The sequence below is a fragment of the Blastococcus saxobsidens genome (assembly GCF_002938435.1).
Taxonomy (GTDB): domain Bacteria; phylum Actinomycetota; class Actinomycetes; order Mycobacteriales; family Geodermatophilaceae; genus Blastococcus; species Blastococcus saxobsidens.
Genome location: NZ_POQT01000006.1, coordinates 55,892 through 112,263 on the forward strand (window position 1 = coordinate 55,892; position 56,372 = coordinate 112,263).

54 protein-coding genes and 1 tRNA gene (2 of these 55 running past the window's edge) are annotated in these 56,372 nt (G+C 73.2%); 18 read left to right on the plus strand and 37 right to left on the minus strand.

The window, feature by feature from the left end; all coding sequences use genetic code 11:
• Both arc and C5507_RS05375 read right to left on the minus strand, forming a co-directional pair.
• Positions 1–804 carry the beginning of a proteasome ATPase gene (arc, locus tag C5507_RS05370; RefSeq protein ID WP_104527501.1) on the minus strand. The gene continues 975 nt to the left of window position 1, outside the view, so only the first 804 of its 1,779 coding nucleotides appear in the window; its start codon is at positions 802–804; its stop codon lies beyond the left edge, outside the window.
• A 117-nt stretch (positions 805–921) separates the two neighbouring features.
• On the minus strand, positions 922–1,857 hold the full coding sequence (locus C5507_RS05375) for a tRNA (adenine-N1)-methyltransferase (protein ID WP_278044316.1): 936 nt from the start codon (positions 1,855–1,857) through the stop codon (positions 922–924).
• A 95-nt stretch (positions 1,858–1,952) separates the two neighbouring features.
• On the opposite strand from C5507_RS05375, the gene C5507_RS05380 reads away from it, so the two are divergent.
• Entirely contained in the window at positions 1,953–2,906 is a 954-nt protein-coding gene (locus C5507_RS05380; RefSeq protein WP_104527503.1) for a RecB family exonuclease, read from the plus strand.
• Positions 2,907–2,948: 42 nt separating this feature from the next.
• Here the strand turns inward: C5507_RS05380 and C5507_RS05385 are convergent, their stop codons facing one another.
• From C5507_RS05385 to C5507_RS05395, 3 genes are read right to left on the minus strand one after another with little or no spacing between them, the layout of a single operon-like run.
• Complete coding sequence (locus C5507_RS05385) at positions 2,949–3,425, minus strand: mycothiol transferase (RefSeq protein WP_104527504.1); 477 nt, start codon at positions 3,423–3,425, stop codon at positions 2,949–2,951.
• A gap of 44 nt (positions 3,426–3,469) precedes the next feature.
• Entirely contained in the window at positions 3,470–3,718 is a 249-nt protein-coding gene (locus C5507_RS05390; protein ID WP_104527505.1) for a DUF4287 domain-containing protein, read from the minus strand.
• 27 nt (positions 3,719–3,745) lie between these two features.
• On the minus strand, positions 3,746–4,459 hold the full coding sequence (locus C5507_RS05395; protein WP_104527506.1) for an HAD family hydrolase: 714 nt from the start codon (positions 4,457–4,459) through the stop codon (positions 3,746–3,748).
• Between the two features lie 258 nt (positions 4,460–4,717).
• On the opposite strand from C5507_RS05395, the gene C5507_RS05400 reads away from it, so the two are divergent.
• Entirely contained in the window at positions 4,718–5,395 is a 678-nt protein-coding gene (locus C5507_RS05400) for a GGDEF domain-containing protein (RefSeq protein WP_104527507.1), read from the plus strand.
• Positions 5,396–5,431: 36 nt separating this feature from the next.
• On the opposite strand, the gene C5507_RS05405 is transcribed toward C5507_RS05400, so the two are convergent.
• Both C5507_RS05405 and C5507_RS05410 read right to left on the minus strand, forming a co-directional pair.
• Entirely contained in the window at positions 5,432–6,124 is a 693-nt protein-coding gene (locus tag C5507_RS05405) for a class F sortase (protein WP_207225699.1), read from the minus strand.
• A gap of 79 nt (positions 6,125–6,203) precedes the next feature.
• Positions 6,204–6,971: a hypothetical protein gene (locus C5507_RS05410; protein ID WP_104527404.1), complete on the minus strand. Its 768-nt coding sequence runs from the start codon at positions 6,969–6,971 to the stop codon at positions 6,204–6,206.
• Between the two features lie 182 nt (positions 6,972–7,153).
• On the opposite strand from C5507_RS05410, the gene C5507_RS05415 reads away from it, so the two are divergent.
• Both C5507_RS05415 and C5507_RS05420 read left to right on the plus strand, forming a co-directional pair.
• Entirely contained in the window at positions 7,154–7,738 is a 585-nt protein-coding gene (locus C5507_RS05415; protein WP_104527508.1) for a copper resistance CopC family protein, read from the plus strand.
• Positions 7,735–9,126 carry a copper resistance D family protein gene (locus tag C5507_RS05420; RefSeq protein ID WP_104527509.1) on the plus strand — a complete coding sequence of 464 codons (1,392 nt, stop codon included), beginning with the start codon at positions 7,735–7,737 and terminating at the stop codon, positions 9,124–9,126. Before C5507_RS05415 ends, C5507_RS05420 begins: the two co-directional genes overlap by 4 nt.
• A 101-nt stretch (positions 9,127–9,227) precedes the next feature.
• Here C5507_RS05420 and metH read toward each other — a convergent pair whose 3' ends face one another.
• The gene (gene metH, locus C5507_RS05425; protein ID WP_165400436.1) at positions 9,228–13,028 is read right to left on the minus strand and encodes a methionine synthase; all 3,801 of its coding nucleotides are present in this window, start codon (positions 13,026–13,028) and stop codon (positions 9,228–9,230) included.
• A 191-nt stretch (positions 13,029–13,219) separates the two neighbouring features.
• Here metH and C5507_RS05430 point away from each other — a divergent pair, with 191 nt between their 5' ends.
• On the plus strand, positions 13,220–14,092 hold the full coding sequence (locus C5507_RS05430) for a PAC2 family protein (protein ID WP_242611026.1): 873 nt from the start codon (positions 13,220–13,222) through the stop codon (positions 14,090–14,092).
• A 24-nt stretch (positions 14,093–14,116) separates the two neighbouring features.
• On the opposite strand, the gene C5507_RS05435 is transcribed toward C5507_RS05430, so the two are convergent.
• Together C5507_RS05435 and mshC are read right to left on the minus strand one after the other, a co-directional pair.
• The gene (locus C5507_RS05435; RefSeq protein WP_104527511.1) at positions 14,117–15,169 is read right to left on the minus strand and encodes an HD domain-containing protein; all 1,053 of its coding nucleotides are present in this window, start codon (positions 15,167–15,169) and stop codon (positions 14,117–14,119) included.
• Positions 15,166–16,422, minus strand: coding sequence for a cysteine--1-D-myo-inosityl 2-amino-2-deoxy-alpha-D-glucopyranoside ligase (gene mshC / locus C5507_RS05440; protein ID WP_104527512.1), 1,257 nt, complete (start codon positions 16,420–16,422; stop codon positions 15,166–15,168). The genes C5507_RS05435 and mshC overlap by 4 nt, the downstream gene beginning before the upstream one ends.
• 60 nt (positions 16,423–16,482) lie before the next feature.
• On the opposite strand from mshC, the gene C5507_RS05445 reads away from it, so the two are divergent.
• Positions 16,483–17,199, plus strand: a complete 717-nt coding sequence (locus tag C5507_RS05445; protein ID WP_104527513.1) for a maleylpyruvate isomerase family mycothiol-dependent enzyme — start codon at positions 16,483–16,485, stop codon at positions 17,197–17,199.
• Here C5507_RS05445 and C5507_RS05450 read toward each other — a convergent pair whose 3' ends face one another.
• From C5507_RS05450 to C5507_RS05475, 6 genes are all read right to left on the minus strand, one after another.
• On the minus strand, positions 17,200–17,397 hold the full coding sequence (locus C5507_RS05450) for a hypothetical protein (RefSeq protein ID WP_104527514.1): 198 nt from the start codon (positions 17,395–17,397) through the stop codon (positions 17,200–17,202).
• A 46-nt stretch (positions 17,398–17,443) separates the two neighbouring features.
• Positions 17,444–17,830 carry a VOC family protein gene (locus C5507_RS05455; protein ID WP_104527515.1) on the minus strand — a complete coding sequence of 129 codons (387 nt, stop codon included), beginning with the start codon at positions 17,828–17,830 and terminating at the stop codon, positions 17,444–17,446.
• A gap of 195 nt (positions 17,831–18,025) precedes the next feature.
• The gene (locus tag C5507_RS05460) at positions 18,026–18,778 is read right to left on the minus strand and encodes an SCO1664 family protein (RefSeq protein WP_104527516.1); all 753 of its coding nucleotides are present in this window, start codon (positions 18,776–18,778) and stop codon (positions 18,026–18,028) included.
• A 13-nt stretch (positions 18,779–18,791) separates the two neighbouring features.
• Positions 18,792–19,343 carry a DUF3090 family protein gene (locus C5507_RS05465; protein WP_104527517.1) on the minus strand — a complete coding sequence of 184 codons (552 nt, stop codon included), beginning with the start codon at positions 19,341–19,343 and terminating at the stop codon, positions 18,792–18,794.
• A 63-nt stretch (positions 19,344–19,406) separates the two neighbouring features.
• Positions 19,407–20,105: a histidine phosphatase family protein gene (locus C5507_RS05470; RefSeq protein ID WP_104527518.1), complete on the minus strand. Its 699-nt coding sequence runs from the start codon at positions 20,103–20,105 to the stop codon at positions 19,407–19,409.
• Between the two features lie 41 nt (positions 20,106–20,146).
• Entirely contained in the window at positions 20,147–20,989 is an 843-nt protein-coding gene (locus C5507_RS05475) for an undecaprenyl-diphosphate phosphatase (protein ID WP_104527519.1), read from the minus strand.
• A gap of 160 nt (positions 20,990–21,149) precedes the next feature.
• Here C5507_RS05475 and C5507_RS05480 point away from each other — a divergent pair, with 160 nt between their 5' ends.
• Together C5507_RS05480 and C5507_RS05485 are read left to right on the plus strand one after the other, a co-directional pair.
• Positions 21,150–22,130, plus strand: a complete 981-nt coding sequence (locus tag C5507_RS05480) for an aldo/keto reductase (RefSeq protein WP_104527520.1) — start codon at positions 21,150–21,152, stop codon at positions 22,128–22,130.
• Complete coding sequence (locus C5507_RS05485) at positions 22,127–24,136, plus strand: AAA family ATPase (protein ID WP_104527521.1); 2,010 nt, start codon at positions 22,127–22,129, stop codon at positions 24,134–24,136. The genes C5507_RS05480 and C5507_RS05485 overlap by 4 nt, the downstream gene beginning before the upstream one ends.
• 6 nt (positions 24,137–24,142) lie before the next feature.
• Here the strand turns inward: C5507_RS05485 and C5507_RS05490 are convergent, their stop codons facing one another.
• From C5507_RS05490 to C5507_RS05515, 6 genes are all read right to left on the minus strand, one after another.
• Positions 24,143–24,940, minus strand: coding sequence for a DUF2470 domain-containing protein (locus C5507_RS05490; RefSeq protein ID WP_104527522.1), 798 nt, complete (start codon positions 24,938–24,940; stop codon positions 24,143–24,145).
• A gap of 70 nt (positions 24,941–25,010) precedes the next feature.
• A complete protein-coding gene (locus C5507_RS05495) occupies positions 25,011–25,328 on the minus strand; it encodes a hypothetical protein (RefSeq protein ID WP_104527523.1) in 318 nt (105 codons plus the stop codon).
• Between the two features lie 197 nt (positions 25,329–25,525).
• Positions 25,526–26,437, minus strand: coding sequence for a glycine betaine ABC transporter substrate-binding protein (locus tag C5507_RS05500; protein ID WP_104527524.1), 912 nt, complete (start codon positions 26,435–26,437; stop codon positions 25,526–25,528).
• A gap of 91 nt (positions 26,438–26,528) precedes the next feature.
• Positions 26,529–27,515, minus strand: a complete 987-nt coding sequence (locus tag C5507_RS05505; RefSeq protein WP_104527525.1) for an ABC transporter permease — start codon at positions 27,513–27,515, stop codon at positions 26,529–26,531.
• Complete coding sequence (locus tag C5507_RS05510; RefSeq protein ID WP_104527526.1) at positions 27,508–28,590, minus strand: quaternary amine ABC transporter ATP-binding protein; 1,083 nt, start codon at positions 28,588–28,590, stop codon at positions 27,508–27,510. The genes C5507_RS05505 and C5507_RS05510 overlap by 8 nt, the downstream gene beginning before the upstream one ends.
• Positions 28,591–28,978: 388 nt before the next feature.
• Positions 28,979–29,251: a hypothetical protein gene (locus C5507_RS05515; RefSeq protein WP_104527617.1), complete on the minus strand. Its 273-nt coding sequence runs from the start codon at positions 29,249–29,251 to the stop codon at positions 28,979–28,981.
• A gap of 133 nt (positions 29,252–29,384) precedes the next feature.
• On the opposite strand from C5507_RS05515, the gene C5507_RS05520 reads away from it, so the two are divergent.
• The 3 genes from C5507_RS05520 (at position 29,385) to C5507_RS05530 (ending at position 31,721) form a co-directional block, all read left to right on the plus strand.
• Complete coding sequence (locus C5507_RS05520; RefSeq protein WP_104527527.1) at positions 29,385–29,588, plus strand: DUF5703 family protein; 204 nt, start codon at positions 29,385–29,387, stop codon at positions 29,586–29,588.
• A 244-nt stretch (positions 29,589–29,832) separates the two neighbouring features.
• Positions 29,833–30,432 carry a TetR/AcrR family transcriptional regulator gene (locus C5507_RS05525; protein WP_104527528.1) on the plus strand — a complete coding sequence of 200 codons (600 nt, stop codon included), beginning with the start codon at positions 29,833–29,835 and terminating at the stop codon, positions 30,430–30,432.
• 11 nt (positions 30,433–30,443) lie between these two features.
• Positions 30,444–31,721 carry a glycosyltransferase gene (locus tag C5507_RS05530; RefSeq protein WP_104527529.1) on the plus strand — a complete coding sequence of 426 codons (1,278 nt, stop codon included), beginning with the start codon at positions 30,444–30,446 and terminating at the stop codon, positions 31,719–31,721.
• A gap of 75 nt (positions 31,722–31,796) precedes the next feature.
• Here the strand turns inward: C5507_RS05530 and C5507_RS05535 are convergent, their stop codons facing one another.
• Positions 31,797–32,753 carry an NADPH:quinone oxidoreductase family protein gene (locus tag C5507_RS05535; protein ID WP_104527530.1) on the minus strand — a complete coding sequence of 319 codons (957 nt, stop codon included), beginning with the start codon at positions 32,751–32,753 and terminating at the stop codon, positions 31,797–31,799.
• A 131-nt stretch (positions 32,754–32,884) separates the two neighbouring features.
• Between C5507_RS05535 and C5507_RS05540 the strand changes: the two genes are divergently transcribed.
• Positions 32,885–33,457, plus strand: coding sequence for a class I SAM-dependent methyltransferase (locus tag C5507_RS05540; RefSeq protein ID WP_104527531.1), 573 nt, complete (start codon positions 32,885–32,887; stop codon positions 33,455–33,457).
• 75 nt (positions 33,458–33,532) lie between these two features.
• Here the strand turns inward: C5507_RS05540 and C5507_RS05545 are convergent, their stop codons facing one another.
• Complete coding sequence (locus C5507_RS05545; protein WP_104527532.1) at positions 33,533–34,336, minus strand: SDR family oxidoreductase; 804 nt, start codon at positions 34,334–34,336, stop codon at positions 33,533–33,535.
• A 12-nt stretch (positions 34,337–34,348) separates the two neighbouring features.
• A complete protein-coding gene (locus tag C5507_RS05550) occupies positions 34,349–35,677 on the minus strand; it encodes a M20/M25/M40 family metallo-hydrolase (protein ID WP_104527533.1) in 1,329 nt (442 codons plus the stop codon).
• A gap of 87 nt (positions 35,678–35,764) precedes the next feature.
• Here C5507_RS05550 and C5507_RS05555 point away from each other — a divergent pair.
• A tRNA-Leu gene (locus tag C5507_RS05555) sits at positions 35,765–35,849 on the plus strand.
• 196 nt (positions 35,850–36,045) lie between these two features.
• Here the strand turns inward: C5507_RS05555 and C5507_RS05560 are convergent.
• From C5507_RS05560 to C5507_RS05570, 3 genes are all read right to left on the minus strand, one after another.
• The gene (locus C5507_RS05560) at positions 36,046–36,243 is read right to left on the minus strand and encodes a hypothetical protein (RefSeq protein ID WP_104527534.1); all 198 of its coding nucleotides are present in this window, start codon (positions 36,241–36,243) and stop codon (positions 36,046–36,048) included.
• 250 nt (positions 36,244–36,493) lie between these two features.
• Positions 36,494–36,856: a cupin domain-containing protein gene (locus C5507_RS05565; RefSeq protein ID WP_104527535.1), complete on the minus strand. Its 363-nt coding sequence runs from the start codon at positions 36,854–36,856 to the stop codon at positions 36,494–36,496.
• Between the two features lie 37 nt (positions 36,857–36,893).
• On the minus strand, positions 36,894–38,264 hold the full coding sequence (locus tag C5507_RS05570; RefSeq protein WP_104527536.1) for an FAD-binding oxidoreductase: 1,371 nt from the start codon (positions 38,262–38,264) through the stop codon (positions 36,894–36,896).
• Positions 38,265–38,428: 164 nt separating this feature from the next.
• On the opposite strand from C5507_RS05570, the gene C5507_RS05575 reads away from it, so the two are divergent.
• Positions 38,429–41,308, plus strand: a complete 2,880-nt coding sequence (locus tag C5507_RS05575) for an ATP-binding protein (protein WP_158657515.1) — start codon at positions 38,429–38,431, stop codon at positions 41,306–41,308.
• Positions 41,309–41,316: 8 nt separating this feature from the next.
• On the opposite strand, the gene C5507_RS05580 is transcribed toward C5507_RS05575, so the two are convergent.
• Positions 41,317–41,574 carry a nickel-binding protein gene (locus C5507_RS05580; protein WP_242611027.1) on the minus strand — a complete coding sequence of 86 codons (258 nt, stop codon included), beginning with the start codon at positions 41,572–41,574 and terminating at the stop codon, positions 41,317–41,319.
• A 243-nt stretch (positions 41,575–41,817) separates the two neighbouring features.
• On the opposite strand from C5507_RS05580, the gene merB reads away from it, so the two are divergent.
• The gene (gene merB, locus C5507_RS05585; protein WP_104527539.1) at positions 41,818–42,261 is read left to right on the plus strand and encodes an organomercurial lyase; all 444 of its coding nucleotides are present in this window, start codon (positions 41,818–41,820) and stop codon (positions 42,259–42,261) included.
• A 385-nt stretch (positions 42,262–42,646) separates the two neighbouring features.
• Here merB and C5507_RS05595 read toward each other — a convergent pair whose 3' ends face one another.
• From C5507_RS05595 to C5507_RS05605, 3 genes are all read right to left on the minus strand, one after another.
• The gene (locus C5507_RS05595) at positions 42,647–43,222 is read right to left on the minus strand and encodes an alpha-ketoglutarate-dependent dioxygenase AlkB (protein WP_104527541.1); all 576 of its coding nucleotides are present in this window, start codon (positions 43,220–43,222) and stop codon (positions 42,647–42,649) included.
• A gap of 151 nt (positions 43,223–43,373) precedes the next feature.
• A complete protein-coding gene (locus C5507_RS05600) occupies positions 43,374–43,760 on the minus strand; it encodes a rhodanese-like domain-containing protein (protein WP_104527542.1) in 387 nt (128 codons plus the stop codon).
• Positions 43,761–43,881: 121 nt separating this feature from the next.
• Positions 43,882–46,674 carry a helix-turn-helix transcriptional regulator gene (locus C5507_RS05605; RefSeq protein ID WP_104527543.1) on the minus strand — a complete coding sequence of 931 codons (2,793 nt, stop codon included), beginning with the start codon at positions 46,672–46,674 and terminating at the stop codon, positions 43,882–43,884.
• Positions 46,675–47,157: 483 nt separating this feature from the next.
• Between C5507_RS05605 and C5507_RS05610 the strand changes: the two genes are divergently transcribed.
• Positions 47,158–48,573 (plus strand): pyridoxal phosphate-dependent decarboxylase family protein, encoded by a 1,416-nt coding sequence (locus C5507_RS05610; protein WP_104527544.1) that lies wholly within the window; start codon positions 47,158–47,160, stop codon positions 48,571–48,573.
• 473 nt (positions 48,574–49,046) lie between these two features.
• Here C5507_RS05610 and C5507_RS05615 read toward each other — a convergent pair whose 3' ends face one another.
• From C5507_RS05615 to C5507_RS05625, 3 genes are all read right to left on the minus strand, one after another.
• Positions 49,047–49,688 carry a response regulator gene (locus C5507_RS05615; RefSeq protein ID WP_207225700.1) on the minus strand — a complete coding sequence of 214 codons (642 nt, stop codon included), beginning with the start codon at positions 49,686–49,688 and terminating at the stop codon, positions 49,047–49,049.
• A 5-nt stretch (positions 49,689–49,693) separates the two neighbouring features.
• Positions 49,694–51,613: a sensor histidine kinase gene (locus C5507_RS05620; RefSeq protein ID WP_130504192.1), complete on the minus strand. Its 1,920-nt coding sequence runs from the start codon at positions 51,611–51,613 to the stop codon at positions 49,694–49,696.
• Between the two features lie 99 nt (positions 51,614–51,712).
• The gene (locus tag C5507_RS05625) at positions 51,713–52,078 is read right to left on the minus strand and encodes a hypothetical protein (protein WP_104527546.1); all 366 of its coding nucleotides are present in this window, start codon (positions 52,076–52,078) and stop codon (positions 51,713–51,715) included.
• A 507-nt stretch (positions 52,079–52,585) separates the two neighbouring features.
• Between C5507_RS05625 and C5507_RS05630 the strand changes: the two genes are divergently transcribed.
• Together C5507_RS05630 and C5507_RS05635 are read left to right on the plus strand one after the other, a co-directional pair.
• Positions 52,586–52,828 carry a hypothetical protein gene (locus tag C5507_RS05630; RefSeq protein ID WP_207225701.1) on the plus strand — a complete coding sequence of 81 codons (243 nt, stop codon included), beginning with the start codon at positions 52,586–52,588 and terminating at the stop codon, positions 52,826–52,828.
• 5 nt (positions 52,829–52,833) lie between these two features.
• Positions 52,834–53,118 (plus strand): hypothetical protein, encoded by a 285-nt coding sequence (locus C5507_RS05635; protein WP_104527620.1) that lies wholly within the window; start codon positions 52,834–52,836, stop codon positions 53,116–53,118.
• Positions 53,119–53,805: 687 nt separating this feature from the next.
• Here C5507_RS05635 and C5507_RS05645 read toward each other — a convergent pair.
• Together C5507_RS05645 and C5507_RS05650 are read right to left on the minus strand one after the other, a co-directional pair.
• On the minus strand, positions 53,806–55,113 hold the full coding sequence (locus C5507_RS05645) for an MFS transporter (RefSeq protein ID WP_207225703.1): 1,308 nt from the start codon (positions 55,111–55,113) through the stop codon (positions 53,806–53,808).
• A gap of 8 nt (positions 55,114–55,121) precedes the next feature.
• Positions 55,122–56,372 carry the 3' portion of an MBL fold metallo-hydrolase gene (locus C5507_RS05650; protein WP_207225704.1) on the minus strand. The gene runs 96 nt beyond the window's last position, so 1,251 of the gene's 1,347 nt are visible here — the last part of the coding sequence; its start codon lies off the right edge, out of view — the gene reads right to left on this strand; the stop codon is at positions 55,122–55,124.

The following is a 56,372-nucleotide window of genomic DNA, read 5'->3' on the forward strand; positions in this document are numbered from 1 at the left end:
GGGCGGCCGCAGTTCGTAGGTGCGGAACAGGTCGGCGTGCAGGAACGGCAGCTCCACGGCGTCGCGGATCTGCTCGATCTGACGCGCGAGGCCACCGATGTCGGAGTAGTCGATGTCGGGGACCTCTTCGAGGACGAGCTCCTCGACCTCGCTCTTCGGGATCCGCTCGTACACGTAGCCCGAACGGCTCTCCAGCAGCAGCGAGTCACCCACGCGCAGCGGCTGGTCGGTGAGCGAGTCGGCGAGGTAGACGACGCGCTCCTCGTCGGTGTGCCCGATGACCAGGGCGCGCTGCGTGACGCCGTCGACCGGCTCGAGCAGCTCCTTGAGCATGACGACGTCGCCGGCGCGCTCGAACTGCCGCGCCTCGACGACGTTCATCGCCTCGTTGAGCATGACCTCCTGGCCGGGGCGCAGCTCCTCCGCCGCCACGTTCGGCGACACCGACACCCGCAGCTTGCGGCCACCGGTGAAGACGTCGACCGTGCCGTCCTCGTACGAGGTCAGGAAGACGCCGTAGCCCGAGGGCGGCTGACCGAGCCGGTCGACCTCCTCCTTGAGCGTGACCAGCTGCTCGCGGGCATCCCGCAGCGTGCTCGCCAGCTTGTCGTTGCGCTCGGAGAGGAAGGCCGCGCGGCCCTCCGCCTCGGCGATCCGCTCCTCCAGCGCCCGCACCTGGCGGGGGCTGTCGGACACCTTGCGGCGCAGCAGACCGATCTCCTCCTCGAGGTAGGAGATCTGAGTGAGCAGGGCGGCGACGTCACGGTCACGTCGCGCGTTCAACTCGTCGGGACCCGGGCCCATCGCGCACCTCCGCAATTCGGGGGGAGCCAGGAGGCAAATCTATACACGCGGGACGACAGTTCGCCGCCGCCTCGCGGGGTCGGCTTCGCGGTGCTAGGAGCGCCCGGCGGTCCTCCGTCAGTGCTTCTGGGCGCGCCGCTGCCGGATGGGAGCGACGGTTCCCTCGGCCAGCCGCCGGGCGGTGACGAGGAAGGCCGTGTGCGCCACCATCCGGTGCTCGGGGCGCACGGCCAGCCCCACGGCATGCCAGGGACGCAGCAGCGACTCCCAGGCGTAGGGCTCGGTCCAGACGCCCTGGGCGCGCAGCGCCTCCACGTAGGTGGAGAGCTGGGTCACCGTCGCGACGTAGCCGACCAGCACTCCGCCGGGGCGCAGCGCGGCGGCCACGGTGGGCAGCACGGCCCACGGCTCGAGCATGTCGAGCACGACGCGGTCGACGGTCTCGTCGGCCGGGTGGTCGGCCAGGTCGCCCAGGCGCAGGCCCCAGTTCGCCGGCACGTCGCCGAAGAACGCCCCGACGTTGGCACGGGCGACGTCGAGGAAGTCCTCCCGCCGCTCGTAGCTGGTCAGCGACCCCTCCGAGCCGACGGCGCGCAGCAGCGAGCAGCTCAGCGCGCCGGAGCCGGCGCCGGCCTCGAGCACCCGCATGCCGGGCCCGATGTCGCCGAACCCCACGATCTGGGCCGCGTCCTTGGGGTAGATCACCTGGGCGCCGCGCGGCATGGAGAGCACGTAGTCGGCCAGCAGCGGGCGCAGGGCGAGGTAGCCCGTGTTCGCCGTGGAGTGCACGACCGAGCCCTCGGGCGCGCCGATCAGGTCGTCGTGCTCGATGGCGCCGCGGTGCGTGTGGAACTGCTTGCCCGGCGTCAGGACGATGGTGTGCAGCCGGCCCTTGGGGTCGGTGAGCTGCACCCGGTCACCGGCGACGAAGGCGCCCTCGACCGCGGGAGGACCCTCCTGCCCCCCACCGCTCGCAGGCTCGCGGTGGGCCCCAGCAGAAGGGCCATCGGTCGCTCTGCTGACTTCGCGGTCGGGCTCGGGCTGTGTGTCCACGGGCGGTCAGCGTACGGACGGTGCCGGTGTGACCCCCGACGCCGATGCGGCGCGGACACTCGGAAGTGTCGGAGGGGCGACCTAGCCTCGGACCCATGACGGCGATGGTGCAGACCGATCCGCAGGCCGACGCCACCGCTCCGGCGGTCCTCCCGCCGGTGGAGGACGCCCCGGCTCCCCGGCGCCCGTCCCTCTCCCCCAGCCGCGCGGCCGACTTCAAGACCTGTCCGCTGCTGTACCGCTTCCGGACCATCGACCGCCTGCCGGAGAAGAAGAGCCTGGCCGCGGTGCGCGGCACGCTCGTGCACTCGGTCCTGGAGCGGCTCTACGACCTGCCGCCCGCCCAGCGGACCCCGGAGGGCGCCCTGGAGCTGCTCGAGCCGGCCTGGTCCGAGCTGCGCGAGGAGCCCGGTATCGCCGAGCTGTTCGAGGCGACCGGCGACGCCGGCGCCGAGACCGACGTCAACGCGCCGGAGTCGGTGGAGGCGTGGCTGGCCTCGGCCGGGAAGCTCGTGGAGAAGTACTTCACCCTGGAGGACCCCCGTCGCCTCCAGCCCGAGGCCCGCGAGGAGCTCGTCGAGGTCACCCTGCCCGACGGGCTGCTGCTGCGCGGCTACGTCGACCGGCTCGACGTAGCCCCGAACGGCGCACTCCGGGTGGTCGACTACAAGACCGGCTCGATGCCCCGCGAGGCGTTCGAGTCCAAGGCCCTGTTCCAGATGAAGTTCTACGCGCTGGTGCTCTGGCGCACCCGTGGCGTGGTCGCCGCACAGCTCAAGCTGCTCTACCTGGGTGGCGAGGGCGACGCACTGACCTACGCCCCGGAGGAGGCCGAGCTCGTGCGCTTCGAGCGGACCCTGCTCGCGATCTGGTCGGCGATCGAGAAGGCCGTGGAGACCGGCGAGTTCCGGCCCAACAAGACCCGGCTCTGCGGCTGGTGCGACCACCAGGCGCTGTGCCCGGCCTGGGGCGGCACTCCCCCGCCCTTCCCGGCCGAGGCGGCCGCCGCGGCCGGCTGGCGCACGACGCTCCCGGTCACCGCCGTCTGACCACCGGCGGGGTTTCGCCCCGCCGGTGGGCCGCGACACCGGTCAGCCCGTGACGCCGTCCAGGAGCTCCCGGGCCGCGTCGGCATGGCCCGCGTGCCGCGCGGTCTCCTCCACCAGGTGCAGCAGGACCCAGCGGAGGTCCCGGCCGCTGCCGTCGGCACACGGCTGGGTCATCGGCATCGACCGCACCGCCGCCGCCGTGGCCAGCGCCCGTTCCCGGTACCGACGCACGGCCCCGGCCACCGTGAGCTCGGGCCCCGGCGCGAACTCCGCCTCGCTCCGGCTGACCGGCTCGCCGCGCATGGCGCCGTCGATCCACCGCCACTCCACCTGCGTGAGGTGGTGGACGATGCCGAGCAGCGGGATCAGCGCCCCATGGGGACGCCACCGCGCCTGCTCCTCGTCCAGGTCCGCCACCTTGCGCAGGATCGAACCGCGCAGGTGGTCGAGCCAGGCGAGCAGGAGCTCGGTCTCGTCGGCCGTCGGGGCGGGTGGAGGCAGCTCCGGCAGGTCGGGCACGCGCGCAGGCTATCCGCGCCGTCCGACGGCACCGCCGTCCTCGGTCAGCTCCGCTCGGCGCGCACGTGGGCGACGAGGGCGTTGGCGTGCCCGTGACCCAGCCCGTGCTCGGTCGCCAGCCAGCTCACCACCTGCATGTGGGTGTCCAGCGGGCTGCGCCGGACCATGTCGAGCCACTCCCCGACCGGCCTGCCGTACTTCTCCTCGATCGACGGGGAGTAGGACGCGGGCCCCTGACGGGCCCGTCGCCTGCCGCACTGCTCATGACTCTCCTCGCTACCGGCGCCGTCCACAGCCGTGACCGGACGGGCGCGGGCAAGTCATCGGCGGATCAGCGGAACGCGGTCTCCAGCCGTACGCGCGGCGAGCACCGGCACCAGGTCGTCGACCCCCACCCCGGAGAGCGTGTCGCGCAGCGTCAGCCCCGGCGCGGGCGGCACCGGCTGCAGCGCCGGGACCCCGAGCACCGCCATCCCGGCCGCCAGGCCCGAGGTCACGCCGACCAGCGAGTCCTCGACGACCACGCAGGAGGACGCGTCGACCCCCAGCTGGGCGGCCGCCTGCAGGTACGGCGCGGGGTCCGGCTTGCGGGCCGGCACCTCGTCGCCGCAGACGGTGACGTCGAAGGGGTCGCCGCCCAGGTCGGCCGCGATGCTTCCCAGCACGATGTCGGCGAGCCGGCGCGGGGTCGTCGTCACCAGGGCGGTGGCGATCCCGGCCGCACGGACCCCCTCGAGCAGCTCGCGGGCGCCTGGACGCCACGCGATGCCGCGGGACATCAGCTCGCCGGTCCGGTCCTCCACCCACCGAGCGTCGGCCTGCAGCTGCCCCTCGGTGCGCACGACGCCGAGGTCTGCGTGCAGCACCTCCATCGACCGCCGCATGCTCGTGCCGACCGTCGCCGCCCGGGCCTCCTCCGACATCCGGCCACCGAGGGAGGCGGCCAGCTCGAACATGGCCTCGCCCCAGTACTCCTCGGTCTGCACCAGGGTGCCGTCCATGTCGAACAGGACGGCAGCAGGACTGCTCCGCATGGGGACGGCGGTTCCTCGCTTCTCGGTTCCCCGGGCGCGGGGCACGTGCAGCCCGGGTCGATCGGTGGTCGGGGCTGGGTCGGCGACGTGAGCCGGCCCTGTCCTCCCGGGGACGAGCCTCCGCGGTGGTGCCCTTCGCGTGCCATCGTCCCAGCCGGCGCCCCGTCGCAGGGACGTGCCCCCGGAGAGCATGGAGCCCGCCGGCCGGTCGGCACTCCCCTCCTCAGGGGAGGTGCGGGAACCGATTCGACGACCGCCGTGATCTGCGCCTCGATCAGCGCCTTCGTCGGGGTCATGGCCTGCTTCTTCGCCGACCGCCGTGTGGCGGTGGCCCACATCGTGACCGCGGTCGGAGGGACGTCGGCGGCGCTGCTCCTGCGCGGCGACGCGCCGGCGGCCACCGCCGCGGCGCTCGCGGTCGTCGTGTCCACCCTCGCCGTCGTCACGCGGACGCTGGTCCTGCGCGCCTCCGGCGCCGAGTCCGACGCACTCACGGCCCTGGCGAACCGCCGCGGCTTCGACGAGGCGCTCGACGAGCAGGTGCGGCGGCGCGACGCCGTGCTGTCGGCGGGCCTGCTGGACCTGGACCACTTCAAGCCGATCAACGACACCGAGGGCCACGAGGCCGGTGACCGCCTGCTGCGGCAGGTCGCCGACAGCTGGCGGCAGCAGCTGCCGCCCGGTGTCCTCCTGGCCCGGCACGGCGGCGACGAGTTCGCGCTGCTGATGCCCGGGTTCTCCGGTCCCGAGGCACTCGCCGTCGTCCGGCGCCCCTGCTCCGTCGTACCCGACGTGAGCATGTCGGCCGGGGTGGCGGAGCGCTGCCCCGGGGACACCGCGGCCCAGCTGATGCGGCGCGCCGACCTGGCCCTCTACCAGGTGAAGGCGGACGGTCGCGGCGCAGCCGCGCTGCACCCGGTGGCTCCGGTCGGCTGACCACCGTGCCCACCGGTGCCGACCGGCATCCCGGGATCAGGCGGGGCGGGTGCCGGTCAGCGTGGCGAAGGCGATGACGTTGTCCTCGTAGCTGCGCACCGCGGAGTCGAAGTCGCCCCCGCAGGTGATCAGCCGCAGCTGGGCGTCGTCGGTGTTGCCGTACACCTCGATGGTCGGGAACTCGTCCTTCGGGTGCACCTCGACCCGGTCGACCGCGAAGACCGCGACCGTGCCGTCGGCGCGGTCGACGGTCACCTCGTCGCCGGGCTCCAGGGCGCCGAGGTCGAAGAAGATGCCGGGACCGTGCTCGGCGGAGTCCACGTGCCCGAGGATGACCGCGGGGCCGACGGCGCCGGGCGCCGGGCCGCGCTGGTACCAGCCGGCCTTGTCGTCGGGCTCGAGCGGCGGGACCTCGACGGTGCCGTCGTCGTTGAGGTCCAGGCGGAGCAGCTCGCTGGTCACGTCGATCGAGGGGATGCCCACCGAGACCGGCTCGGCCACCGGCTCGGCAGGAGCGGTCGGCTCCGCGGGGGTGCCGCTCGGCTCCGTCGGCGAGGCAGGGGCCGGCACGGCCGGCTGCGAACGCTCGGTGCCCGCCGCGGCCGGGGTCGGGGCCTGCTGCTGCCCGGTCACCACCACGACGACGGCGACGACGGCCACGACTGCGAGGGCGACGGCCAGCGCCATCCACGTGCGGGGGCTCGGACGGCGGCTGCTCTGCTCGGTCACGCGGGTCCTTCCGGGTCGGCGGAGAAGGGGCCGGGGCCGCGCGGGGCGGGCATGCCACCCGCGCGGCCCCGGAGCCGGATCAGGCCTGGTCGGCCTGACGACGGCGGTAGGCGACGGCACCGGCAGCAGCCGCACCGACCGCAGCCAGGGCGCCGACACCGATCGCGGCCTGGTTCTCCACGCCGCTGGTCGCACCGGCACCGGTCTCGGCACCACCGGCGGGCGTGGTGCCCATCTGCGCGGCCTTCAGCGGGCCACAGGCGGCCGGGGCGGTGGCCTCCATGGGCAGCGAGGGGTCGAGGTCGCTCTTGATGTCGCCGTCGTAGGCGCCCGAGCCGTCCTTGTCCACGCCGTGCACCACGAGGACAGCGGTGCCGGCCGCGAACGCCTTCTGCACGTCCTCGGTGATGGAGAAGGTGCGCTCGTAGGTCAGGGAACCACCCTCGGCGGTCGGGAACCGGTCGACGGCCAGGCCGCTGTCGGGGCTGGTGTCACCGGTCGTGGTGAGCGAGGTGCCGATGGCGCCGTAGGCGGGCGCGCCCTCGGTGGTGCTCAGGAAGCCGTCGCCGTCCTTGTCGTCGGCGTCGGTCGGGCACACACCCTGGGCGCCGATGTGGAAGTGCTGGGCGTGCGGGGACCCGGCCAGCAGGTTGGACGCCTTGACCGTCACGGTCGCCTGGTCGCCCTTGAGGGTCACCATGCCGGTGCCGGTGACGCCCGACTGGTTCAGGGCGCCGAGGGAGGCCTGGTAGCTGCCGTCGTGGTCGGCCAGGGCCGTGCCCATGGTGAGCAGCGGGAACGCCGCGGCGGCGATGGCGACGGTCGGGAGGGCGAATGCCTTGCGCATGGTGTGCTCCAGTTCTCGGGGGGACTGACACGAACCAGCAGGCGGCTCCCCCGGCGGGAGATTCCTCCCGCCTCCGCCTGTGATGCAACCCGCATTCGGCGCCGCCCCCCGGATCGGTTCACCTGGGGGGAAAATTCTCGGCCGATCCCAACCGGAGGGCCCCTCCGGTGCGAACATCGAGCATGACTGCTTCGCGATCGGCCGGTCGAGGCCACTCCCCCGGACGGCGGGTGGGCCAGGCGCTGCTCGGCATGGCCGCGACCGCGCTGATCGTGGGCACCGGACCCTCCGTGGCCCTCGCCCACGACGGACTGGTCAGCACCACGCCGGCCCCGGCCGAGACGGTGAGCACCGCGCCGTCGGCCGTCGAACTCCGGTTCACCGGGGAACCGCTGCCGCTGGGCACCCAGGTGCTGGTGAGCGGACCGGACGGCGCCCCGGTGTCGGAGGGCCCTGCCGAGATCCGCGACACCGCGGTCGTCCAGCCGGTGCGGGACGCGCTCCCGGCGGGCGCCTACCGGGTGGAGTGGCGCAGCACCTCCTCCGACGGGCACCCGCTGTCGGGAACGTACGACTTCACCGTCACCGAGGCCGCCGCCTCCGCGCCTGCCTCCGCGCCCGCCGCCGCCGCCGAGCCGGTCCTGGAGCCGGCCCGGGCCGACGCTCCTCAGGACGCCGGGCTCCCCGCCGTCTATCCGCTGGCCGGCGTCGGCCTGCTCGGCGCCCTCGGCGTCCTGACCGCCCGTCGGCTGCGCAGGCGGTCGTGACCCGCGGCGGGCCGGCGACCCTGCTGACCCCCGAGGGCCGATCCCCGGCCCGAGCGGAGCAGGAGGCACGGCTGCCGTGGACGGCGCCTGCACTGGCCGCCACCGGCGTCGCGCTGGTCGCCGTCGTCCTGGCGGCGCTCACCGTCGGCGGTGGCGGTCCCGAGGGCGGGCACCCCCTGGCCGGTCCCGGCGCCCTGGTCGAAGGTCTGGCGCCGATCGCCGCCCTGGCCGCGCGGATCGCCGCCGTGGGCACCGTCGGCACTCTGGTCTTCGCCGCCGTCCTCCTGCCCGGGACCCCCGAGGCCCGCCGGGCGCTCGGCGCCGCCTCGTCGTGGGCGCTGGCCTGGGCCGGGACCACCGCGCTCGGGGCCGTCCTGACCGTGAGCCTCCTGGTGGGCCGGTCGCCGGCCTCGCTGCCCTGGTCGTCGCTGCAGGTCTACCTCCTCGACACCGGCGCCGGCCGGGCCACGCTGGTCGTGCTGGCGCTCGCCGCCGTCCTCGTCCCCGCGGCCCGACGGTGCCGCACCCCGGCAGGTGCCCGGCTGCTGCTGGCCGTCGCGGCGGCGGCACTGCTCGCCCCGGTCGTGCTCAGCGGGCACTCCTCGGCCGCGGACGACCACCTGGCCGCCGTCACCACGCTCGGCGTGCACGTGCTGGCCGCGGCCGTCTGGGTCGGCGGGTTGCTCGCGCTGCTCGTCCACGGCCGAGGCAGCGGGACGGCGGCGTCGGCGGCCTCCCGGTTCAGCGGTGTGGCGCTGGTCTGCTTCCTCGCCACCGCGGTCACCGGCGTGCTCGCCGCGTGGTTCGTGCTGGGCGGCACGGAGGCGCTCCTGGCGGCGGCCGGCACCGGCTACGGCTGGCTGCTGGTGGGCAAGACCGCCGGCCTGGTCGCCCTCGGCGTGCTCGGCTGGCAGCACCGCCGGCGCACCCTCCCCCGGCTCCGGGCCGGCGATCGGCGCAGCTTCCGCCGGTTCGCCACCGGAGAGGTGCTGGTCATGCTGGCGACCGTGGCCCTGGCGGTGGGGTTGGCGGGTTCCCCTCCCCCGGCCGGCGCCGCACCGGTACCTGGCACCGCGGCCCAGGAGCCGGCCGCCCCGGCGGGCGCGGCGGGCGACCCGATGGCCGGCCACGACCACGGGGAGCTCTCGGTCGGCGTGCTCGTCGACGAGGAACGTTTCCACGTCGCCGCGCCGGTCGCCGCCGGCTCGCGGGTGACCGTGTTCAACGGCACCGGCCAGGACGTGACGCTGACCGCCGAGGACGGCGCGTTCGACGTCGCCGTCCCCGGGGGCAGCCTGCTGACCTTCCAGGCCCCGGCGCAGCCCGGCGAGTACCGCTTCGCCAGCAGCCACGACGCCGGCTTCACCGACGTCCTGGTCGTCCAGTGAGTTGATGGAACGGCCCTGGTGACGAGCTGGAACGGCCCCGTCCCGAGGCTCGTCGCGAGCTTGCGAGCGATGAGGAGGACGGGGTCCTTCTGCGGGGTCCTTCACTCGTCCTCGGTGCGGTAGCCGAGATTCGGCGACAGCCAGCGCTCCGCCTCGTCCACGGTCCAGCCCTTGCGGCGGGCGTAGTCCTCGACCTGGTCCCGGCCGACCCTGCCCAGCACGAAGTACCGCGACTGCGGGTGCGAGAAGTACAGCCCGCTGACCGCGGCGCCCGGCCACATGGCCATGCTCTCGGTGAGCTCGATGCCGGTGTTCGCCTCGACGTCCAGCAGGTCCCAGATCGTCTGCTTCTCGGTGTGCTCCGGGCAGGCGGGGTAGCCCGGTGCCGGCCGGATGCCGCGGTACTTCTCGGCGATCAAGGAGTCGTTGTCCAGCGACTCGTCGGCGGCGTAGCCCCAGAACTCGCGGCGCACCCGCTCGTGCAGCCGCTCGGCGAACGCCTCGGCCAGCCGGTCGGCCAGCGCCTCGAGCATGATCGCGCTGTAGTCGTCGTTGTCCTTCTTGAACGCCGTGACCCGTTCGGCGGACCCCAGGCCGGCGGTGACGGCGAAGGCGCCGACGTGGTCGCGCAGGCCCGTGTCCCGGGGTGCCACGAAGTCCGCCAGCGACTTGCGCGGCGAGCCGTCGCGGCCTTCCGTCTGCTGCCGCAGCTGGTGCAGGACCGTCCGGACCTCGGTGCGCGACTCGTCGGTGTAGACCTCGATGTCGTCGCCCTCGACCTGGTTGGCCGGGAACAGACCGAAGACGCCGCTGGCCCGCAGCCACTGCTCGTCGACGATCCGGTCCAGCATCTGCTGGGCGTCGTCGTACAGCCGGCGCGCGGCCTCGCCGGTGCTCGGGTTGTGCAGGATGTCGGGGAATCGGCCCCGCATCTCCCAGGCGTTGAAGAACGGCTGCCAGTCGATGTAGGGGCGCAGCTCCTCGAGCGGGTAGTCGGGGAACGTCTTCACGAACTGGGTGCCGGCGTCGTGCCGGTGGCCGCACGAGGGTCCGGCGCAGACGTCCTTGGTCTGCTGCAGCAGCATCCGCGGTCGCGGCGGCGCGTAGGCGGTCCAGTCGATCGGCGTGGCCGCGGCCCGCGCGGTGGCGATGGGCAGCAGCTTCCGGCTGTCCTGGCGGGCGGCGTGCCGCTCGCGCAGCGCCGCGTAGTCGGCGTCGGTCTCGGCCAGCAGCTTGGGCCGCTGTTCGTCCGACAGCAGCGCGGCGACCACCGGCACCGAGCGGGACGCGTCCTTCACCCAGATGACCGGTCCGTGGTACTTCTGCGCGATCTTCACCGCCGTGTGCGCGCGCGAGGTCGTGGCCCCACCGATGAGCAGCGGGATCTCGAAGCCCTGCCGCTCCATCTCCGAGGCGAGGGTGACCATCTCGTCCAGCGACGGCGTGATCAGCCCGGACAGGCCGATGACGTCGGCGCCCTCGGCCTTGGCGGCATCCAGGATCTTCTGCGGCGGCACCATGACGCCGAGGTCGACGACGTCGTAGTTGTTGCACTGCAGCACGACGCCGACGATGTTCTTGCCGATGTCGTGGACGTCGCCCTTCGCCGTCGCCATGACGACCTTGCCGTTCGAGCGCTCGACGTCGCCCGGCTGCTTCTCGGCCTCGATGTAGGGGATCAGGTAGGCGACGGCCTTCTTCATCACCCGGGCGGACTTCACCACCTGCGGCAGGAACATCTTCCCGGCGCCGAACAGGTCGCCGACGACGTTCATGCCGTCCATCAGCGGTCCCTCGATGACCTCGATGGGCCGGCCCCCGCGCTCGGCGATCTCGGCGCGCAGCTCCTCGGTGTCGCTCTCGGCGAACTCGTCGATGCCCTTCACCAGGGCGTGGGTGATCCGCTCCCCCACCGGCAGCGACCGCCACTCCTCGGTGGCCACCTCCTTGACCGAGCCGTCACCGGCGAAGTCCCCGGCGATCTCCAGCAGGCGCTCGGTGCTGTCCGGGCGGCGGTTGAGGATCACGTCCTCGATCCGCTCGCGCAGCAGCTCGGGCACCTCGCTGTAGACCTCGAGCTGGCCGGCGTTGACGATCGCCATGTCCAGGCCCGCGGCGATCGCGTGGTACAGGAAGACGGAGTGGATCGCCTCGCGCACCGGGTTGTTGCCGCGGAAGGAGAAGGAGACGTTCGAGACGCCGCCGGAGACCAGCGCCCCCGGCAGGTTCTGCTTGATCCAGCGGGTGGACTCGATGAAGTCCAGGCCGTAGTTGGCGTGCTCCTCGATGCCGGTGGCGACGGCGAAGATGTTCGGGTCGAAGATGATGTCCTCGATCGGGAACCCGACCTGCTCGACCAGGATGTCGTAGGCGCGCCGGCAGATCTGCGTGCGGCGCTCGAGGTTGTCCCCCTGGCCGTCCTCGTCGAACGCCATGACCACCACCGCGGCGCCGTACTTGCGGCACAGGCGGGCGTGGTGGACGAACTTCTCCTCGCCCTCCTTGAGGGAGATCGAGTTGACGATCGCCTTGCCCTGGATGTTCTTGAGGCCGGCCTCCATCACCTCCCACTTGGAGGAGTCGACCATCACCGGCACGCGGGAGATGTCGGGCTCGGCGGCGATCAGCTTCGTGAAGCGGTCCATCGCCTCGACGCCGTCGATCATCCCCTCGTCCATGTTGATGTCGATGACCTGCGCCCCGGCCTCCACCTGCTGCCGCGCGACGGTGAGCGCGGTCGGGTAGTCACCGGCCTTGATCAGGTTCCGGAAGCGGGCCGAGCCGGTGATGTTGGTGCGCTCGCCGACGTTCACGAACAGCGAGTCCTCGTCGACGGTCACCGGCTCCAGGCCGGACAGCCGCAGCGCGGGGCGGACCTCGACGGGGATGCGCGGCGGCAGCCCCGCCACGGCCTGCCCGATCGCGGCGATGTGCGCCGGGGTCGTCCCGCAGCAGCCGCCCACCAGGTTCACGAAGCCGCTCTCGGCGAACTCACCGAGGATGGCGGCGGTCTCCTCGGGCGCCTCGTCGTACTCGCCGAACGCGTTGGGCAGCCCGGCGTTGGGGTAGCAGGACACGAACGTGTCGGCGACGCGCGCGATCTCCGCGATGTAGGGCCGCATCTCCTTGGCGCCCAGCGCGCAGTTGAGGCCGACCAGCAGCGGCTTGACGTGCCGGACCGAGTGCCAGAACGCCTCGGTCACCTGGCCGGACAGGGTGCGGCCGGAGGCGTCGGTGATCGTGCCGGAGATGAGCACCGGCCAGCGGCGCCCGCGCTGCTCGAACAGCGTCTCGCACGCGAAGATCGCCGCCTTGGCGTTGAGGGTGTCGAAGATCGTCTCGACCAGGAGCGCGTCCGAGCCGCCGTCGACCAGGCCGTTGGCCTGCTCGAGGTAGGCCTCCACCAGCTCGTCGAAGCCGACGTTGCGGGCCCCGGGGTCGTTGACGTCGGGTGAGATGGACGCCGTCCGGCTGGTGGGGCCGATGGCGCCGACGACGAAGCGCGGCTTCTCCGGTGTGCGGGCGGTCATCGCGTCGGCCTCGGCGCGGGCCAGCCGCGCGGAGGCGACGTTCAGCTCGTAGGCCAGCTCCTGCATGCCGTAGTCCGACAGCGAGATCGTCGTGGCGTTGAAGGTGTTGGTCTCGACGAGGTCGGCGCCGGCCTCGAGATACTCGCGGTGGATGGTGGAGATGATCTGCGGCTGGGTGATGCTCAGCAGGTCGTTGTTGCCCTGCACGTCGCTGGGCCAGTCGGCGAACCGCTCCCCGCGGTAGCCGGCCTCGTCGGGACGGTCGCGCTGGATCGCCGTCCCCATGGCGCCGTCGAGCACCAGGATGCGCTGCCTCAGCAGCGCCGTCAGCTGGTCGGTGACATCCGGACGGAGGGTGGGTGACTCGGACACAGGGTTCCCCAGTGGGTCTCTCGATGGGCGTGCGGGCCTTGCGCTCCGTCACCCCGGCGGGCTGGCCCAGGCCTGGGCGTTCCCGATGTCACCCAGCATCGTCTCACCTCGGCGGGCGCCGGCACAGCAGGCCCGGTCGAGCGGCCCCGTGCGCGCATCCGGAGCGGAGGGATCGACGTAGGCTGGCAGGGGTGACCGATCCGATGTCCAGCACCGATGACCTTCCGCAGCTCACCGACCCGGTGGTCGTGGCCGCGTTCGAGGGCTGGAACGACGCCGGGGACGCCGCCACGGGCGCCGTGGAGCACCTGGAGCTGATCTGGGACGCGAAGCCGCTGGCCGCACTGGACCCCGAGGACTACTACGACTTCCAGGTCAACCGGCCCACCGTCTCTCTGGTCGACGGGGTGAGCCGGCGCATCGAGTGGCCCACCACGCGCATCTCCGTCGCCCGCCCCGAGGGCCTCGAGCGCGACGTCGTGCTGATCCGCGGCATCGAGCCCAACATGCGGTGGCGCAGCTTCTGCGACGAGCTCATCGAGATCCTGCGGGAGCTCGACGCCGGGATGGTCGTTGCGCTGGGCGCCCTGCTGGCCGACACCCCGCACACCCGCCCGACCCCCGTCACCGGCTCGGCCTACGACGCGGAGTCCGCCCGGGCCTATTCGCTGGAGACCTCGCGCTACGAGGGTCCCACCGGCATCCTCGGCGTCTTCCAGGACGCCTGCGTGCAGGCCGGCCTGCCGGCGGTCAGCTTCTGGGCCGCCGTTCCGCACTACGTGTCCCAGCCGCCGTCGCCCCGGGCCACCGTGGCCCTGCTGCAGCGGATCGAGGAGGTCCTGGAGACGACCGTGCCGCTGGGTGCGCTCCCCCAGCAGGCCGACGAGTGGGTCAAGACCGTCGACGAGATGGCCAACGAGGACGCCGAGGTCGTCGAGTACGTGCGCTCGCTCGAGGAGCGGGCCACCGAGGACGACCTGTCCCGGGCCAACGGCGACACGATCGCCCGGGAGTTCGAGCGCTACCTCCGCCGTCGCGGTGGGGGTTCCGCCGGCGGTTCCTGAGTCCCGGCGCATGGCCGGCCGCCGTCAGCGCTCCGCCAGCAGCGGGCGCATCTGCGCCGACGCGTCGGCGTCGAACAGCCGGTCGTGGGTGGCCAGCGCGAAGCGGTCGGTCATGCCCGACACGTAGTCGACGACCTGGGTCAGGACCTCGGCCTCGGTGTCCCGGTAGGAGCCGGGCACCAGCTGCGGGTGCGCCAGGTGGTGGTCGACCAGGCGGCGGATGACGTCGACGGCGACGTGCTTCTGCCCGGCCGCCACGTCGGAGGCGTAGACCCGGGCGAACATGAAGTCGCGCAGCTCGTGCATCGCCTCCAGCGCGTCCGGGGCCATGACGACGGCCCCGGCGGTGTTCGCGGCGGACAGGGAGCCGGCGACGACGGCGTCGATCATCGCGCCCACCATCTGGCTGCCCGGCTGCCCGAAGACGGCGACGGCGCGGGCGGGCAGGTCGGCGGCGCGGATGACCCCGGCGCGGGCGGCGTCCAGGGCGTCGTGGGACAGGTAGCCGATCCGGTCGGCGTAGCGCACGCACTCGGCCTCGCGGGTGGCCGGCGGAGGGTCGATCTTCCAGCTGTGGGCGCGGATGCCGTCGCGGACCTCCCAGGTGAGGTTGAGGTCCTCCAGCACCTCGACGATCCGCACGCCCTGGGCTGCGTGGTGCCACCCGCCGGGCACGTAGGGGTCGAACGCCTCCTCGCCGATGTGCCCGAACGGCGAGTGCCCGACGTCGTGGCCGAGCGCGATGGCTTCGGCGAGGGACTCGTTGAGGCCCAGCCCGCGCGCCAGCGACCGGGCCACCTGGGTGACCTGCAGCGTGTGCGTGAGGCGGGTGACGAAGTGGTCGCCGTCGGGGTTCAGGAAGACCTGCGTCTTGTGCTTGAGCCGGCGGAACGCCTTGGCGTGCAGGATCCGGTCCCGGTCCCGCTCGAAGGCGGTCCGCAGCGCGTCCTCCGGCTCCGGTCGCACCCGCCCCCGGGAGGCGGCCGCCCGGGCCGCCGACGGCGCGAGCTGCTCCTCGGCGTGCTCGCGGGCGGCGCGGTCGGTCAGCCGGAAGGGGCCGGCGGGCGCGCTGCTCATCCGCAGTCGCCCAGGTCGACGCCGAGGAGGGCGTCCACGGCGTCGCAGATGACCTGCGGCGCCTGCTCCTCGAGGTCGTCCGCGTCGGCGGCCAGCGTCCGTGCCGCCCACTCGTCGACCAGTGCGATGGCGCCGGCGCTGTCCAGGTCGTCGGAGAGCCGCTCGCGAAGCCCCTTCAGCACCGGCCCGGCGGGTGCGCCGGCATCGCGCGCGACCGCGCGCCGCCAGGTGCCCAGCCGCCGCTCGGCCGCCCGCAGGAGGTCGGAGGTCCAGGCCCGGTCGGTGCGGTAGTGACCGGAGAGCAGCGCCAGCCGGATCGCCATCGGGTCGACGCCCTCGCCGCGCAGCTTGGACACGAACACCAGGTTGCCCCGGCTCTTGCTCATCTTCTCGCCGTCGAGCCCGATCATCGCCGCGTGCACGTACGCCTTGGCGAACGGCTTCGTGCCCGCGAGCGCCTCGGCGTGGGCGGCGGAGAACTCGTGGTGCGGGAACACCAGGTCGCTGCCGCCACCCTGGACGTCGAAGCCCATGCCGATGGTGTCCAGGGCGATCGTGGCGCACTCGATGTGCCAGCCGGGCCGCCCCTCGGCCCCTCGGGGGCCGGGCCACGTCGGCTCGCCCTCGCGCCGCCCGCGCCACAGCAGCGGATCGAGCCGGTTGCGCTTGCCGGAGCGGTCGGGGTCGCCCCCGCGCTCGGCGAAGAACCGGAGCATCGTGGCCTCGTCGTAGCGGGACTCGCTGCCGAACCCGGGCGCCTGGGCGACGTCGTGGTAGACGTCTCCGGTGCCGTCGTCGAGCACGTAGGCCAGCCCCGCGTCGAGCAGCTGCTCGATCTGCGCCACGATCAGCGGGATGGCCTCCACGGCACCGACGTAGTCCTCCGGGGGCAGCACGCGCAACGCCGTCATGTCCTCGCGGAACAGCGCCGTCTCGCGCATGCCGAGCACGACCCAGTCCTCGTTGTCGCGGTCGGCGCGCTCGAGCAGCGGATCGTCGACGTCGGTGACGTTCTGGACGTAGTGGACGGCGTGGCCGGCGTCGCGCCACATGCGGTTGATCAGGTCGAAGGCCAGGTAGGTGGCGGCGTGCCCGAGGTGCGTCGCGTCGTAGGGGGTGATGCCGCAGACGTACATCCGGGCCGTGCGGTCGGGGGTCGTCGCGACGATCTCGCCCCGGGCGGTGTCGTAGACCTTGAGCACGGGGCCGGTTCCGGGCAGGGTCGGCAGCAGCGGAGCGGGCCAGGAGAGCACGGCACGAGCCTAGAGCGCAGGTCCGACGACGTTCGGTCCGGCGGGCGGACGAGGAGCAGCATGGAGCTCGACGAGTACCTTCCGGCCCTGCAGCGGACGAACGCGCGGTTCGCCGACGCCGCCGCCGAGGCGGTCCTGGCGCGCGGCTGGGCCTCCCGGGTTCACGGCTGCCCGGGGTGGTCGCTGGCCGACCTGGTGTGGCACCTCGCCGAGGTGCAGCACTTCTGGGCGTGGGTGGTGCGCACCCGGGCGGTCGACCCCGCCACCTACGTCGAGCCGCGGCGGCACCCGGACGACGAGCTGCTCGGCTACCTCTCCGCGCAGAGCGCCGAGCTGGAGACGGCGCTGGCCGGCGCCGACCCGGCCGAGCGGGTGTGGACCTGGGCGCCCCGCCAGGACGTGGCCTTCGTGCTGCGCCGTCAGCTGCAGGAGGCCACGGTGCACACGGTCGACGTCGAGCAGGTGCTGGGCGACGTCCGGCCGATCCCGGCCGACGTGGGGCTGGACGGCCTGGACGAGTGGCTGGAGGTCATGGTGCCCGGCGCACTGCCCCAGGGGCCGCCGGAGGACGCACACCCCGTCGTCCTGCACGCGGTGGACGCCGACGCCGAGCGCACCCTCTTCCCCGGATCGAGACCCTTCCCGATCGCCGCGCTCACCGGGACCGCCGGCGACCTGCTGCTGGCCGTGTGGCGCCGGGTGCCGCTGGAAGTGCTCACCGTGGACGGCGACGGACTGCAGGCCGCCGCCATGATCGATCTCGTCACGCTGGAGTAGCTACTGCTGCCTCCGCCCGGGGCTCTCGCGTGACCACTCGCGGCCCAGTAGCAACGCGCTGGCGAGCGCCAGGAACCCCAGCGTCCCGCCGACCCAGTTCCCGAGGGTCTCGTCCACGAGCAGGCTGAGCACGATCTTCGCGGCGAGCCCGGACAACCACAGGCCGACCGGCACTTTCCACGTCCTGACGCGGAGCATGGCGCCCTCCTCCGGTGCTCGGCTGCGGGGGCGGCACGTTACCGGCTCACGGCCAGCTCACCGCGTGGCGGTCGAACTCCTCGCCGGTCTGGATGCCGACCACGCAGAACACCAGGCCGGCCGGGTCGAGCAGCTGCCAGAACGAGCCCATGTCCCGGTGCCTCCTCGCGCCCAGCCCCTCCAGGCGGGCGATCTCGGCGGGGATGTCGTCGGTCTCGATGTCGACGTGCCAGCGCGGCGGCGTCCCCTCGCCGGTCCGCTGGACCTCGACGTGGAACCCGTCGGCGAAGGAGCCGAGCGAGGCCCACGTCTCGTCGTCCGGGTCCGGCGTCGCGGAGCGGCCGGTGGCCCCGGCCCAGAAGCTCCGTCCGGCAGCGTGGTGCTCCGGCGGCAGGTCGAGCAGCAGGATCGACAGACGGCTCCGATGCGGCATGGGCGCACCCTAGGACGGGCCGATGACATCGAGATCCGTGGCGAGCCGGTCTCCCGTGGCGGGGCCACCGGCCTCAGCCCGATCTCGGCGCCCGGATACCCGCGTTCGTGCGCATGCGAGCGGCTTCGCAGCCTGCGAAAACGACGCGCATGCGCACGGGCGCGGCCGACAGCGGCCCTGTCGGTGGGCGGGGGCTCAGAACGGCGGCCAGGGAAGGGCGGGCCACTCGCCACTCGGCTCGGGGTGCCGCCCGGTGCGCAGCAGGTCGGCCACCCGCCGCTGGGTGCAGCGCACCTCGGTCCGGGTGAGGTGCTCGTGCAGCTGCTCCCCGAGCTCGCCGCGCAGCCCGTCGGCCAGCCGCTCGAGCACCGCCAGCGCCTCGGCGGGCAGCGGCGTGCCGGCCCAGCGCCACAGCAGGGTGCGCAGCTTCGGGTCGACGGAGAAGCAGATGCCGTGGTCGACGCCGTGCACGTGGCCGTCGGGCATCGGGATGATGTGGCCGCCCTTGCGGTCGGCGTTGTTCACCACCGCGTCGAAGACGGCCATGCGGCGCAGCGCGGCGTCGTCCCGGCGGACGAAGGCGGCCAGGTCGACGTCGGGGTCGCCGTCCACCCACAGCTGCACCATGCCGGGGCCGAACGGGCCCTCCCGGAGCACCGTCGGCGGGACGATCCGCCAGCCGGTGGCCTCCGAGACCAGGAAGGCGGAGATCTCGCGGCCGGCGAGCGTGCCGTCGGGGAAGTCCCACAGCGGGCGCTCCCCCGCCACCGGCTTGTAGACGCACTCCGCGGCGAGGTCCCCGTGCCGGATGGCGCCGACGAGCGTCACGTTCGACGCGTCGAGCATCCGCCCCTCGAGGTCGATGACCCCGTGGGTGAGCAGCTCGTGCGCTTCGGCGTCGTCGGTGGGCGGGCGCAGGTCGGAGGCCTCGGCGGGCAGCTCGCTCATCGGAGGCCGCCGCTCAGCGGCGGTAGCCGTTCTGCCGGGGGCACACGTGGCCCACCGGGTCCAGAGGCAGCGAGCACAGCGGGCAAGCCGGGCGGCCGGCGGCGACCACGCGGCGGGCGCGGGCGATGAACGCGCGCGCCGCCTGGGGCGTGATGGTCACCCGCAGCGCGTCGGGGCCCTCGTCGCTGTCGGAGAGGATCGCGTCCTCCTCGATCGGCTCCTCGCCCGCGGCCACGGCCTCCACGACGACCGCCTCCGCGGTGCCGTCCCAGGCCAGGCCCATGGCGGCGACGCGGAACTCCTCGTCGACCGGCGCGGTGAGCGGCTCCAGGTCGTCGACGTCGGACTCGGCCGGGATGACGCCGCCGGCCCGGTTGCTCACCTCGTCGAGCAGGTCGTCCATCCGGTCGGCGAGCACCTGGACCTGGGTCTTCTCCAGCGCGACGCTCACGGTGCGGCCGGTGTCGTCACTGGCCTGGAGGTAGAACGTCCGGTCCCCTGGCTGGCCCACCGTCCCTGCGACGAAACGGCTGGGGCGATCGAAGAGATGGACCTGACGGGGCACGCGCCCAGGTTACGCGGGCGCGGCGACCGCCCGCCGGTGGCGAGCCGGTCGGAAAGATCGACGTCAGACGGGTGCGCCCGCGCCCCCGCCCACCACGGCGTCGGAGGAGGCCTTGCGCCGGCGGCCCTTGCGGGTAGGGCGGATCAGCGCCGAGACGTCGCCGCCGGTGTCGTTGACCCGGGACACGAACGGCCGGGTGTCGGTGTAGGTGATCACCGAGAGGGAGGCCGGGTCGACGACGATCCGCTGGAACTGGTCCAGGTGCAGGCCCAGCGCGTCGGCGAGGACCGCCTTGATCACGTCACCGTGGCTGCAGGCCAGCCACACGGCGTCGGGACCCAGGCGGGCGTTCCACTCGCGGACGGCGGCCACGGCCCGCGCCTGCGTCTGGGCCAGCCCCTCCCCCTCCGGGCCCGGGAAGACGGCGGCCGACGGGTGCTGCTGGACGACCTTCCACAGCGGTTCCTTGGCCAGCTCCTTGATGGTGCGGCCGGTCCAGTCGCCGTAGCGCGCCTCGCCGAGCCGGTCGTCGGCCTGCAGCTCGAGGTCGCGACCGGCGAGCACCGCGCCGGCGGTCTGCCGGCAGCGCTCCAGGGGGCTGCTGACGACGGCGGCCAGCGGCACCTTCGCCAGGCGCTCCCCCACCGCCTGCACCTGCGCCTGGCCGGTGTCGTCCAGCTGCACCCCCGGCATCCAGCCGGCGAGCACCCCGCCGGCGTTGGCGGTGGTGCGGCCGTGCCGGAGGAGGAGAACGGTGGTCACCCACCGGAGCCTATGCGCCCGCGTCGCGCCGCCGGTCGGCGTCAGCTCGCGCCGGAAGCCGGGTCGAGGACGCCGGCGAACACCAGGCCGAGGATCAGCAGGCCCAGCACGATGCGGTAGACGACGAACGGCGCGAAGCTGCCGCGGTCCAGGTAGCGCAGCAGCCACGCGATCACGGTCAGCCCGACGCCGAAGCCGATGACGGTGGCGAGCAGGGTCGGCCCCCACGACACGCCCTGGCCGGCGACGTCGCCGGTGAGCGCCTCGTAGGCCTGGAAGAGCCCGGAGCCGAGGACGGCGGGGATGGCGAGCAGGAACGAGTAGCGCGCCGCGGCCGCCCGCGAGTAGCCCAGGAAGAGCCCGGCGGTGATCGTGCCGCCGGAGCGGGAGACGCCGGGGATGAGCGCCATGGCCTGGGCGAACCCGTAGCCGATGCCGTGCGGGACCGTGAGCTGGTCGAGCTCGCGCCGCTTCGCGCCGACGCGGTCGGCCCAGAAGAGGATCAGCGAGAAGAGGATCAGTGCGGTTGCGACGATCCGCAGGTCGCGGAACGTCGTCTCGATGTCGTCCTGGAACAGCAGGCCCAGCACGACGATCGGCAGGCTGCCGATGATGATCAGCCAGCCCATGCGGGCGTCGGGATCACCCTTCCGCCGGCCGCCCAGCGAGGCCACCCAGGCGGTGATGATCCGCCAGATGTCATGCCGGAAGTACAGCAGGACGGCGGCCTCGGTCCCGATCTGGATGATCGCGGTGAACGCCGCGCCCGGGTCGTCCCAGCCGAACGCCTCGCCCACGAGCCGGAGGTGCGCGCTGGAGGAGATCGGCAGGAACTCGGTGAGCCCCTGCACGAGCCCGAGGACGACCGCTTCGACCCACCCCATGTCAGCGCCCCGCGCAGGGAGGGGTGGCGATCGGGCGGTGGAGGGAGCGTCCGGGCACGACCGGGAACCTTAGGCGGCCCGCCGGGAGGGCACGGCGCGGCGCCCCGAGCGACCGGTGGTCCTCGGTGCGGATCCGGCGTCGCCGGTAGGTTTGCCGGTCGTGGAGCAACGGGCGCTGGGTCGCAGCGGACTGGTCGTGTCCCGGCTCGCGCTGGGCACGATGACGTGGGGCGGCGACACCGACGAGGACGAGGCCGCCATGCAGCTCACGGCCTTCGTCGACGCCGGCGGCACGCTGGTCGACACCGCGGACGTCTACTGCGAGGGCGAGAGCGAGCGGATCCTCGGCCACCTGCTGGCCGACGTCGTCCCGCGCTCCGACGTGATCGTCGCGACCAAGGCGGCGGGGCGGACGAGCCCCGGGCCGATGGGCCGCGGGTCGTCGCGGGGGCACTTGATCTCAGCGCTGGACGCCTCCCTGGAGCGGCTGGGCCTGGACTACGTCGACCTGTGGCAGCTGCACGCCTGGGACGACGCGACCCCGCTGGAGGAGACGCTCACCGCGTGCGACCTCGCCGTCTCCTCGGGGCGGGCACGCTACATCGGCATCAGCAACTACACCGGCTGGCAGACCGCCCAGGCCGCCACCTGGCAGAAGGCGTGGCCCGGGCGCACCCCGCTGGTCAGCACGCAGCTGGAGTACTCGCTGCTGCAGCGGGGCGTGGAGCGCGAGGCCGTGCCGGCCGCCGAGGCGCTCGGCCTGGGCGTCCTGGCCTGGTCCCCGCTGGGCCGCGGCATCCTCACCGGCAAGTACCGGCACAGCACGCCGTCGGAGTCCCGGGGCGCCTCGCAGCAGTGGCAGGGATTCATCGACGGCCTGCGCTCGGCGAAGTCCGACCGCATCGTCGAGGCCGTCATCACCGCTGCCGACGGGCTGGGTACCACCCCGCTGGCCGTCGCGCTGGCCTGGGTGCGCGACCGGCCCGGCGTCGTCGCGCCGGTGGTCGGCGCCCGCACCGCCCAGCAGCTGCAGGCCTCGCTCGACGCCGACGGCGTCCGGCTGCCCGCGGCGATCCGCACGGCGCTGGAGGACGTGTCGGCCCCACCGTTCAGCTATCCCGAACGCCGGTCGGACCGGTGACCGCCGCGACCCCTTCCCCCGGCCCCGACCTGGTGTTCGCGGCGTTCTGCACCGCCGGGCTGTGGCCCGGTCTGGGCAAGCGCACCGCGGCGGAGCTGCCGGCCGCGGGCATCACCGTTCCCGAGCACGTCACCGCCGACCGGCTGGTCAAGCTCCCCAAGGTCGGCCGCCAGCGGGCCGAGCGGCTGTTCTCCAGCTTCCTGTCCGCCGCCCCCACCTACGAGGTGGTGGAGATGCTCGTCGGCGCGGGGCTGCCGGCGAAGCTCGCCGCCGGTGTGGCCGACGGCCTGGGGCCCGACGCGGCCCGCCGGCTGCGCGACGACCCGTGGGCCCTGCTCGCCCTCCCGGGCGTCACGCTCGCCGATGCGGACCGCCTGGCGATCGCCGTGCTCACGGGCGCCGACCGGCAGGACGGTCGCCGCGGCCGCGCGATCGTCGGGCTGACGCTGCGCACGGCCACCCGCGACGGGCACACGGTGCTGCCGGTCGACCTGGTGGTCGCCGCGCTGCAGGCCGAGGGGATCGCCGACCCCGCGGCCGCGATCGTGGCGGCGGTCGAGTCCGGTGACGTGCTCGACCACGAGCCGCCCGAGCCGGCGTTCGACGAGGAAGCGGACGAGCCGGCCGAGCCGGGAGAAGGGCCTCGGTCTCCCCTCCACTCGCAAGCTCGCGAGGGAACCCGGACCGAGGCCGTACGCACCCTGTCGCTGGCCCGCTTCGGCATGGCCGAGGAGGCCGTCGCCGAGAACGTCGCCCGGCTGGCCGCTTCGGCGGAGCAGATCGCCGACCCGGCCTCGGTGCGCTCGGTGGCCAAGGGCCTGGACGAGGCGCAGAAGCAGGCGGTGGCGCAGGTGCTCGGCGCGGGCGTCAGCCTGCTCACCGGCGGCCCGGGCACCGGCAAGAGCCGCACCGTCGCCTCGATCGTCAAGCTGCTGCGGGCCAAGGGCACCGACATCGCCCTGGCCGCGCCGACGGGCCGGGCGGCCAAGCGGCTGGAGGAGCTCACCGACCACCCGGCCGTGACCGTGCACCGGCTGCTCGGTGCGCAGGGCGCCTCGGGCGGGTTCACCCGCAACGAGGAATGGCCGCTGGACGCCGACGTCGTCGTCGTCGACGAGGCCTCGATGCTCGACGTCGAGCTGACCGCCGCGCTGCTGGAGGCCTGCCCCGACGGCACGCACCTGCTGCTGGTCGGCGACCCGGCGCAGCTGCCCTCGATCGGGCCCGGGCACGTGCTGGGCGACCTGATCGACTCCGGCGTCGTGCCGGTCACGGAGCTGCGCACGCTGTACCGCCAGGCCGAGGGCGGCGCGATCGCGCGGCTCGCCTCGGCGGTCCGCGGCGGCGAGCTGCCGCCGGTGGACTCACCCGACCGCGAGGTGGTCGTCGTCCCCGCACAGGGCAGCGGCGAGGCAGCCCGGCGGGTGGTCCAGCTGGTCACCGACTCCATCCCCCGGGCGCTGGGCATCGATCCCGGTGCCGTGCAGGTCGTCACCCCGGTGCACCGCGGCCCGGCCGGCACGATCGAGCTGAACAAGGCGCTGAAGGCGCAGCTCAACCCGGGCGAGGGCGCGGTGTTCGGCTTCGACCCGGGCGACCGCGTCGTCGCGACCGCCAACCACCTCGACCTCGACCCCCTCGGCTTCGCCAACGGCGAGGTCGGCGTGGTCACCGGCACCGGCGAGGGCTCGCTGACCGTCGACTTCAGCTCCGGGCCGGTCACCTGCACCGGGCAGGCGCTGTTCGACCTCCGCCACGGGTGGGCGATCACCGTGCACCGCGCGCAGGGCTCGGAGTGGCCCGGCGTGGTGGTCGTGCTGCCCCCGGAGGCCGGCGGGATGCTGTCGCGTCCGCTGGTCTACACCGCGCTCACCCGGGCGCAGAAGCACCTGTCGATCGTGCACGCCAGCGGCGCGGCGCTGGGCCGGGCGGTGCGGGACGTCGACGTCCGCCCGCGGCGCACCCGGCTGGCCGAGCTGCTGCGGGAGATCGCCGGCCAGGAGTAGCGCCCGCTAGGCACGCCGCCGGGCCCGCGCGGCGCACAGGACCTCGCCGACGGCGGCACCCAGCTGCCCGGCACAGGTCAGCGGCCGGGCGAACGGCACCCGGACGTCGGTGTGACCCAGGGGCCGTTCGATGCGCAGCCGGAACCCGAACCGGTCCAGCCCCAGGGGGCGGACGACGTCGTGCCGCGCCACCATGCCGGCGGGCAGGCGGCCGGCCAGCAGGTCGAGCACGTCGGCGTGGTCGGCGGCCAGGTGCCGCAGGTGGTCGCCCTCCAGCGCGGCGAGCGGGTCGGGCCGCGCGGCCAGGAACTCCTGCGGGCCGACGTCGATGCCTTCGCCGCCCTCCCCCAGCACCACCTCGGCGAGGTCGAGCCGCAGCAGCTGCGCGCCGTGCCCGACGTCGAGCAGGGCGGCGTCCGGGCGGGTCTCGGCGAAGGCCAGCGCGGCGGCGCGCTCGTCCGCGGGGCGGACCGGCGTCACCCAGCCGGAGAGCCACAGCTGCGCCCGGACGGGACGGCGCAGCGGCACCGGGGCGTGGTCGCTCACCATGACGAGGGCGGGGAGGTCCTGGTCGGGCGCCTCGCGCACGGCGGCGGCCAGCTCGCCCTCGCGCCGGACGACGAGCAGGACCTGGCCGGCGGCGGTCACGGTGTGCGCGAGCAGCCGACTGGCCTCGACCCCCCGGGCGCAGACGGTGGCCGCGACCCGGGTGGCGACGGTGCGGGCCCGTTCCGCCGCGCCGGGGCGCAGGCCCTCGAGGTCCGGACGGCGCTCGGGCGCGGGGTGGCTCGGTCGGCTCTGCATGGCCCCTCCTCCGATGAGTTAGGGCAGCCTAACCAAAGAGGGCGCCGGGCGGCCAGGCGTCGGTCCCCGCTCAGCTCCGCGAGGGAACGGTGCGGACGGGCGCGGGGCGTCGGTGCTCGGCGATCGCGGCCACGAGGCAGCCGAGCCCCAGCGCCAGCAGCACCCACGGCACGGCCGCGAGCACCTGCCCGGAGATCACGACCACCAGCAGGGTCCCGACAGTGGCACCGAGCAGGACCCCACGCAGGAACCGCGTCCCGGCCGACGCCGCGGCCGGTGTCGACCCGGAGGCGACCTCCACGGGGACACGCGCCGCCCGTGCCCAGCGCTCGGTGGCCGCCCGCACCGCCGCCTCCGACGGAGCACCGCTGCCGTCGTCGGTCGTCACGCGCACCACCTCCCGAGTTCCGTCCACTCTGACCGGACGGCGGCGGCGCCGCAGCGCGGGACCGGGCGCTTCACCCGCCCGACGGAACGGCACCCGCGGATCCCGGGGCGTCCTCCCTCACCGTTCGGGGTCCTCCCTCACCGTCGACGGTGAGGGAGGACTCCGAACGATCAGGAGACCTGATCATTACGAGCGGGTCAGCCCTTGAGGGTGTCTGCGACCTCCGGGTTGGCCTCGAGCCAGGCCTCGACGCCCTCGGCGTACTCGCCCTCGCCGTACTCGTTGACCACGGTGTTCTCCAGCGAGGCGTACTGCTCGTCGCTCAGCTGGAGCCCGCCCATGACCTCGGCGACGTCGCCGCAGTCGGCGGCGAACCCGTCACGGGCGAGCAGGTGCAGGGCCTCGGAGTCGCCGAGCGCGCCCTCGGGGTCGGCGAGGTCCTTGAGCGGGAACTCGCCGTAGGCCCAGAACGGGTGCCACAGGGTGACGACGATGTCCTCCTGCGCGTCGACGGCGGACTGCAGCTCGGCGAGCATCGCGGTGGTGGAGGACTCGACCAGCTCGTAGCCGGCGTCGTCCAGATCGTAGGCGGGGACGACGCTGTCCTTGGTGACCGCGGTCAGGCCGGCGCCGGGCTCGATGCCCACGATGCGCCCGTCGAACGTCTCGGCGTTGTCGGCGAGGTCCGCGATCGACTCGATCTCGGTGTACTCCGGGACGGCGAAGGTGAGCACCGCGCCCTCGTACCAGGCGCCGAGGTCCTGCAGCCGGTCGCCGTACTCCTCCATGTACTCCGCGTGGGTCACCTCCGACCACGCCGAGGGGTACACGTCGACGTCGCCCTCGGCCAGCCCGGCGTAGAGCACCGCGGCCTCGGAGATCTCCTCGAACTCGACCTCCAGACCCCGGTCCTCGAGCACGTTCTGCCACAGGTAGGCGGTGCTCAGCCCGTCGGTCCAGGACGGGATGAACCCGAGCGTGACCGAGTCGCAGCTGCTGCCGCCCTCCCCGGAGGCGGTGGCGTCGGTGCCCTCGTCACCGCCGCAGGCGGTGGCGGTCAGGGAGAGTGCGGCCAGTCCGGCGGCGAGCCGGAGTGCATGCGTGCGCACAGGTGGTGCTCCTTTCGATCCGAGCTGCCGACCCACGAAGGTCGTGGGTCGGATCCGCGTTCGACGTGGGCCTCGTGTGGGGGCCACCGGGTCAGACGCGCGGAGTCCTGGAAGCCGTCACGGCCTCGGGGGCCGGGGCGGGTGCCGTGCCACGCACCCCGTTCGCGGCGGTGGTCGCCGAGCGGCGCCGGCGCAGCCGCCACAGCGGTGAGGTTCGCTCGATCCGGCCGAAGGCGCCGGTCAGGCGGTCGAGGTAGATGGCGAGGATGACCACGGCGATCCCGGCCTCGAAGCCCAGCCCCACATCGAGCCGGGAGATGCTGGTGACGACGATGCTGCCGAGGCCACCGGCCCCGATGAGCCCGGCGATCACGGCCATCGACAGGCCCAGCATGATCACCTGGTTGACGCCGGCCATGATCGTGGGCCGCGCCAGGGGCAGCTCGATGCCGCGCAGGATCTGGCCGGGTGAGCTGCCGAACGCGTGGCCGGCCTCGACGGTCTCCGTGTCGACCTGCCGGATGCCGAGCTCGGTGAGCCGGACGCCGGGCGGCAGCGCGAAGATGATCGTGGTGACGATGCCGGGCACCAGGCCGATGCCGAAGAACGTCACCGCGGGGACCAGGTAGACGAACGCCGGCATCGTCTGCATGAAGTCCAGCACCGGCCGGACGGCGGCGCTGACCCGGTCGCTCTTGGCCGCGGCCACGCCCACCGGTATCGCGATCACGACCGCGACGACGGTGGCGACCAGCAGCAGGGCCAGCGTCTCCATCGCCTCCTCCCACAGGTCCATGCCCTGGATCAGGAACAGGCCCAGGAGGGAACCGACGCCGAAGGCCACCGAGCGCACGGCGAGCCCGAGCAGCGCCAGCAGCACGGCCAGGAGCACGGGCGGCGGCGCGAGCAGCACCGCGGTGACCCCGTCGACGGTGGCCTCGGTCAGGTCGCTGAGGGCGTCGAAGAAGGGGTCGAAGTTGTCCTTCAGCCAGTCGAAGCCGGTGTCCACCCAGTCGCCGACCGGCACGCGCGGCAGCGCGCCGTCCTCGGCGGCGGTGAGCAGGGTCGTGTCATGCACGGGAGCGCTCCAGGGGGTCGGAGTCGTCGGTCGGGCGGCCGGAGGCGGCGAGGTCCTCGCTTCGCACGCCGCCGAGGGCGGCCAGGACGTCGCCCCGGGTGACCACGCCGAGGGCCTCCCCGGTCGCGTCGGCGACCAGGAGTGGGGTGTCCGACAGCGCGGAGGGCTCCAGCAGGTCGGCCAGCGGCGTGTCCGGCGCGACGGTGACGGTGCCGACGTCCGCGCCGGCCACGGCCTGGCTCATCACGTCGCCGGCGGTGAAGACCCGCGACCGGTCGACGTCGGCGAGGAACCGCTCCAGGTACTCGTCGCCCGGGTCGGCGAGGATCGCCTCCGGCGTGTCGAGCCGGACGATCCGCCCGTCGCGCATGACCGCGACCCGGTCACCGAGCCGCATGGCCTCGTTGAGGTCGTGGGTGATGAAGACGATGGTCCGGCCCAGCCGGGACTGCAGGTCCATCAGCTGGTCCTGCATCTCCCGCCGGATGAGCGGGTCCAGGGCGCTGAACGCCTCGTCCATGAGCAGGATGTCGGCCTCCGACGCCAGCGCCCGGGCCAGCCCGACGCGCTGCTGCATGCCGCCGGACAGCTCGTCCGGGCGGTGGTCGGCCCAGGACTCCAGGCCCACCATCTCCAGCGCCTCGCGTGCGGCCGCCAACCGGGTGCGCCGCTCGACGCCGCGCACCTCCAGCGCGTAGGCGGTGTTCTCCACGACGCTGCGGTGCGGGAGCAGGGCGAAGTGCTGGAACACCATGCTGATCCGCTCCTGTCGCACGGCGCGCAACCGCTTGCGGTCCAGCGTGGTGAGGTCCTCGTCGCCGACGAGGACATGGCCCGCCGTCGGCGTCACCAGGCCGTTGAGCATCCGGATGAGCGTGGACTTGCCCGATCCGGACAGCCCCATGACGACGAAGATCTCGCCCTGCTCGACCTCGAAGGCCGCGTCGATGACCGCCGCCGTGGCGCCGGACGCCTGGACGTCGGCGGCCGAGGCGCCGGCTCGCAACTGCTCGACCCCCTCGTGCGGTCGTCGTCCGAAGACCTTGTACAGGCCCTCCACTGCCAGGACAGGCACGTCCCACCTCCCGCGTTCGTCATGCGGATCAGGCAGGCACCGGCGCGGAGGATCACCGTCCGCTGGTCGGGCATGCCGCGGCTCCAGGCCGGTGCGGCAGCACCGGTGCCAGTCGCGGCGTGTGCGGGCGCCCTGTGGCGCCGCCTGCGAGGAACACCGCCACGTCGCTGCGACGTGGCCGGTGACGGGGCCTCGGGCGTTCCTCGATCCGTCTCCGTCGCGGCCCACCTAACAGGGCGACGGAGACGCCTCACGACCGATCAGGCGGAGCAGGGCGGCTTCTTCACGGAACCGTCACGTGGGGCCACCCCACCGGGTGACGGCCGCCACGTCCTGCGCCCGGAGCCGGCCGCCGGACCCGCGGCGGCCGGCCTGCAGGGTGGAGAGGTCAGCTGCGGAGATCGTCCTCGTCCACCGGGACGTCGGCGTCCTGCTCCAGGACGTCGGCCTCGTTCGCGTCGCGGTTCCCGATCGGGCCGCGGGGAGTGCCGGCCTCGCCCGGGCGGGCGGCCAGCTGCTGCTCCAGCGCGTCCGCCTCGGGCACGTCACCGGCCGGCGGCTGCGCCTCGGCGGCGCGGGAGACGGCGGGCGGGTCGAGGAGCGCTTCCTGCTCCGCGCGGTCGGCGTCGGTCGCGTCGCTCGAGAGACCGGGCTCGGTCACGTCGTCCTCCCTCGTCGTGCGGTGCGGATCGCCCTCCATCCTGCCGGGAACGCAGGGACCCGGCAGGGCGAGCGGGTGTGAGCGGAACGACGAAGTCGTGACCTCGCGGCGAACTCCGGGCACAATCGCTGCGATGGACACGCCCGGGGACTACGAGTTCGCGCCCCTGCGGATCCCGCCGGGCACGTCCCGGTCCGCGGCCGCGACCATGCTGAGCCTGCAGTCGGACATCGGCGGCTGGGAGCTCGCCCGCCTGCAGCTGCACGCGGACGGCACGCGCAAGGTGATCATGCGACGCCGCGCCCGCCTGTCCTACCTGCCCAAGCCGGGCATCTGAGGCGGCGATCACCCCGACGGGGAGCGCCTGCCTCGCCGGGCACGGCCGAGGCGAGGACGAGGCGGTCTCGCCTGCGAGCGCGCCGGCGGCCGGGGAGCCGCACCGTTGAACCGACCACGCTTGAGCGGGCTCGGCGGGAACCGCCCGGTCACGGCGCGTCCCGGCACGGACGCCCTCCGAATTGGCTTGGATCGAGCTCAAGTTTTCGCTTGACCACGGCACAAACGAGGGTCACCCTCGCTTCGTGACGCAGACCACGCGCACCTACCGGATGCAGGCGCGTGCGCAGGTCGTGCAGCGCACCCGCGAGCGGATCCTCGTCGCCGCGCGGGACCGGTTCCTGGAGTTCCCCTACGACGACATCCGCCTGGCCGATGTCGCGGCCGACGCCGAGGTCACGCAGCAGACGCTGCTCAACCACTTCACGTCGAAGGAGGGCCTCGCGCTCGCGGTCGTCCAGTTCATGGGGCCCGAGATCGACGCGCTGCGCGGCACCGTCGCGCCGGGCGACGTCGCCGGCTTCGTGCGCGGCCTCATGCGGCAGTACGAAGCCCTGGGCGACGCCAACGTGCGGCTCGCGGCCGTGGCCGAGCGGATTCCCGCCCTCGGGGCGGGCCTGCAGCTCGGCCGCTCCCGGCACATCGAGTACTTGGAGGAGGCGTTCGGCGTACAGCTGCCGGAGGACGCCCGGGCGAGACGCCGGGCACTGGCCGCGCTGTACGCCGTCACCGACGTCGGCGCGTGGAAGCTGCTGCGCCGCGACCTCGGCCACTCTCGGGCCGACACCACCCGCGTCCTGCAGTCCTTGCTCCGGGCCACCCTCGCGACGACCCACACCCCCTGAGGAGGCATGCCATGCGGTACCTGGTCGCGCTCTGGGACGGCGGGGGCACCGTGCCCGTCGAGGTCGGCGTCGTCCGCAGGCTGGTCGCCCGCGGGCACCGGGTCACCGTCCTCGGCGATCCCACCCTCGCCCCCGACGTCGCCGCCGCGGGCGCGGAGTTCCGCAGCTGGACCCGGGCCCCGCACCGGATGTCCCAGGCCCTCGAGGACGACGTCATCAAGGACTGGGAGTGCCGGACACCGGTCGCCCTGCTCAACCGCCTCTGCGAGCGGATCATCACCGGTCCGGCCGCGGCGTACGCCGCCGACGTCCGGGCGGCGCTCGCCGACCAGCCCGCGGACGCCCTGATCGCCAGCGGCCCGGTGCTCGGCGCTCTGGTGGGGGCGGAGTCGATGGGGGTGCCCACGGTGGCCCTCTGCGCCAACGCCTACTCCCGGCCGGCACCGGGCATCCCGCCCTTCGGCAGCGGCCTGGCCCCGGCCAGGGGGCCGCTGGGGCGGGCGCGGGACCGGGCGGTCAACGCGCTCGCCGGCGCGCTGTGGAACAGGAACCTGCCGCCGCTCAACGCGGCGCGGACCGAGCTCGGGCTGGACCCGCTCCGGGAGATCTGGGAACAGTGGGACCGCGCCGCCCGGGTGCTGGTGCTGACCTCACCGGCGTTCGACCTGCCGGCGACCCTGCCGGACAACGTCCGCTACGTCGGGCCGGTGCTCGACGACCCGGCCTGGTCGGAACCAGTGGAGGTTCCCCGAGGCGACGAGCCGCTGGTGATCGCGGGCCTGTCGAGCACGTACATGCGCCAGGCCGACGTGCTGCGTCGGATCGTCGCGGCGCTCGACACGCTGGCCGTGCGCGGCGTGGTGACGACCGGTCCGGCCATCGACCCCGCGGAGATCCGGGGGACGGCGAAGATCGCCGTCGTCCGCTCCGCTCCGCACGCGCAACTGTTCCCGGCGGCCGACGTGGTCGTCACCCACGCCGGGCACGGCACGCTGATCAAGGGGCTGGCGGCCGGCGTGCCGACGCTCTGCCTGCCCATGGGCCGCGACCAGGGCGACAACGTCGTGCGGGCCGCCCGGCACGGGGCCGTGATCGGGCTCAAGCCGACAGCGGGACCGCAGCAGATCGCGACGGCCGTCCGGCGGCTGCTCGACGACCCCTCCTACCGGCGGAACGCCGAGGCCCTGGGCGCCCGGCTGCGCGCCGACGCCAGCAGCACGGCGCTCCTCGACGAGCTGGAGCGACTGCGCCGCGACGACGCCCCCCGCGGCCGGCTCACCAGCGCGTGAGCTCGGCGAGGATTCGCCGAGCCCGACGCCCGAGCCGGTGGCGCTGCCCCTGGCGGTCCGGAGCAGCGCCGCGGCTCAGGGGACGAGCACGACCTTGCCGACGGTGTCGCGGGAGGCGAGCTTGAGCAGTGCCTGCGGCGCCTGGTCCAGCGGGAGCACCTCACCGACCAGCGGGTCGACCGTGCGCTCCTGGACCAGCCGGACCAGCTGCTCGTGGGTCTCGGTGAACACCGAGGTGTCGTGCTTGCGGTACAGGCCCCAGTGCAGCCCGACGACGCTGTAGTTCTTCACCAGCAGGTGGTTGGTCGGTGCGTCGGCGATCCGCCCGCTGGTGAACCCGACGACGACGATGCGTCCCTCGAACGCGATGCACTTGCGCGACTTGTCGAAGACGTCGCCGCCGACCGGGTCGTAGATGACGTCGGCGCCGCGACCGCCGGTCAGCTCCTTGACGATCGGGACGAAGTCCTCGGACGTGTAGTCGATGACGTGGTCGGCGCCGAGAGAAGCGCAGACCTCGGTCTTGCGGGCCCCGCCGGCGGTGGCGATGACGGTGGCACCGGCCGCCTTGCCCAGCTGGATGGCGGCCGTGCCGACGCCGCCGGCGCCGGCGTGCACGAGCAGGGTCTCCCCCGCCTGCAGGTGCGCACGGCGGTGCAGGCCGACGTAGCCGGTCTGGTAGGTCAGGTAGAGGGAGGCCGCCTTCTCGTCGGACATGCCGTCGGGCACCGGGAAGACGGCTGCGGCGTCCATGAGGGCGTACTCCGCGAAGGCGCCGGGGCCGCCGGACGGCGCGCCGATGACCCGCTGCCCGGTCTCGACGATCTCCCCGCACAGCTCCACGCCAGGGGTGTAGGGCAGCGGAGGCTTCTCCTGGTACAGACCGGCAGCCATGAGCACGTCGGGGAAGTTCAGCGCGGCCGCCCGCACCTTGACCAGCACCTGACCCTCACCGGGGGTGGGCTGGTCGACCTCGTCGAAGGACATGACCTGGGAGGGGTCGCCGAGCTCGTGGACCCGCCATGCGCGCATGGCCTCGACCTTGCCAGACCGCTGGTGACCGCCGTCACCGGGGCCGGGATCTCCCCTCGCCACGGCGGCCCGGGCGTGCCAAGGTGCCCCTCGACGGTCGCCCGCCCCGGTGCGGCCCGGAAAGGGACTCGATGCTCCAGCACGTCACCGACCGTCTGCGCTTCCTCGGCGCCTTCCTGACCAACCCGCGTCAGGTCGGCGCCGTGCTCCCGACGTCCCGCACCGCGGTGCGCGACATGCTCGACCTGGCCGACGTGCCGGCGGCCGACCTCGTGGTCGAGCTGGGCGCGGGCACCGGCGCGCAGACCCAGGAGATCCTGGCCCGGATGAAGCCCGGCGCCCGGCTGGTGACGCTGGAGATCGACCCCCGGCTGGCCAAGCTGCTCGACGAGCGGTTCGACGACCCGCGCGTGCACGTCGTCTGCGACTCCGCGGAGAACGTCGCCGCGCACCTGGGCGGGGCGAAGGCCGACGTCATGGTCTCCGCGCTGCCCTACACCTCGCTGGACCAGAAGCTGCGCCAGCGGATCCTCGACGTGCTGCCGGGCGCGCTCGCCGCGGACGGCACCGCCGTCGTCATCCAGTACTCGCCGCTGATGCTGGCCGACTTCCGCAAGCGGTTCGCGACCGTGACGTGGCGGGTCACCCCGTGGAACGTGCCGCCGGCGTTCCTCTTCGCCTGCCGCGGTCCCGTCGTCGACTGAGAGGCGCGGACGACCGACTGGACCCACCAGCGGTGATCGTGACGTGTGCGGCGTGTTCGCGCACGCCGGGCCCGCTCAGCGCATCGACGGCGGGCGCAGCGCCTCCGGGACGACGGCCGTCTCGCCGGTCGCCGTCCGGGCAGCCGGGACGCCCTTGAACGTGTAGGGCACGGTGCCGACGCCGGGCTGGATGACGTAGGCCGCACCCGGCTCCCCGGCCTCCCACGCCATGACCATCGCGTCGGCGACCTCCTGGGCGCTGAGCACCGGGAAGCCGGCGGCGGTGAACTGGTCGCGGATCCGGTCGATGATCGCGGTGTCGGCGAAGCCGGGGCAGATCGCGGAGATCGTCGTCCCCTCGGCGGCCAGGCGGGGCGCCATCGAGCGGACGAAGGCGATCGCCCCGCCCTTGGCGACGCTGTAGCCGGGGTCGGTGGCCATCGGGGAGAGCCCGGCGAGGGAGGCGGTCACGACGATGGCCCCTCCCCCGGCGCGCTTGATCGCCGGGCGGGCCGCGGCCACGCCGTAGACGACGCCGAACAGGTCGATGTCGACCACGCGCATGAACTCGTCGAGGTCCAGGGCGTCGTCGCTCTTGGCCGCGGAGATGCCCGCGTTCAGGTAGGCGGCGTCCAGCCGGCCGTGGTCGGCCTCGATCCGGGCGACGAGCGCCTCGTTGGCGGCGCGGTCGGTGACGTCGAGGACGGCGAACTCGCAGCCGAGGTCGGCGGCGACCTGCCGGTTCCGGTCGCTGTCGAGGTCGGAGAGGACGACGGTGACCCCGCGCTCCTTGAGGGTGCGGGCGAGGGCGCGGCCGAAGCCGCCGGTCCCTCCGGTGATGAGGGCGACGGATCCGGGGCCGGGGGCGGTGGAAGTCACCCCGGCATCACATCACGCCGCGCGCAGGAAGCGGTCCAGCACCCGGACGCCGAACGTCAGCGACTCCACCGGGACGCGCTCGTCGATGCCGTGGAACAGCGAGGCGAAGTCCAGGTCCGGGGGCAGCCGGAGCGGCGAGAAACCGAAGCAGCGCATGCCCAGTCGCTGGAAGCTCTTGGCGTCGGTGCCGCCGCTCATCGTGAACGGCACCGGGCGGGCGCCGTCGTCCTCGGCCTTGAGCGCGGCGACCATCTGGTCGACCAGCGGCCCGTCGAACGTCGTCTCCACCGCCTGGTCGTGCACCAGCCACTGGCGCTGCACGCCCTCGCCGATGAGGGCGGCGAGCTGGCGCTCGAACTCCTCCTCCTGCCCGTAGAGGAAGCGGCCGTCGACGGTGGCGCTGGCGGTGCCGGGGATGACGTTGGCCTTGTAGCCGGCGGTGAGCATCGTCGGGTTGGCCGTGTTGCGCAGCGCCGCGCCGATCATCCGGCTGATGCTGCCCAGACGGGCGAGCGCCAGCTCGGGCTCGGCCGGGTCGATCTCCACGCCGTAGGCGTCCTCGACGGCGGCGAGGAACTCGCGCATCGGCGGGGTCAGGGTGAGCGGGAAGCGGTGGCTGCCGATGCGGGCAACCGCCTCGCACAGCCGGGTGACGGCGTTGTCGTCGTGCACGAAGGAGCCGTGACCGGGTTTGCCGCCGGCCGTCAGGCGCATCCAGGCCAGGCCCTTCTCGGCGGTCTGCACGAGGTAGAGACGCAGGTCGTCGCGGACGGTGATGCTGAAGCCGCCGACCTCGCTGATCGCCTCGGTGCAGCCCTCCAGCAGGTCCGGGTGCTCGTCGACCAGGTAGTGGGCGCCCAGCTTGCCGCCGGCCTCCTCGTCGGCGACGTAGGCCAGCACGATGTCGCGCGGGGGCTGCACGCCGGTGCGGGCCCAGTCGCGCACCAGCGCCAGCACCATGGCGTCCATGTCCTTCATGTCGACCGCGCCGCGGCCCCAGATGTAGCCGTCGCGCTCCTCGCCGGAGAACGGGTGGACGCTCCACTCGGCGGGGTCGGCGGGGACGACGTCGAGGTGGCCGTGCACGAGCAGGGCCGGGCGGCTGCGGTCGGCGCCCGGGATGCGGGCGACCAGGCTGGCCCTCCCCCGCTCCGACTCGACGATCCGCGAGCCGATGCCCACCTCGTCCAGCTTGGCCGCGACCCACTCGGCGGCCCGCCGCTCGCCCTTGCCGGTGGCGGTGTCCCCGGTGTTCGTGGTGTCGATCCGGATGAGGTCGGAGAGCAGCTCGGCGACCTCGGCCTGGGCTCGGACGAGGGGCTGCGCGGTCGGCTCGGACATGCCGGTGATCGTGCCACCGGGGGTGCGTGAACGCCGGGGACGGCTCCGTTATGCTTCTCCCCGACGCCCTCCGGGGCGCCGCACCTTGTCCGGGTGGCGGAATGGCAGACGCGCTAGCTTGAGGTGCTAGTGCCCTTTATCGGGCGTGGGGGTTCAAGTCCCCCCTCGGACACCGGTTTCTCCGCAGCATCGCGTGTGTGAGGGGCTGACGTCCGCCTCCACGGGGGCACCGGCCGAGTTGGTCGAACGCCCAGCGGCGCTCCAGTCTCGGCGCTGACCGCGGCCGGGACCTGACCAGGCGGCTCGTCAGCCTGCTGAGGCCCGTGACCAGCGTGCGATTTGTCGCCGCATCGGAGGGACGAGCCGAGTCATAGAGGGACTCGGACGCCGGCGTTCCACGAATCGAGGATCCGGTCGATCCGCGCCCGACAGTCCGCGACCTCCCTGCGCGCGGCAGGCGTGTCCTTGTGGCGCAGGGCCGCGGTGGCTGCCGCCAGGTGCACTCGGGCCAGCTCGAACTCCACGAGGAGGACATCGGGGGCGTCGTCTGCGGTGATCACGCTCATGGCCTGTCTTCGTCTCCGCCGGTGGGCGCGGATGCATCGGCTTCGCTTCGGTGCTTTCGCTGCCTGCGCTCCCCGAGGGCGATCGACCACCCCAAGATGCCCAGGTCCCCCTGCGGCAGCTGGTCGACCGACGCCTTCCGGCTCCTGACGTGGCCTTTCGATGCTCGACCGCTCGTTCCGCCGGAGGTATCCGCGGCGGGCCATGACCAAGTCGCCCTCGGACACCGTTACGGCCACTCGACGACGATGACTAGGCGGAGCCGCCCTGCAGGTGGCGGATGACCTCCTCGAGCTCGGCGGTCGGCGACACGTCGATGTACTCGCAGTCCTCGAGAGCCTCCGGCGCGTGCCCGGGGGCCCAGTAGAAGGCCTGTCCCGCCGCATAGGTCGAGTCGCCGTCCTTGGTGTGCATGACGAGCCGGCCGGAGATCATGTAACCCCAGTGGGGGCAAGGGCAGAGGTCCCCCGGTAGGCCCGCCAGGCCCGGCCGGAGGTCCGCTCCGGCAGGCAGGCGTACCCAGGCGATGTTGTTCTCGCCGGCCCGGTCGGTGCGGAACTCGACACCTCCCCCCTCGATCGCCATGGGCAAATCCGAGCGGGCGATGACGCGCATGATGTCTCCTCGGTGCCGGCGCCGCGGTGGGCACGGGTCAGGGCTCGATGTTCTGGTTCAGGTGGAACAGGTTGGCGGGGTCGTAGCGGCGCTTGACCTCCCGCAGCCGGGCGTGGTTCGTGCCGTAGTTGGCCGCGGCCCGCGACTGGTCGTCGGCCGAGGCGAAGTTGACGTAGCCGCCTGCCTCGGAGTGCGGAACGATCGCCGCGTAGTACTCGCGGACCCATGCCGTGTTGCGTTCGTTGTCCGCCGGATCCGGCCACATGCCGGCGATCACCGGCGCGAACGACGCGTCGCGGTGACCGAACGCGGTGGCGTCGCCCGCCACGTCGTGGACGGCGCCGTTGATCGGGTACAGGTGCACCGTCGAGTTGACGGTGGGCACCTTCGGCCCGTGCTCCATGTGCGCGGCGATCGCGTCGTCGGTCAGCTCGCGCACGAAGGCGGCCTTCCAGTAGTGCTGAAGCCCCGGCGGCACGAGGCCGTCGAACGCGCTGTTGAGCGCCGCGTACGGCATCTCGCCGGTGTGCTCGGCGACCGGTCGGGCCACCTGGCGGAAGCCGTCGAGGATGCGCTCGCCCTCGGCGGGGCTCCCCGTCCAGCACGACACCAACGCCACGAACGGCTCGCCGACCCGGTTCTCCGGCACGAAGGGCAGCGGCGGCGCGATCTGGAAGGCGGGGAAGCCGCCGTACTCGCGCGGCGCCGTCCGGATGAACTCCCGGAAGTGCCGCAGGATCGCCGCGCCGTCGGACAGCTCGAAGAACATCGGCCCGCCGTAGACGGTGGTCACCGGGTGCAGCCGGTAGGTGAACCCGGTGACCGCACCGAAGTTGCCGCCACCGCCCTGCAGCGCCCAGAACAGGTCGGGGTGCTCGGACTCGCTGGCGGTCACGACCGACCCGTCGGCGGTCACCACCTCGGCCGACAGCAGGTTGTCGCAGGAGAGCCCGTAGCCCCGGCAGAGGTAGCCGATGCCGCCGCCGAGAGTGAGGCCGCCGATGCCGGTGGTGGAGATGATGCCGCCGGTCGTCGCCAGGCCGTGGGCGGCGGTGACGTCGTTGAACCGTCCCCAGGTGGTGCCGCCCCCCGCGGTGGCGGTGCGGGTCTCGTCGTCGACGTCCACCGCCTGCATGCCCGAGAGGTCGGCCACGACGGCGTCGTCCGCCGTGCCGAACCCGGGCACGCTGTGCCCGCCGCCGCGCACGGCGAGCGGGCTGCCGGTGTCGGCGGCGTACCGCACCGTGGCGACCACGTCGGCGGTGTCCGTGCACCGGACCACCGCCGCGGGGTGTGCGTCGATCATGGCGTTGTAGACGTGACGGGCGTCCTCGTAGTCCTCGTCCCCCGGGCGGACCAGGGGGCCGCTCACCCGTTCGGCGAGGGTGTCGAGCGCTGACGTGACCATGACTGCTCCTCGGGTCGGGTCCGGCCGTTCCGGCGGGTCACGACCGACGCTAGGGACGTCGAGGGGGCCGGCACATGACCAGAAGTGCGGAACTCCTCCACCGGTAGTCCATGACCAGATCTGGTCATCGACGCCCTGCGGCGGAGGGGGCTAGCGTCGGGCTCGTGTCCGGCTGGGCGCCTCCTCCGCTGCCGGCGCGCTGGTCCGCACCCGCGCGCCCGGCTTTCGTCGGCCGGTGGGCGGAGCTGGCCACCTTCGAGGAGGTCTGGCCCGCGGTCCTCGCCGGTAGCCGGCAGGTCGTCTTCGTGGGCGGCGAGCCGGGGGCCGGCAAGTCCCGTCTGCTGGCCGAGGTCGCGACCACCCTGCACCGGCACGGGGCGGCCGTCCTGGTCGGCACGTGTGCCGCGGAGTTCGGTCCGCCCTACCAGCCGTTCGGCGAGGCGCTGGCGGCGCTGCTCGGCGCCCGGACCGAGGCCGGGCACGACGAGCGGCTGTCGACCCTCGCCGGCCGGGGGTCACCGGAGGACGGCGACGGCCCCTCGCACGAGTACCGGCGGGCGCTGTACGACGCGGCGGTCGATGCCTTCTGCGACGTCGCCGCCCGCCAGCCGCTCGTCCTCGCGCTCGAGGACCTGCACTGGGCCGGTCCGTCCTCGCTGCAACTGCTCGCGCACCTCGTGGAGCGCACGGCCGACTGCCCCATCCTGGTCCTGGGCACGCACCGCACCACGGCCCCGGACCGCTCCGCCGGGCTGGTCCGCGCGATCGCGCAGCTCTACCGGCTCGACGGGGTGCGTCGGCTCGACCTGGCCGGCCTGGCCGCCGAGGACATCGCGCAGTACCTGGTCCAGGAGGGGCATCTCTCCCCACTCGCCGCTCGCAGCGCCGCCACCGTGCTGCGGGACCAGACCGGGGGCAACCCGTTCTTCCTGCGCGAGCTGTGGCGCGACCACTCCGCGCGCGGCGGGGCGCTCCTCGCCGGGCAGCAGGCGCCGGCCTCGGTGCGCGACACGATCCTCGGCCGGCTGGAACGGCTTCCGCTCCCGGCGCGGCAGACCGTCGAGCTGGCCGCCGTCGTCGGGGAGGACGTCGACGTCGCCACGGTCCTGGCGGCGGCCGAGTGGAGCCGGGAGACCACCCTGGCCGGGCTGGACGAGGCCGTCGCCTTCGGGCTGCTCGAGCCCGTGCCGCCCTCGGACGACGTGCTGCGCTTCCCGCATGCCCTGTGCCGGCAGGCGGTCCTCGACCTGATGCCGGCGTCCCGCCGCCTGCAGCAGCACGCCGGGGTCGCGCGGGCGGTCGAGTCGACGATCCCGGCGTCCGAGCGACGGACCCAGCAGCTGGCCTTCCACTACGCGCAGGCGCAGGCCCTCGGCCACGCCGCCGAGGCCGTGCGCCACCTGACCGAGGCGGCCCGGTCCGCTGCACGCAGCCTCGCCCACGAGGACGCGGCGGGGTGGTTCGAGCAGGCGGCGGCCCTCAGCGACGACGACGGCGAGCGCAGCCGGCTGGTGCTGTCGGCGGCAGGCAGCCATCTGCTCGCCGGCGACTTCGCCCGCGCCCGGGCGCTCGCCGATCGGGTGGCGGCCGGGACGGGACTCCCCGCCGAGCGACTGGCCGCCGCCGTGGCGTACGAGGACGCGTCCTGGCGTCCCGGCCTCCCGGGGCACCGGGCGGTGCACCTGCTCGAGAACGCCCTCGCGGGTATCGACGCCGATCCGGCCGACCCGGGCTACGTGCGCGGCCTGGCCAGTCTCGGCCGGGCGATGGCCTTCACCGGGGCCACCGGGGAGGCGGGCGCCCTCGGCCGCCGGGCGGTGGACCTGGCGCGGGAGCACGGGGACGACGAGCTCCTGGCCCACGCCCTGCAGGCCAGCCTCTGGAACGGTCTGCGCCCGGAGGACGCCCCGGACAAATTCGCCCGCGCGGAGGAGCTGTCCCGGCTGGCCGACCGGACGGGGGCGCTGGGGCATCTCGGTCCCGCGGCCTACTACCGCGGCGTCATCTCATACCTTCAAGGCGAACCGGTCTCCCTGGCGCAGGCCCACGACGACCTGGTCCGGATGGCCCGGGCCACGGGGCAGACCTTCTTCGACTACATGGCCGGCTGCATGAGCTACGCCCGGCAGTTCAGCGCCGGGGACTTCGCCGCGGCGCACCGCACCTGCGGGGTGCTCCAGGACCTGGGCACGTCCTTCGGCAGCGACGACACCGAGGGCCCGTGCGCCGTGCAGAGCTACATGATCCGGCGGGAAAGCGGGACGGTCGGGCAGGTCCGGGCCCTGATCACCGGCGACGAGTCGCCCGAGGAGCACTGGGCGCCGGGCCTGCTCGCCCTCTACACCGAACTGGAGCTGCCCGGGCCTGCGGCGCGACTGCTGAGGTGGCTGCTCGACGGCCGGCTGGCACGGTACGAGGACTCGGCGCAGTGGCCGTGTGTCCTGGTCTACGCGGTCGAGGCGGCGCTGTTCCTCGAGGACGCGCCGGCGGCGCAGGCCCTGCATCCCATGATGGCCGAGTACGCCGGTACCAACCTCGTGGCCGGTCAGTTCGTCGCCGTGTTCGGCAGCGCCGACCGGTACCTGGGCGCCCTCGACTCACTGTTGGACGGGCCGGCGGACGAGGAACTGGCCGCGGCCCTCGAGATGGACTCCCGGATGGGGTCGCCCCTGCACCAGGCCCACACCCTCGTGGCTCAGGTGCTCCACGGGCGGCGGACCGGTTCCGACATCAGGGTGCTGGACGACGTGGCCGGGCAGGCCCGCCGGCTGGCGGAACCCCTCGGACTCCGGCGGGTCCTGCGGCTCCTCGGGGGCGCGGTGCCGGGCATCCCCGCGCCCCGCCGTCCCGGCGGCCTGACCGCTCGCGAGACGGAAGTGCTGCGGCTGCTGGGCGAGGGCCTGCTCAACCGGCAGATCGCGGAGCGCCTGGTCATCAGCGAGAACACCGCCGCCAACCACGTGCGCAGCATCCTGGCCAAGACCGGGTCCGGGAACCGGACCCAGGCGGCGATGTTCGCCGCGGCCCACGGGCTGCTGGAGTAGCCGGGGGCTCAGAGCGGGACCAGGGAGCCGTCCGGCCGGACCGTCGCGGTCATCTCGACGACGACGTCGGCGGGCAGCCCGGCGCGCGCGGCTGCGCGGCGGATCGCCTCGGCCGAGGGCGCCTCGTAAAGGCAGTACGTCTTGCGCTTGTCGGCGGACAGGAAGGAGTACAGCCACTGCACGCCTTCGTCGGAATTGATCCGGTTGACGTCGTCCGCGCCCTCGGCGCTGAGTTCCAGGTCGTCGGCGTATCGGCGTTCGATCATGAAGACAGGCACAGCCAGCCCTTCGACGGGGTTCCGACCGTACCTGCGGACGCCCGCGGTGGACCATGCACCGCGTCCGGGTTCGGCTTTCCGGTCCTGCTGTGGCCGGTGCGCGAGCGGTGCGGCGATCTGAGGTGCCGCCCCTCTCAGAAGGTGCCGCGGGCCGGTAGCGAGGCCGACCAGCCGTCTGTGCGGACGCCGGCCGGCCCCGGAGGGGACCGGACAGGGCCACACTTCCTGCACATGAGCCCTGCCGACATCGCCTTGCGTAACGAGACCTACCGCGCCTTTGTCGTCCTCGGTCGGGCACCGTCCGCCGACGAAGTCGCGGCCGCGACGGAGTCGACGGCCGCGGAGGTCCACGAGGGGTGGCGACGCCTGCACGACGAACACGCGCTCGTCCTCAACACGGCGGGAACAGAGATCCGCATGGCCAACCCCTTCTCCGCTGTCCCGACGGCGTACCGGGTTCGGGCGAGCGACCGCTGGTGGTACGCGAACTGTGCCTGGGATGCCTTCGGGATCTGCGCCTCCCTCCAGAGCAACGGACGGATCGAGGCGTCCTGCCCCGACTGCGGTGAACCCCTCGCGATCGCCGTCGAGGACGAACAGCCCGACGAGTCATCCCTGCTCTTCCACTGCTTGCTGCCCGCGCGGCGCTGGTGGGACGACATCGTCTTCACCTAGAGCACGATGAATCTCTTCCGGTCGGAGGAGCACATCGACCGCTGGCTCGGCCTCCGGTGCCCAGGCGCCACGATGCCGGTGACCACCTTGAGCGCCCTTGCGCACGCCTGGTGGGGCGACCGGCTCTCGCCCCAGTGGAAGCCCCACTCCCGACAACAGAATCAAGCCATCCTCGACCGCCTCGGGTTGGCCGGCGACTTCTGGCAGCTCCCCTGATGCACTCGCGGTTTGGGTATGGACCCTCCAGTGCGGGGGCGACCGACCCCGGAGCCACCGGTGCGGCCGAAGCAGCTCGGCAGCCGCCACGAGGCTCGGCTTCCCCACTGCCGGCGAGCGACTGGTCAGGATGCCTGGAGCCTTCCTGGCTCCGTGGCTTCCAGGATGTTCATCTCCTGGAGAGCGAGCGCCGGCTGATCGTCCGGAACGTGATCGAATACCGCTCTTCGCGGACGGCGGGGATGCTGTGCTGCCACGCCGTCCGGCTGGGGCCGGTCAGTGCGTAGGTCGATCGGGGCTCGAGTGCCTGTTCGAAGACACGGCGTTCGGCACCCTGGCCGCGCTGGAACCGCAGCAGGCAGGCAGACCTCAAGGACACACCGACGACGTCGCCGGAGACCGGCGCATCCCGGTGCCAACCGATGGTGGCGCCTGCCGGATAGCGGGTGAGCAGGCACTCGGCCAGCCGATGGTCGGCGGTGGCGAGGAGATCGGCGCACCGGCGACGCAGTTCCGCGAGCCACTCCGGGAGCGGATCTGCGGGCGCGATCTCTGCCGCCTCGAAGTCGTAGCTCACCCCGTAGTGGCGAACCGTCCGGCGCGCGACCTGGCCGTGCAGGCGGACCTCGCCGTACGGCTCGCCCGCCATGCGGCTCAGGAACTCGCCTTCCTCCGGTGCCAGAAGCAGGTCGGGGAGGTAGACCAGACCCTCCGGCCGCTGCCAGATGCCTCGCATGCGTCCCATGCATGCTCTCTATCCAGACGAGCCGCGATGACCGCACCGGGTAGGAGCCGTGTGCTGTCGCCCCTCGGACACCGACATGAACCCCCACGGCCATCACCGTGGGGGTTCATGTCGCATCACGGTGTCGATGGACTCCTGCGCCGCGACCTGATCAAGCCTCGGGGTGGACGACCGGGCGCCCGTCGCTCCGCCACGCCTTCATGCCGCCGTCGAGGTGCGCCACGTCGGCGTAGCCCAGCTGCGAGAGGGTGCTCGCCGCGAGGGCTGACCGCCCCCCGGAGGCGCAGAACAGGATCGTGCGGCGGGACGGGTCGAACTCCGCACGGTGGTAGGGGCTCTGCGGGTCGGCGTAGAACTCGAGCATCCCCCGCGGGGCCTGCACCGCCCCGTCGATGGTGCCGTCCCGCTGGATCTCCCCTGGTTCGCGAAGGTCCACCAGGACGGCGCCGTCGGCCGCCTCCTGAGCCACCTGTTCCGGATCGAGGTTCTCGACCTGACCCTTGGCGCGGGCGACGAGGTCGACGACGGTCGTGGACATGGCTCCTCCTGTGCTGTGTGGTCGCTGGACCAGCGACGCACCGATCGTCGTGCAGTCGGCCGGCGGCCGGATCCGTCGTCCTGCCGTGATTGCCGGACGACCGTTGCCGTGTTGCGGGTGATCAGCGGACCGCGATCAGCCCCCGCTGCACGGCCCGGCGCACCGCGGCGGCCCGGGAGGAGCAGTCCAACTTCGAGAAGACGTTCCGGACGTGCATGTCGACGGTGCGCGTGCTCAGGAACAGCTCGCCGGCGATCTCCCGGTTCGTCCGGCCGTGGGCGAGCCGCTGCAGCACCTCGGCCTCCCGGCGGGTGAGACCGTTCGGCTCCATGCCGCGTGCGGCGAGCCGGCCGAGCCGCTGCTCGACCGGCTCCCCGAGCTCCGCCAGGGCGGTGGCACACCGGCGCGCCAGGGGTCGGGCGAGCAGCCGGCGAGCGGTCCGGTAGGCGCTGCTGATCGCGGGGACCGCAGCCGCCCTGTCCCCGAGGACGGCGCACAACTGACCCACGCGCAGCCGGGCGTGCGCCTCCTCGTAGGGCGCGGTGATGTCGGCCAGAAGCTCCACCGACCGCCCGAACGACGCCCTTGCCGCCGCGGCATCTCCGTCGACGGCCGCCAGCTCCCCACCGACGTGGGCGAGCGCGGAGAGAACCTTCGACGAGCCGTTCCGAGTCGCCTTGTCCGCCGTCATCCGGTGACAGGCCGCGACGCCGGCCGCGTCGCCCTGCGCGGCGAGGAACGTCGCCGCCCAGCGCAGGGCGGGCAGGGCGTAGTGGCACTCCTCCGTGTCGCGGCACCGCTCCATCAGCCTCCTTGCGGTGGTCACGGCGGTGTCGGCGTCGCCGTCCAGGTCTGCGGCCATCGCCAGGCCCCACGTCGCGCCCACCTCCAGCCCGAAGATGCCCTGGGCCCGCCCGAAGTCCGCTGCCCGGCGCAGGGGGCCTCGCATCCCGCGTCGCTCGCCGCGGAGGACGGCGATGAGGCCGGACTCCTCCTCGGCCACCCGCCGGGCCATCGTGGTGACTCCGTCGTCCGCGAGCACGTCCGCGCAGACGGTCAGGGTCCGGTCCCACTCCCCCATCAACCGCGCCGCCGGCGACATGCAGACGAAGCAGATGGCGGCGAACTCCTCCAGTCCGTCGGCCCGGCACAGCTCGTACGCCGACTCGTAGGCGTGAACGGCGCCCGCGTAGTCCGCGGCGTACTCCAGGGCCTCCGCCAGCCCGTACTGCGCCTCGGCAGCGAGCCCGGTCACCTGCTCGGAGACGGCGAGCTCCAGTCCCGCGCGCGCGAACTGGACCGCCCGCTGTCCTCCTCCCAGCGCCGCTCGCACCGCCCCTTCCAGGACGAGTGCGTGGGCTTCGAGGTCGCGCCGTGCCGCCCGCCGTGCCGCTCCTGTCGCCGCGACGCTCTCGTGCAGCGCCTCGGACAGACGTCCGGCGGACCTGAGCTGGGCGCACAGTGCCAGCCGTTGCTCGGCCGCCTCGGCCGGCCTGGCGGCTTGCTCGAAGGCCTCCGCGGCCGATGCCCGCTCCGCCGCCGTCCGGCTCAGGTCGCCGGCCAGCTCTGCAGCGTTGGCCGCCCGTCGGTGGGCGAGCGCCGCTCGGCCGACGTCGGTGCCTCGGCACCCCTCCGCGACCTCGGCCCACACCTCCGCGGCCGTGCGGGGATCAGCACTGCGCTCGGCGCACTCGCCGAGCCCCTCCAGGACCGTCAGCCGCCCGGCCGGGTCGTCGCCGTCCGGCCACAGGGCCAGGGCACGGTGCGCGAGATCGGCGGCGTCGCGGTAGGCGTGCGTCGCGCAGAGCGCCTCGGCGGCGGCGACCAGCAGTGGCCGCGCCTTCGCGGGTTCGTGGGCGTCGAGCCAGTGCTCCGCCACGACGGCGGGCGGTGCTCCGTGGTCGGTGAGGAGCTCTGCGACGTCGTGGTGGAGGGCTCGTCGACGTGACCAGGGGATGCTTCGGTAGAGCGCCTCCCGCACCAGTGCGTGGCGGAACACCGCGAGGCCGCCGTCGAGCTCCACGAGGAGCCCCTCGTCGATCAGCCGGTCGGCTTCCGCCGGACCTGCGAGCTCGGCCAGTGCCGGGAGGTCGACCCGGACGCCGAGCGCGACAGCGCACTGCACCGCCGCGCCGTGGTCGGCGCGCAGTTGTGCGGTCCGGCTGAGGACGGCGTCGGTCACGCTCTCCGGAAGGGGCAGTCCGGCCCCTTCGTCCAGCTCCACGGCGCCCGCTCGCTCGGTGAGGCACCCGGCGTCGCGGAGCGCCCAGACGAGCTCCTCCACGAAGAAGGGCAGTCCCTCGGTGCGCCCGTGCACCACCTCGACCAGGCGGGCCGACGGGGAGGTGCCGAGCAGGTCGGCGAGCAGCTCACCGGTCTGCGCCTCGGTCAGCGTGCGAAGCGCGACGTCGACGAGCCGGCGGGCACGACGGAGCTCGGTCCGCAGCACCCGGATCGGAGAGGAGCGCGGTAGCCCGTCGCTGCGGTAGATGCCGAGGACGAGCAGCTCGGACGGCGGGGCCTGCGCGAGCGCGACCAGGACCTCCATCGACGCGGCGTCGGCGAGGTGCAGGTCCTCCAGGACGACGACGGTGGGACGGATCCGCGTGGTCGCCCGCAGCGCTTCGGTGACCACCCGCGCCGCGTCCGTGTCGCGGTCCTGCCGCCGCGCGCCGACGGCGCACGCCAGCGCGCTGTCCAGGACGTCGTACGGGGCGCCTCCCGGAGTGGCCGTGGCCGCCAGCACGTCCCCGTCCCAGCGGCCGAGCACCTCGGAGACGAGCCGGGTCTTGCCGACACCGGCCTCACCGCTGACCAGGACGACGCCGCCCTGCCCGGCCCGGCACCGGGTCAGCGCGTCGACGAGCAGCCGCCGCTCGTCGTCGCGCCCCACCAACGGAGCCAGCTCCGCCACGCGCGGAGACTAGCGCCGGTCCTGCCCCTCCGGTGGGACTCGTCGCCTCCGGCGCCCGCGCCCAGCCGTGTGCGTCCGCAGCGTGCCGCCCCTCGGGCACGAGATCACTGGCTCACGCCAGGGCAGAACAATGCAGGGCGCCCACGTCGTTTCTGTCCTGTTTCTCGTGCGCAGGTCAGTCCCGCCCGGACGTGGCTGGTGTCGAACGGCAGTGGGACCGGACGCTGCCTCGCGACTGACCGGCGGACACGTCGGACGCCGACCGTCACCGTGGCCCGACACATGGCTGTCCCACGACATCGTTCACGCCGAGGCCTGTGTTCGTCGTCCCCGGGGACGCGGCGCTGGGCGGGGCTTGCCGATGCGCTGGTCGCGAGGGGCAACTGGTGGTCCTTGCTTCGCGGCTGATGCATTCGGGACGAAGGCGCCCTGGTGAGCGCGCCACCGTGACAGCATGGCGCTCCTCGATGACGGGAGAGCCGCATGCACCGCTCGGACTGGGAAGGTGTCCTGGGCGTGGTCGGCCCGGTGGCGCTGGAGTACTTGAACTCGCTGCCGACCCGGCGGGTCTACCCGGACGGAGGCCATCCGGAGGTCAAGGCGGCGCTGGACCATCCGCTCACGGACGACGGCGTGGACCCCGTGCAGGTCGTGGCCGAGCTCGCGCGAGACCTCGCCCCTTACATCACCGCCCATGCCAGTGGCCGGTTCTTCGGGTTCGTCATCGGGGGTCTGCACCCGGCATCGTGGGGGGCCGAACTTCTGGTCTCGACCTGGGACCAGAACGCCGGACTGTTCCCCCCCACCCCGGGCGTTGCCGTAGCGGAGGAGCTGGCGGCACAGTGGCTGATCGACCTGCTGCACCTTCCACCGGAGAGCTCGGTCGGCTTCGTCACGGGCGGGCAGATGGCGAACTTCACGTGCCTGGCGGCAGCTCGCGACGAAGTGCTTCGCCAGACCGGGTGGGACGTCGAGGCCGACGGTCTGGTCGGTTCGCCGGGGGTCACCGTCGTCCTCAAGGAGGGCGTGCACTCCACCGTGTTGCGCGCCCTGCGCTTTCTCGGGCTCGGCGAGCGGTCGGCTGTGCTCGTGCCTTGCGACAACCAGGACAGGGTCCTGCCCCAGGCGCTCGAGCGCACGCTCGAAGCGGTGTCGGGGCCCACGATCATCGCCGTGGAGTGCGGCAACGTGAACACCGGCGCATTCGACGACTTCGACTCGGTCGCCGATCTGGCGGACCGCCATCGGGCGGGCGGCAATCCGACGTGGGTCCATGTCGATGGTGCTGTGATGCTGCTCGCGGCCGCGGCGCCGAGCATGTCCCGGCACGTGAAAGGTCTCGACCGGATGGACTCCTGGTCCACTGACGGCCACAAGCTGCTCAACGTCGCGTACGACTGCGGGGTGGCGATCTGCCGGAATCCCGCTGCGCACAGAGCGGCGATGAGCGTGCAGGCCAGCTACCTCGAGCAGGGCACCGGCGCCCGCGACCCCATGGACTGGAACCCCGAGTTCTCGCGCCGCGCCCGCGGTGTCGGCGTGTACGCGACGCTGCGTTCTCTCGGGCGGTCGGGCGTGGCCGCGCTCGTGGACCGCACCGTCAGCCATGCCCAGCGGTTCGCCCAGGCGTTGGAGGTAAGCGACCGTGCGCAGGTCGTCAACGACGTCGTGTCGAACCAGGCGCTCGTTCGCTGGCTGGCCCCGGACGGCGATCACGGCCGGCTGGCCGACAGGGTCATGGCGGGCATCCGTGCGGAGGGACTCGCCTTCTTCAGCGGGACCACCTACCGCGGTGAACGCCTCATGCGCATCTCCGTGTCGGACTGGGCCACTGACACGGACGACGTCGACCGCGTGGCCCAGGCACTGCTTCGACACGCCGAGCAGGGGTCCATCTGACCGCGGTCCCGGCACTCGTCCACACCGACCGTTACCGCGAGAGCTACGGGGTCGCGCCAAGGCGGACCCCATCTCGACGCCCTTCGTGGTGGCCCATCGACGACCGATCCCGCACCCGGTTGCGGCGTAGCCGCAGGCGCCGCCCCACGAGCCGGCGGAAGCGGGCGACCTCCTTGCTGCGGTCGGCACACTCCTTCCTCCAGCGGTGAAACCACCGTCCTGGTCGACGTCCGCCACGAACCGACCCCTCCCTCGTCACGACCTGCACCGGCCAGCCCCCGGCTGAGCGAGTCGCCGTGGACCCTGCCGGCGCAGCTCGGTCACCGACGAGGGAGGCTTCGTGGCGCTCGCGCTGTCACCGCCGCAACTGTGTGCGTATGTACCGTGTCGCCCCTCGGACACCGCATCGCAGCGGGCCCCTGCTGGTCAGCCGGCCCGGCTGGCGATCACGACGCGGTCCGCCTGGACCCGAGTCAATGCTCGCGCCGTCCCAGTCCGGCGTCTCGTGCTCGGGCCACCGCCTCGGAGCGAGTTCTGGAACCCAACTTGGTCATCAGGTTCGACACGTGGTTGCTGACGGTCTTGAGGCTGAGCACGAAGTGGTCGGCGATGAAGGTGTTGGAGTGGCCCTGCGCCATGAGGTCGAGGATGTCCCGCTCCCGCGGGGTGAGCTCCGGAAAGGCACCGGCTGCACTCGACCGACCGCCAGTGACCAGGTGACGGGTGATCCGGTCCACGACCGTGCCGGAGAACATGCCGTTGCCGCGCGCAAGAGCTACGACCGCGGTGAGGATCTCCTCGGCGGAGACGGACTTCAGCAGGTACCCGTGGGCGCCGGCGCGCAAGGCGGCGTAGACGTTGCGGTCGTCGTCATGTGATGTCAGGACCAGCACACGGGCGTTTGATCCGTTCGCGAGGATCTCGGCGGTCGCCCCGAGCCCGCTTCCGTCGGGCATCTCCAGGTCCATCACCACCACATCGGGACCGGTGCGGGCGGTTTCGACGACGGCGGCCCTACCGGTACCCACGGCGCCGACCACGTCGACGTCCGGATCGGTGTCCAGGGTGCTGACCAGGGCATCGCGGAAGAGCGGGTGGTCCTCGGCGACCAACACGCGAATCACCGGGGACCACCCGGGATCGGGAGTTCGGCCCGGACCGTCAGACCCCGGCGGCCGCGGTCGAGTGTCAGGTGGCCACCCGCCTCAGATGCGCGTTCCCGCATCGAGGTGAGTCCGACCCCCGGCAATGCGTCGTAGCGCAACCCGTGCCCGTCATCGGTGACCGCGATCCGCAGGTGGCCGTCGGACTCCTCCAGGAGCACGTCGCAGCAGGTGCCGCCACTGTGGCGCGCCGCGTTGGTCATCGCCTCCACGGTGATCCGGTACGCAGCGACCTGAACGCCTTGGCTCATGATGTCGAGGCACTCCGGGGCGCGGACCCGGATGTCGAACTCGCCGGGTCGCTGCAAGAGGAACGCCCGGTCGGTCACGGCCGCGACCAGGCCGGCGTCCTCCAATCCCGCCGGCCGCAGGTCGGCGAGCATGCGGCGGACGACCTCCGCACCCTCGTGGGCCTCGACGGAGATCCGCTGCAGCAGACCGTCGGCGAGCGTCGGTCGGACAGCCAGCAGCCGCCGCGCGGCGTCGGCGGACAGGCCGATGCCGGAGAGGGCGGGGCTGAGGCCGTCGTGCAGGTCACGCTGCAGGCGGCGCCGCTCGGACTCCCGTGTCTGGATCAGGCGCTCCCTGCTGTCGGTCAGCTCGGTCACCATCCGGGCGGCGCGAACGGCCGGGCCTGCCTGCGTCGACAGGTCCGCCAGCAGGCGCGCGTCGCGTTCACCGATGCCTCCCTCGCCGCGGCGCGGCGCGACCAGGAGGCGGCCGACGTCCTCGCCTGCGTCGCGGATCGGAACGAGGAAGGGCTCGTTCCGCGGTGGCACGCCGACCTCGGCCATCCGGGTCCACTCCCCCTCCGTCTCCAAGTCGAGCGCTGCCAAGGGCAGACGGAGTGAGCCGGTGGCCGTGCGGACGATCTCCAGTCCCACGTCGGCCGGGTGGACCGCAGCCGACAGGCGCTCTCCGGCCGCACGGAACATCTCCAGCGGGTCGTCGCGGAATCCGTACATGGCGCGGTCGACGAGTCGCTGTACGCGGGACCGGACCGGGGCCAGGCAGAGCGCGACCGCCCCGGCGACGAAGGCGGCTACGGTCGGCGAGCCCTGCGCAGCGCCGGAGACGGAAGTGAGCAGCGTGACCGCACCGAGGTAACCGCCGAGCAGGACGGTGCTGACGAGCCCCCACATGGCCAGCCGGTTGATCACCGGGTCGATGCCGTACAGGTGGTGCCGGGCGACCGCGTACCCCGTGGCGAGCACCGGGGAGATGTAGACGATCGGGGCGGCGATCAGGTCAACCGGGGTCTGGATGCCCAGCCCGACGCTGACGAGCAGGCCTGCAACCACGTACCAGCCGGCCACCGCCGCCGCTGTCAGGGCGAACGTCCGCAGCTGCGCACGCTGGGCCCCTGCCGATCGGCGCCACCGGAGCACCAGCCCCACCGCGGCAGCCGACGCACCGCCCACCAGTACGGCAGCGGCCGACACCGCCAGCGTCTGCGGCCCACCTCCGGAGAGATCAGCGTCGGTCACGACGAGCGCGGCGAGGACGGCCAGCGCGGCGAGCAGCGCGTACAGGACCGGTCGCCAGCGGGGCGACGGCACGGAGCCGGTCGGGAACAGCAGGAGCAGCAAGGGCAGCATCGGCAGGCTGCCGATCCATGCCAAACCGCTCAGCACCCACGGGAGGTCCCATGGCCCCTGGGACGACGTCCGCCCGTCCAGCAACGCACCGGCGATCAGGCCGACGGCCCCGCTGACCGCCATCACGGCCAGAACCCTGGTCACCCCGTGCGAGGGCGACCGCCACACCAGCAGTGCGGCGAGCGCCACCAACGGGACGTAGGTCAGGGCCGTCGTCACGAACTCGCCGGCAAGCGTTCCCAGATGCGGCTCGTACCCCGGCGCCAACGCGGTCGCCACCCAGGAGACGAGCGCTGCACCGGATAGGACGAGCAGGAGTAACGCCCTTCCCCGCGGGGTCCGTGGGTTCATGGGATGGCCTCCCGCCCGCCGAGTGCCTCAGTGTGCTGCTACCGGCTCCCGCACCGCCAGCGATCGGATCGCCGCGACGACCCCGATGACGCACGCCGTCGCTACCGGGTAGGCGACCAGGACGACCTCCACCGTGAACTCGCTCTGGACGATCCCCACAGCCATGAACACGAAGGTGGCCAGACCGGACGGCACCATGACCCAGGCGGCCGCCCGCGGGTGGCGAGGCGCGAGCAGGAGCACGACGGCGAACGGCAGGACGAACACCAGTAGAAAGCCCCAAGGGCTCACCGTGATGTCAAACCCGGACTCGACGAAGAGCCAGGCGAACTTGGTGAGCCCCACAGCCCCCGCGACCGCCGCCGCGACCCGGAACACGCTGCTGCTGCTCATGTCAGCCTCCTTCGGAAGATTCGGACACGCACAGCACAGTCGAAGGCGGATTCCCGATTCCAGAGGTAGCCGTCCCGATCAACCGGGCGCCTGGGCCGGGAATGCCTGGGCGACGCGCCGGCTGGCGTGGAACTCCAGCCGGCGCCTCCTGCCTCGTGGTCAGGGGCGGTGTTGATTACCCGCTTCGACGCGCCCCGTCCGGACGGTAGGACGGACGGCGCCGAACGAACCTGGCCGCCCCTCTGAACGACGTGGTCCTGACCGGGCAACCGGTGGCGCCGACCATCGACGGAGGCGTCTGACCAGCCGGTTCGGAGATCACGCCCCGGTCACGGCAAGCGTGTGCGTATGTAGCGTGTCCCCCCTCGGACCCAGCTGATGCACACCGGCATGCACCGCGTCGAGCTCACGAGCGGAGAGTTCTCCCGATGCGGCGAGGCGCTCTGTTCGTCCACGCGCGACCAGTGGGAACTTGACGGTCAGGTGACGGCAAGTTAACTTGGATGGGTGCGGATCGAGATTCTCGCCACCGCACGCAAGCACGGCGTCGCCGACGACGACATCCTGCACGCGCTTCGCAACGCCGTTGTCGACTATCCCCACCAAGGCGACCACGAACTCACCATGGCCGTCGGCCCAGCTCGCAACGGCGTGACCATGGTGGAAGTCGGCTACCTCACGAGCGAGGACGGTCTTCTGGTCGTCATCCATGCAATGCGAGCTCGGCGGAAGTATCGCGAGGGAGGGTGATTACGATGCCGCGCAGTTACGAGGAGATCGTCAACCAGGCCGAGGAACTGTCTCGCGTCTTCGAAGTCGGCTTCGAGCCGGCTGTCTCGAAGGAAGAAGCGGCGGTCCGAGCTGCTGCCCTACGCCGCGCCCTCGCCGAGAGCGAACTCGGCGAGGCCGTTGCCGTGGCCAGGAATGCCGGCATCCCGTGGGATCGCATCGGCGAAGCAGTGGGGACCAGCGGCGAAGCCGCGCGGCAGAAGTACCGCGCTATCGCCGCCAAGGAGAAGCCGATCACCACCGGCCGCTGACCCCTTCGCAGGACGCGGCGACTGTACGGCCTGCCACCAGTTGTCGTTCTCGCGACAGTATGGAGTCGTGCCGATTCCGACCGGTTCCTCGAGCCAGGGCATCCTGCCCTTCGTCGGCTTGGACGACGAATTCTCGGCGCTGCGCGACGAGGTCGTCCAGCTGCAGGCGGAGCTGACGCCGTAGCAGGCGCGCCCACCCGGTCCGGTTCGGACCGGTGTCTTTGACGGCGAGCCGGGGCTGGTGCACGCCGACTCCCGCCTCCGCAAAGGTCGCCCTCTACGCCAGCCTCTTCCCCGCGACTCGTGCAGTACGCCGGCCGCATCCTTCGCTCGCTCCCCGGCAAGACCACCGCCGAGGTGCACGATTACCACGACGTCGCGACCGGCGTCCTCGCCGCATCGCTGTCCAAACGCGCACCCGGCTGCACCAGCCTCGGCTTCCCCCATCCCGGCGGCTCGCTCGGCAACGAGGACGGCGGGTTATCAGCAGCCGCGAAGCCGTGTGCGTATGTAGCGTGTCGCCCCTCGGACACAGCATCGCCCCGGTGATCCTGCAAGTCAGGAGCCGGTGGTGCTTCGTCGTAGGAAGCTCGGGCGCCCGTGATACCCGCGTGATACTCACCGCCTCGTAATCACGCCTCGAGCAGCGCGGTCAAGCGGTCAGCAGCTTGCGGCCGGGGACAAGGTTCACACCTGCTCCGGCTGGCCGGCCCCTATCGTCGAAGGCCGGTGCGTCTCGTACATCCGCACCGAGACGACGACACCGGAGGCGGCGGTGATCGCGGCGACCACCCAGACGGCGGCGAGGATGCCGTACGCGTCCGCGACGAGGCCGGCCAGCAGCGCCCCGACGGCGAACCCGCCGTCACGCCACAGCCGGTACACCCCGACAGAGCGAGCGCGCCATGCCGGGTGGGCCACGTCACCGATGACGGCCAGCAGTGTCGGGTAGACCATCGCGGTTCCCCAGCCGAGCAGCACGGCGGCCAGGGCCCAGGTGCCGAAGGTCGTGCCGAGCGCGACCAGGCCGAGGGCTGCGGCCTGCACCCACATGCCGGTGACGATGAGCCACTTGCGGCCGATCCGGTCCGACAGCGCGCCGGTGATCAGCTGCCCCACCCCCCACACTGCGGGGTACAGCGCGGCCAGGATCCCTACCTGGCCCATCGACAGACCGTGCCTGACGAACAGCAGAGGAAAGAGACCCCAGGCCAGGCCGTCGTTGAGGTTGCTCACCATGCCGGCCTGACTGGCCGCCGACAGCGCCCTCTCCCGGAAGGAGGTCCACACGGCAACCTCGCGGGTGGTCAGTCGGCTGTGCAGGTCTCCGTTGATGAGGACGTGTTGGGCGGCCTCGAGGCGCGCGTGGTCGCGGGTCTCGTCCACGGCCAGCGCGGACAACCCCAGGCCGAGCGCGATCACAGCCGCACCGAACAGAAAAGGTGCCGGGCGCAGCCCGTAGGCGGCGGCCAGCCATCCGGTGACCAGCGCGGCCACGGCCACCGCGCCGTACCCGCCTGCCTCGTTGAGGCCGAGCGCCAGGCCTCGGCGGGTCGGGCCGACGAGGTCGATCTTCATGATCACTGTCGTGGACCAGGTCAGGCCCTGGTTCACACCGAGGACGGCGTTGGCGGCGATGATCCACCACCAGTTCGGACCCCAGATCAGCATGGCCGGCACTGGAAGGGCGACCATCCAGCCGGCGACCAGCACCGGCTTGCGGCCGAACCGGTCGGACAGGGTGCCCGCGAAGAAGTTGGTGACGGCCTTCACCGCCCCGAACGCGACGATGAACAGCAGCCCGGAGCTGAAGTTCGACACGCCGAACGTCCGCTCGGCGAGCAGCGGTACGACGGTGCGCTCCTGTCCGAGAGTCGCACCGACGAGTGCGTTGATGGCGACGAGCAAGCTGAACTGGGCGAGGTTGGCGCGCAGCCCGAGCCGCAGCGCGGGCGAACCGCCCGCGGTCGTGGGCCCGACGTCGGTGTCGTCCACCGGTGCGCTCAGCTGGTCACGGCCAGCGAGTGGCCCGTGACCTTCGCCCATTCCTCTGCGCCGGCAGTGAGCACCGCGACGTCACGGTGGCCGCGCCGTTCCAGGAGGCTGGCCGCGGTGGTGGCGCGCTCGCCGTGCCCGCACATGGTCACCACCGGCCCTGGCGGGAGCTGCGCGCCGGGCAGGGCACCGAGTTCGATGCTGCGCGCGGCCGGCAGGTGCCCGGTCGCGAACTCGCTCCGTTGCCGGACATCAACGACCCGGGCCGGATCCGCGTCGGCCGCATCCAGAAGCGGCACGGTGGCGACCGGCTGCCCGGTGGCGGCCCAGGCGGCGACTCCGCCGGCGAGCTCGCCGACGAGGTGGTCGTAGCCGATCTTGCGGGCCTGCCAGATGATCTCCTCGGGGTCCTGGTCGTCGTTGCGGACGAACATCAGTGGCGTGGCGGAGTCCGGCACCAGCCATCCCAGCCAGGTCGCGAACGCCGGCCGCAGGGTGTTGGCGAGCGAGCGCGGGACGTGCCCGGCGGCGTAGTCGGCAGGCGGACGCACGTCGACGAGTTCGGCGCCGGCTGCGCACCGCACCTGCCCGGCGGTCAGCGGCGCGAGCGTGGCGCCGTCCGGCGGCAGGGCGGGGCCGCGCCGGTTGACCTCGGCCAGCCGCAGGAAGTACGGCGGAAAGGTGCCGAGGCTCCCGAGCAGCGTCGTCACGAACGCGTCCTCGTCGGGCGCGCGCAGCAGCGGGTTGGTCGCCTTCTCCCGGCCGACAGTCGTGGTCCGGTCCGCTCCCGGCGGCGCCGAGCAGAACGAGCCGGCGCCGTGCGTCGGCCACACCGGGGTGTCGTCGGGGAGGCTGGCCAGCCGCTGCAGGGAGGCGTACTGGGCACGGGCCAGCGGTTCGGTCTGCTCCCGGGAGACGAGGTCGGTGCGGGCCGCGGCGCCGACGATGAGTGATCCTCCGGTGAACGCCCCCAGCGTCCGGTCGCCGTCGAGGAGCAGGTAGGCGACGTGCTCGCCGGTGTGCCCCGGGGTCGCCCAGGCGCGCAGCGTCAGTCCACCCAGGTCGACCTCGTCACCGTCGCCCAGCCCGGTGTGCGGGAACGCCCGGCCGCCGACCGCCGACCCGTACACGGTGGCGCCGTCGCGTGCGGCGAGCCGCGTGGCGCCGGAGAGGAAGTCGGCGTGCAGGTGGGTGTCGGCGGCGGCGATCACTCGCAGCCCGCACCGCTCCGCGGCGGCGTCCACCGCACGCAGGTCCCG

What these genes read in the sequence shown, in the direction of transcription:
- C5507_RS05520 (WP_104527527.1), top strand. Translation starts at nt 29,385, where the DNA reads ATGGACACGCCCGGGGACTACGAGTTCGCGCCCCTGCGGATCCCGCCG.
- C5507_RS05610 (WP_104527544.1), top strand. Translation starts at nt 47,158, where the DNA reads ATGCACCGCTCGGACTGGGAAGGTGTCCTGGGCGTGGTCGGCCCGGTG.
- C5507_RS05380 (WP_104527503.1), top strand. Translation starts at nt 1,953, where the DNA reads ATGACGGCGATGGTGCAGACCGATCCGCAGGCCGACGCCACCGCTCCG.
- C5507_RS05540 (WP_104527531.1), top strand. Translation starts at nt 32,885, where the DNA reads ATGCTCCAGCACGTCACCGACCGTCTGCGCTTCCTCGGCGCCTTCCTG.
- C5507_RS05460 (WP_104527516.1), bottom strand. Translation starts at nt 18,778, where the DNA reads ATGAGCGAGCTGCCCGCCGAGGCCTCCGACCTGCGCCCGCCCACCGAC.
- C5507_RS05415 (WP_104527508.1), top strand. Translation starts at nt 7,154, where the DNA reads ATGACTGCTTCGCGATCGGCCGGTCGAGGCCACTCCCCCGGACGGCGG.
- C5507_RS05550 (WP_104527533.1), bottom strand. Translation starts at nt 35,677, where the DNA reads ATGTCCGAGCCGACCGCGCAGCCCCTCGTCCGAGCCCAGGCCGAGGTC.
- C5507_RS05600 (WP_104527542.1), bottom strand. Translation starts at nt 43,760, where the DNA reads ATGTCCACGACCGTCGTCGACCTCGTCGCCCGCGCCAAGGGTCAGGTC.
- C5507_RS05475 (WP_104527519.1), bottom strand. Translation starts at nt 20,989, where the DNA reads ATGGGGTGGGTCGAAGCGGTCGTCCTCGGGCTCGTGCAGGGGCTCACC.
- C5507_RS05530 (WP_104527529.1), top strand. Translation starts at nt 30,444, where the DNA reads ATGCGGTACCTGGTCGCGCTCTGGGACGGCGGGGGCACCGTGCCCGTC.
- C5507_RS05635 (WP_104527620.1), top strand. Translation starts at nt 52,834, where the DNA reads ATGCCGCGCAGTTACGAGGAGATCGTCAACCAGGCCGAGGAACTGTCT.
- C5507_RS05410 (WP_104527404.1), bottom strand. Translation starts at nt 6,971, where the DNA reads ATGCGCAAGGCATTCGCCCTCCCGACCGTCGCCATCGCCGCCGCGGCG.
- C5507_RS05490 (WP_104527522.1), bottom strand. Translation starts at nt 24,940, where the DNA reads ATGCAGAGCCGACCGAGCCACCCCGCGCCCGAGCGCCGTCCGGACCTC.
- C5507_RS05445 (WP_104527513.1), top strand. Translation starts at nt 16,483, where the DNA reads ATGGAGCTCGACGAGTACCTTCCGGCCCTGCAGCGGACGAACGCGCGG.
- C5507_RS05435 (WP_104527511.1), bottom strand. Translation starts at nt 15,169, where the DNA reads ATGAGCAGCGCGCCCGCCGGCCCCTTCCGGCTGACCGACCGCGCCGCC.
- C5507_RS05535 (WP_104527530.1), bottom strand. Translation starts at nt 32,753, where the DNA reads ATGCGCGCATGGCGGGTCCACGAGCTCGGCGACCCCTCCCAGGTCATG.
- C5507_RS05455 (WP_104527515.1), bottom strand. Translation starts at nt 17,830, where the DNA reads ATGCCGCATCGGAGCCGTCTGTCGATCCTGCTGCTCGACCTGCCGCCG.
- C5507_RS05580 (WP_242611027.1), bottom strand. Translation starts at nt 41,574, where the DNA reads ATGATCGAACGCCGATACGCCGACGACCTGGAACTCAGCGCCGAGGGC.
- C5507_RS05595 (WP_104527541.1), bottom strand. Translation starts at nt 43,222, where the DNA reads ATGGGACGCATGCGAGGCATCTGGCAGCGGCCGGAGGGTCTGGTCTAC.
- merB (WP_104527539.1), top strand. Translation starts at nt 41,818, where the DNA reads ATGAGCCCTGCCGACATCGCCTTGCGTAACGAGACCTACCGCGCCTTT.
- C5507_RS05625 (WP_104527546.1), bottom strand. Translation starts at nt 52,078, where the DNA reads ATGAGCAGCAGCAGCGTGTTCCGGGTCGCGGCGGCGGTCGCGGGGGCT.
- C5507_RS05450 (WP_104527514.1), bottom strand. Translation starts at nt 17,397, where the DNA reads ATGCTCCGCGTCAGGACGTGGAAAGTGCCGGTCGGCCTGTGGTTGTCC.
- C5507_RS05560 (WP_104527534.1), bottom strand. Translation starts at nt 36,243, where the DNA reads ATGAGCGTGATCACCGCAGACGACGCCCCCGATGTCCTCCTCGTGGAG.
- C5507_RS05565 (WP_104527535.1), bottom strand. Translation starts at nt 36,856, where the DNA reads ATGCGCGTCATCGCCCGCTCGGATTTGCCCATGGCGATCGAGGGGGGA.
- C5507_RS05570 (WP_104527536.1), bottom strand. Translation starts at nt 38,264, where the DNA reads ATGGTCACGTCAGCGCTCGACACCCTCGCCGAACGGGTGAGCGGCCCC.
- C5507_RS05395 (WP_104527506.1), bottom strand. Translation starts at nt 4,459, where the DNA reads ATGCGGAGCAGTCCTGCTGCCGTCCTGTTCGACATGGACGGCACCCTG.